Annotated in this window: 60 protein-coding genes (2 of these 60 running past the window's edge); 42 read left to right on the top strand and 18 right to left on the bottom strand. The window is 43.8% G+C overall.

Annotated features, from left to right (window positions below; genetic code table 11):
- From A5877_RS05590 to A5877_RS05545, 10 genes are all read left to right on the top strand, one after another.
- Window positions 1-735 carry the 3' portion of a PTS sugar transporter subunit IIC gene (locus A5877_RS05590; RefSeq protein WP_086316523.1) on the top strand. Its footprint begins 522 nt before the window's first position, so only the last 735 of its 1257 coding nucleotides appear in the window; its start codon lies beyond the left edge, outside the window; its stop codon occupies window positions 733-735.
- A gap of 28 nt (window positions 736-763) precedes the next feature.
- Window positions 764-1063 carry a PTS sugar transporter subunit IIB gene (locus A5877_RS05585; RefSeq protein WP_008380633.1) on the top strand — a complete coding sequence of 100 codons (300 nt, stop codon included), beginning with the start codon at window positions 764-766 and terminating at the stop codon, window positions 1061-1063.
- Window position 1064: 1 nt separating this feature from the next.
- The gene (locus tag A5877_RS05580) at window positions 1065-1406 is read left to right on the top strand and encodes a PTS lactose/cellobiose transporter subunit IIA (protein WP_005234093.1); all 342 of its coding nucleotides are present in this window, start codon (window positions 1065-1067) and stop codon (window positions 1404-1406) included.
- Window positions 1407-1562: 156 nt separating this feature from the next.
- Window positions 1563-2903 carry a hypothetical protein gene (locus tag A5877_RS05575; RefSeq protein WP_016621626.1) on the top strand — a complete coding sequence of 447 codons (1341 nt, stop codon included), beginning with the start codon at window positions 1563-1565 and terminating at the stop codon, window positions 2901-2903.
- 217 nt (window positions 2904-3120) lie between these two features.
- Entirely contained in the window at window positions 3121-4485 is a 1365-nt protein-coding gene (gene guaD, locus A5877_RS05570) for a guanine deaminase (protein ID WP_061053193.1), read from the top strand.
- Window positions 4486-4525: 40 nt separating this feature from the next.
- Window positions 4526-5809 carry a uracil-xanthine permease family protein gene (locus tag A5877_RS05565; protein ID WP_086317423.1) on the top strand — a complete coding sequence of 428 codons (1284 nt, stop codon included), beginning with the start codon at window positions 4526-4528 and terminating at the stop codon, window positions 5807-5809.
- Between the two features lie 328 nt (window positions 5810-6137).
- Complete coding sequence (locus A5877_RS05560; protein WP_008380639.1) at window positions 6138-6755, top strand: LysM peptidoglycan-binding domain-containing protein; 618 nt, start codon at window positions 6138-6140, stop codon at window positions 6753-6755.
- Window positions 6756-7043: 288 nt separating this feature from the next.
- Window positions 7044-7445, top strand: a complete 402-nt coding sequence (locus A5877_RS05555; protein WP_008380641.1) for an MmcQ/YjbR family DNA-binding protein — start codon at window positions 7044-7046, stop codon at window positions 7443-7445.
- A 229-nt stretch (window positions 7446-7674) separates the two neighbouring features.
- The gene (locus tag A5877_RS05550; protein WP_086316522.1) at window positions 7675-9384 is read left to right on the top strand and encodes an ABC transporter ATP-binding protein; all 1710 of its coding nucleotides are present in this window, start codon (window positions 7675-7677) and stop codon (window positions 9382-9384) included.
- Between the two features lie 2 nt (window positions 9385-9386).
- Entirely contained in the window at window positions 9387-11156 is a 1770-nt protein-coding gene (locus tag A5877_RS05545; RefSeq protein ID WP_005234100.1) for an ABC transporter ATP-binding protein, read from the top strand.
- Between the two features lie 208 nt (window positions 11157-11364).
- Here the strand turns inward: A5877_RS05545 and A5877_RS05540 are convergent, their stop codons facing one another.
- On the bottom strand, window positions 11365-11682 hold the full coding sequence (locus A5877_RS05540) for an RNHCP domain-containing protein (protein WP_008380645.1): 318 nt from the start codon (window positions 11680-11682) through the stop codon (window positions 11365-11367).
- Window positions 11683-12196: 514 nt separating this feature from the next.
- Here A5877_RS05540 and A5877_RS05535 point away from each other — a divergent pair.
- Complete coding sequence (locus A5877_RS05535) at window positions 12197-12514, top strand: hypothetical protein (RefSeq protein ID WP_086316521.1); 318 nt, start codon at window positions 12197-12199, stop codon at window positions 12512-12514.
- A 107-nt stretch (window positions 12515-12621) separates the two neighbouring features.
- On the opposite strand, the gene A5877_RS05530 is transcribed toward A5877_RS05535, so the two are convergent.
- Entirely contained in the window at window positions 12622-13413 is a 792-nt protein-coding gene (locus tag A5877_RS05530; RefSeq protein WP_176273425.1) for an L-threonylcarbamoyladenylate synthase, read from the bottom strand.
- Between the two features lie 325 nt (window positions 13414-13738).
- Between A5877_RS05530 and A5877_RS05525 the strand changes: the two genes are divergently transcribed.
- Together A5877_RS05525 and A5877_RS05520 are read left to right on the top strand one after the other, a co-directional pair.
- On the top strand, window positions 13739-14659 hold the full coding sequence (locus tag A5877_RS05525) for a cation transporter (RefSeq protein WP_008380653.1): 921 nt from the start codon (window positions 13739-13741) through the stop codon (window positions 14657-14659).
- Between the two features lie 58 nt (window positions 14660-14717).
- Complete coding sequence (locus A5877_RS05520) at window positions 14718-15554, top strand: YitT family protein (protein ID WP_005234105.1); 837 nt, start codon at window positions 14718-14720, stop codon at window positions 15552-15554.
- A 97-nt stretch (window positions 15555-15651) separates the two neighbouring features.
- On the opposite strand, the gene A5877_RS05515 is transcribed toward A5877_RS05520, so the two are convergent.
- Complete coding sequence (locus A5877_RS05515) at window positions 15652-16320, bottom strand: GntR family transcriptional regulator (protein WP_005234106.1); 669 nt, start codon at window positions 16318-16320, stop codon at window positions 15652-15654.
- A 188-nt stretch (window positions 16321-16508) separates the two neighbouring features.
- Between A5877_RS05515 and A5877_RS05510 the strand changes: the two genes are divergently transcribed.
- The 5 genes from A5877_RS05510 to A5877_RS05490 all read left to right on the top strand — a co-directional run bounded on the left by A5877_RS05510 (window position 16509) and on the right by A5877_RS05490 (window position 21759).
- Window positions 16509-18104: a mannitol dehydrogenase family protein gene (locus A5877_RS05510; protein ID WP_086316519.1), complete on the top strand. Its 1596-nt coding sequence runs from the start codon at window positions 16509-16511 to the stop codon at window positions 18102-18104.
- Between the two features lie 3 nt (window positions 18105-18107).
- The gene (gene uxuA, locus A5877_RS05505; protein ID WP_061053189.1) at window positions 18108-19184 is read left to right on the top strand and encodes a mannonate dehydratase; all 1077 of its coding nucleotides are present in this window, start codon (window positions 18108-18110) and stop codon (window positions 19182-19184) included.
- Window positions 19185-19200: 16 nt separating this feature from the next.
- Window positions 19201-20589, top strand: a complete 1389-nt coding sequence (gene uxaC / locus A5877_RS05500) for a glucuronate isomerase (RefSeq protein ID WP_086316518.1) — start codon at window positions 19201-19203, stop codon at window positions 20587-20589.
- 139 nt (window positions 20590-20728) lie between these two features.
- Window positions 20729-21055 carry an MGMT family protein gene (locus A5877_RS05495; protein ID WP_005228493.1) on the top strand — a complete coding sequence of 109 codons (327 nt, stop codon included), beginning with the start codon at window positions 20729-20731 and terminating at the stop codon, window positions 21053-21055.
- Window positions 21052-21759 (top strand): GntR family transcriptional regulator, encoded by a 708-nt coding sequence (locus A5877_RS05490; RefSeq protein WP_086316517.1) that lies wholly within the window; start codon window positions 21052-21054, stop codon window positions 21757-21759. The genes A5877_RS05495 and A5877_RS05490 overlap by 4 nt, the downstream gene beginning before the upstream one ends.
- A 94-nt stretch (window positions 21760-21853) precedes the next feature.
- On the opposite strand, the gene A5877_RS05485 is transcribed toward A5877_RS05490, so the two are convergent.
- Window positions 21854-23053: an enolase C-terminal domain-like protein gene (locus tag A5877_RS05485; protein WP_005234111.1), complete on the bottom strand. Its 1200-nt coding sequence runs from the start codon at window positions 23051-23053 to the stop codon at window positions 21854-21856.
- A gap of 290 nt (window positions 23054-23343) precedes the next feature.
- On the opposite strand from A5877_RS05485, the gene A5877_RS05480 reads away from it, so the two are divergent.
- The gene (locus A5877_RS05480) at window positions 23344-25173 is read left to right on the top strand and encodes a glucose PTS transporter subunit IIA (protein ID WP_086316516.1); all 1830 of its coding nucleotides are present in this window, start codon (window positions 23344-23346) and stop codon (window positions 25171-25173) included.
- A gap of 53 nt (window positions 25174-25226) precedes the next feature.
- On the opposite strand, the gene A5877_RS05475 is transcribed toward A5877_RS05480, so the two are convergent.
- The 3 genes from A5877_RS05475 to A5877_RS05465 all read right to left on the bottom strand — a co-directional run bounded on the left by A5877_RS05475 (window position 25227) and on the right by A5877_RS05465 (window position 27349).
- Window positions 25227-25997 (bottom strand): ABC transporter permease, encoded by a 771-nt coding sequence (locus A5877_RS05475; RefSeq protein ID WP_086316515.1) that lies wholly within the window; start codon window positions 25995-25997, stop codon window positions 25227-25229.
- Window positions 25990-26925 carry an ABC transporter ATP-binding protein gene (locus A5877_RS05470; protein ID WP_086316514.1) on the bottom strand — a complete coding sequence of 312 codons (936 nt, stop codon included), beginning with the start codon at window positions 26923-26925 and terminating at the stop codon, window positions 25990-25992. Before A5877_RS05470 ends, A5877_RS05475 begins: the two co-directional genes overlap by 8 nt.
- Before the next feature lie 175 nt (window positions 26926-27100).
- Entirely contained in the window at window positions 27101-27349 is a 249-nt protein-coding gene (locus A5877_RS05465) for a helix-turn-helix domain-containing protein (protein ID WP_005234115.1), read from the bottom strand.
- A gap of 193 nt (window positions 27350-27542) precedes the next feature.
- On the opposite strand from A5877_RS05465, the gene A5877_RS05460 reads away from it, so the two are divergent.
- Window positions 27543-27806: a hypothetical protein gene (locus tag A5877_RS05460; protein WP_005228502.1), complete on the top strand. Its 264-nt coding sequence runs from the start codon at window positions 27543-27545 to the stop codon at window positions 27804-27806.
- Between the two features lie 13 nt (window positions 27807-27819).
- Window positions 27820-28737 carry a LacI family DNA-binding transcriptional regulator gene (locus A5877_RS05455; RefSeq protein WP_005234116.1) on the top strand — a complete coding sequence of 306 codons (918 nt, stop codon included), beginning with the start codon at window positions 27820-27822 and terminating at the stop codon, window positions 28735-28737.
- Window positions 28738-28797: 60 nt separating this feature from the next.
- On the opposite strand, the gene A5877_RS05450 is transcribed toward A5877_RS05455, so the two are convergent.
- Window positions 28798-29571: a MerR family transcriptional regulator gene (locus A5877_RS05450; RefSeq protein WP_086316513.1), complete on the bottom strand. Its 774-nt coding sequence runs from the start codon at window positions 29569-29571 to the stop codon at window positions 28798-28800.
- A gap of 114 nt (window positions 29572-29685) precedes the next feature.
- Between A5877_RS05450 and A5877_RS05445 the strand changes: the two genes are divergently transcribed.
- The 5 genes from A5877_RS05445 (at window position 29686) to A5877_RS05425 (ending at window position 35519) form a co-directional block, all read left to right on the top strand.
- Window positions 29686-30567: an HAD-IIB family hydrolase gene (locus A5877_RS05445; protein WP_005234118.1), complete on the top strand. Its 882-nt coding sequence runs from the start codon at window positions 29686-29688 to the stop codon at window positions 30565-30567.
- A complete protein-coding gene (locus tag A5877_RS05440) occupies window positions 30554-30910 on the top strand; it encodes a DUF1827 family protein (protein ID WP_008380681.1) in 357 nt (118 codons plus the stop codon). Before A5877_RS05445 ends, A5877_RS05440 begins: the two co-directional genes overlap by 14 nt.
- A 244-nt stretch (window positions 30911-31154) precedes the next feature.
- Window positions 31155-32621: a nicotinate phosphoribosyltransferase gene (locus tag A5877_RS05435; protein ID WP_005234120.1), complete on the top strand. Its 1467-nt coding sequence runs from the start codon at window positions 31155-31157 to the stop codon at window positions 32619-32621.
- Between the two features lie 62 nt (window positions 32622-32683).
- A complete protein-coding gene (nadE, locus tag A5877_RS05430; RefSeq protein WP_016612726.1) occupies window positions 32684-33508 on the top strand; it encodes an ammonia-dependent NAD(+) synthetase in 825 nt (274 codons plus the stop codon).
- A 190-nt stretch (window positions 33509-33698) separates the two neighbouring features.
- Complete coding sequence (locus tag A5877_RS05425; protein ID WP_016621616.1) at window positions 33699-35519, top strand: LTA synthase family protein; 1821 nt, start codon at window positions 33699-33701, stop codon at window positions 35517-35519.
- 67 nt (window positions 35520-35586) lie between these two features.
- Here the strand turns inward: A5877_RS05425 and A5877_RS05420 are convergent, their stop codons facing one another.
- The gene (locus tag A5877_RS05420; RefSeq protein WP_086316512.1) at window positions 35587-37236 is read right to left on the bottom strand and encodes a DNA mismatch repair protein MutS; all 1650 of its coding nucleotides are present in this window, start codon (window positions 37234-37236) and stop codon (window positions 35587-35589) included.
- Between the two features lie 41 nt (window positions 37237-37277).
- On the bottom strand, window positions 37278-37727 hold the full coding sequence (gene nrdI / locus A5877_RS05415; protein ID WP_016621614.1) for a class Ib ribonucleoside-diphosphate reductase assembly flavoprotein NrdI: 450 nt from the start codon (window positions 37725-37727) through the stop codon (window positions 37278-37280).
- Window positions 37728-37862: 135 nt separating this feature from the next.
- Between nrdI and A5877_RS05410 the strand changes: the two genes are divergently transcribed.
- Together A5877_RS05410 and A5877_RS05405 are read left to right on the top strand one after the other, a co-directional pair.
- Window positions 37863-38240 (top strand): VOC family protein, encoded by a 378-nt coding sequence (locus A5877_RS05410; RefSeq protein ID WP_005234127.1) that lies wholly within the window; start codon window positions 37863-37865, stop codon window positions 38238-38240.
- 93 nt (window positions 38241-38333) lie between these two features.
- On the top strand, window positions 38334-38900 hold the full coding sequence (locus tag A5877_RS05405; protein WP_005234129.1) for a GNAT family N-acetyltransferase: 567 nt from the start codon (window positions 38334-38336) through the stop codon (window positions 38898-38900).
- Between the two features lie 4 nt (window positions 38901-38904).
- On the opposite strand, the gene A5877_RS05400 is transcribed toward A5877_RS05405, so the two are convergent.
- Window positions 38905-39426 carry an LURP-one-related/scramblase family protein gene (locus A5877_RS05400; RefSeq protein ID WP_005228514.1) on the bottom strand — a complete coding sequence of 174 codons (522 nt, stop codon included), beginning with the start codon at window positions 39424-39426 and terminating at the stop codon, window positions 38905-38907.
- Window positions 39427-39465: 39 nt separating this feature from the next.
- Window positions 39466-40335, bottom strand: coding sequence for a Cof-type HAD-IIB family hydrolase (locus A5877_RS05395; protein ID WP_086297929.1), 870 nt, complete (start codon window positions 40333-40335; stop codon window positions 39466-39468).
- Window positions 40336-40467: 132 nt separating this feature from the next.
- On the opposite strand from A5877_RS05395, the gene A5877_RS05390 reads away from it, so the two are divergent.
- The 5 genes from A5877_RS05390 to A5877_RS05370 all read left to right on the top strand — a co-directional run bounded on the left by A5877_RS05390 (window position 40468) and on the right by A5877_RS05370 (window position 44020).
- Window positions 40468-41157 carry a uracil-DNA glycosylase gene (locus A5877_RS05390; protein WP_086316511.1) on the top strand — a complete coding sequence of 230 codons (690 nt, stop codon included), beginning with the start codon at window positions 40468-40470 and terminating at the stop codon, window positions 41155-41157.
- A 141-nt stretch (window positions 41158-41298) separates the two neighbouring features.
- A complete protein-coding gene (pta, locus tag A5877_RS05385; RefSeq protein ID WP_008380699.1) occupies window positions 41299-42282 on the top strand; it encodes a phosphate acetyltransferase in 984 nt (327 codons plus the stop codon).
- A gap of 215 nt (window positions 42283-42497) precedes the next feature.
- The gene (gene tsaE, locus A5877_RS05380) at window positions 42498-42971 is read left to right on the top strand and encodes a tRNA (adenosine(37)-N6)-threonylcarbamoyltransferase complex ATPase subunit type 1 TsaE (RefSeq protein WP_034878371.1); all 474 of its coding nucleotides are present in this window, start codon (window positions 42498-42500) and stop codon (window positions 42969-42971) included.
- Window positions 42964-43488, top strand: coding sequence for a GNAT family N-acetyltransferase (locus A5877_RS05375; protein ID WP_005234141.1), 525 nt, complete (start codon window positions 42964-42966; stop codon window positions 43486-43488). The genes tsaE and A5877_RS05375 overlap by 8 nt, the downstream gene beginning before the upstream one ends.
- A gap of 16 nt (window positions 43489-43504) precedes the next feature.
- Complete coding sequence (locus A5877_RS05370; RefSeq protein ID WP_061053180.1) at window positions 43505-44020, top strand: GNAT family N-acetyltransferase; 516 nt, start codon at window positions 43505-43507, stop codon at window positions 44018-44020.
- 75 nt (window positions 44021-44095) lie between these two features.
- On the opposite strand, the gene A5877_RS05365 is transcribed toward A5877_RS05370, so the two are convergent.
- Both A5877_RS05365 and A5877_RS05360 read right to left on the bottom strand, forming a co-directional pair.
- Complete coding sequence (locus A5877_RS05365) at window positions 44096-44629, bottom strand: 3'-5' exonuclease (RefSeq protein ID WP_010749886.1); 534 nt, start codon at window positions 44627-44629, stop codon at window positions 44096-44098.
- 84 nt (window positions 44630-44713) lie between these two features.
- Entirely contained in the window at window positions 44714-45466 is a 753-nt protein-coding gene (locus A5877_RS05360; RefSeq protein WP_005234144.1) for an exodeoxyribonuclease III, read from the bottom strand.
- Window positions 45467-45680: 214 nt separating this feature from the next.
- On the opposite strand from A5877_RS05360, the gene A5877_RS05355 reads away from it, so the two are divergent.
- The 4 genes from A5877_RS05355 to A5877_RS05340 all read left to right on the top strand — a co-directional run bounded on the left by A5877_RS05355 (window position 45681) and on the right by A5877_RS05340 (window position 48660).
- Complete coding sequence (locus A5877_RS05355) at window positions 45681-45956, top strand: AbrB/MazE/SpoVT family DNA-binding domain-containing protein (RefSeq protein WP_005234145.1); 276 nt, start codon at window positions 45681-45683, stop codon at window positions 45954-45956.
- Window positions 45950-46300 carry a type II toxin-antitoxin system PemK/MazF family toxin gene (locus A5877_RS05350; RefSeq protein WP_016621609.1) on the top strand — a complete coding sequence of 117 codons (351 nt, stop codon included), beginning with the start codon at window positions 45950-45952 and terminating at the stop codon, window positions 46298-46300. Before A5877_RS05355 ends, A5877_RS05350 begins: the two co-directional genes overlap by 7 nt.
- A gap of 123 nt (window positions 46301-46423) precedes the next feature.
- Window positions 46424-47323, top strand: a complete 900-nt coding sequence (gene murB, locus A5877_RS05345) for a UDP-N-acetylmuramate dehydrogenase (RefSeq protein WP_061053179.1) — start codon at window positions 46424-46426, stop codon at window positions 47321-47323.
- Window positions 47324-47439: 116 nt separating this feature from the next.
- Entirely contained in the window at window positions 47440-48660 is a 1221-nt protein-coding gene (locus tag A5877_RS05340; protein ID WP_061053178.1) for a hypothetical protein, read from the top strand.
- Between the two features lie 65 nt (window positions 48661-48725).
- On the opposite strand, the gene A5877_RS05335 is transcribed toward A5877_RS05340, so the two are convergent.
- From A5877_RS05335 to A5877_RS05320, 4 genes are read right to left on the bottom strand one after another with little or no spacing between them, the layout of a single operon-like run.
- Window positions 48726-49370, bottom strand: coding sequence for an ECF transporter S component (locus A5877_RS05335; protein WP_061053177.1), 645 nt, complete (start codon window positions 49368-49370; stop codon window positions 48726-48728).
- Window positions 49371-49372: 2 nt separating this feature from the next.
- On the bottom strand, window positions 49373-49930 hold the full coding sequence (coaC, locus tag A5877_RS05330; protein ID WP_005228528.1) for a phosphopantothenoylcysteine decarboxylase: 558 nt from the start codon (window positions 49928-49930) through the stop codon (window positions 49373-49375).
- Window positions 49931-49961: 31 nt separating this feature from the next.
- On the bottom strand, window positions 49962-50711 hold the full coding sequence (gene coaB, locus A5877_RS05325; protein WP_061053176.1) for a phosphopantothenate--cysteine ligase: 750 nt from the start codon (window positions 50709-50711) through the stop codon (window positions 49962-49964).
- The gene (locus A5877_RS05320; protein WP_061053175.1) at window positions 50708-51697 is read right to left on the bottom strand and encodes an acryloyl-CoA reductase; all 990 of its coding nucleotides are present in this window, start codon (window positions 51695-51697) and stop codon (window positions 50708-50710) included. Before A5877_RS05320 ends, coaB begins: the two co-directional genes overlap by 4 nt.
- 386 nt (window positions 51698-52083) lie before the next feature.
- On the opposite strand from A5877_RS05320, the gene A5877_RS05315 reads away from it, so the two are divergent.
- The 5 genes in view from A5877_RS05315 to A5877_RS05295 are tightly spaced (at most 16 nt apart) and all read left to right on the top strand, a layout consistent with a single transcriptional unit that may run on beyond the window.
- Entirely contained in the window at window positions 52084-52626 is a 543-nt protein-coding gene (locus A5877_RS05315; RefSeq protein WP_008380724.1) for a helix-turn-helix domain-containing protein, read from the top strand.
- Window positions 52627-52642: 16 nt separating this feature from the next.
- Window positions 52643-53731 (top strand): ABC transporter ATP-binding protein, encoded by a 1089-nt coding sequence (locus A5877_RS05310; RefSeq protein WP_005234156.1) that lies wholly within the window; start codon window positions 52643-52645, stop codon window positions 53729-53731.
- Window positions 53732-53743: 12 nt separating this feature from the next.
- The gene (locus tag A5877_RS05305) at window positions 53744-54553 is read left to right on the top strand and encodes an ABC transporter permease (RefSeq protein ID WP_005234157.1); all 810 of its coding nucleotides are present in this window, start codon (window positions 53744-53746) and stop codon (window positions 54551-54553) included.
- Window positions 54550-55386, top strand: coding sequence for an ABC transporter permease (locus tag A5877_RS05300; RefSeq protein ID WP_005228535.1), 837 nt, complete (start codon window positions 54550-54552; stop codon window positions 55384-55386). Before A5877_RS05305 ends, A5877_RS05300 begins: the two co-directional genes overlap by 4 nt.
- Window positions 55383-56067, top strand: partial view of a PotD/PotF family extracellular solute-binding protein gene (locus tag A5877_RS05295; RefSeq protein WP_086316510.1) — the 5' portion only. 389 nt of this gene lie beyond the right edge of the window; 685 of the gene's 1074 nt are visible here — the first part of the coding sequence; it begins with the start codon at window positions 55383-55385; the stop codon falls past the right edge of the window. Before A5877_RS05300 ends, A5877_RS05295 begins: the two co-directional genes overlap by 4 nt.

The raw sequence follows: 56067 nt of genomic DNA, 5'->3' as shown, positions 1-56067 counted from the left end.
CCAGCAATTATTGTTTCAGCCATTATGGGCATCATTTATGTGGGCATGGCGGCAACTCCTTACGGCACGCTGACAGATATGATCTATACTTGGGTACAAGCTCCATTGACCTTGCTAGGAGCGAATATTTTTGCTTGTATGATCATTGTGGCGTTTATCGAATTTCTTTGGTTCTTTGGCATTCACGGAGTGTTGGCTGTTTATCCGATCTTGATGTTGGTCTTTTACCAACCAGGGCTTGATAATCTGGCGGCGTACAGTGCCGGCCAAGCATTACCACATTTGTTTACGATTGGGTTTATTTTGAACAATCGCGGGGCTCGTTCATTTGCAGTCGCTTTACTGGCTATTTTTGGTTGCAAATCAGAGCAGCTAAAAGCTGTTGGTAAAATTGGATTGATCCCTTCCATGTTTGGTATTTCTGAGCCAATCAAATTTGGGATTCCTCAGGTGATGAATATCAGAATGCTACTTCCCTTGATGGTAACACCGGCTGTTTCCGTGTTGTCAGCATATCTCTTAACAATTGTCGGCTTTTTGCCTTATCACAATGGAGTCAATATCCCAACTGGATTTCCGATTATTTTCGGTGGCTTCTTAGTGAATGGCTGGCAAGGGATCATTGCACAATTGATCCAATTTGTCTTATGTGTCATCATCTACATCCCTTTTATGCGTCTGCAAGACAAAGCAGCACTCGCTGAGGAGCAAACTCAAGCGGCAGTCGTTGAGTAACAAATAACGAGAAAATGGAGGAACAATGATGAAAAAAATAGTATTAGTTTGCGCTGGCGGCATGTCTACTGGCGTCTTAGTAAATAATATGAAAAAAGCAGCGCAAGAAAAAGGAGAAGCGGTGGTGATCGATGCGTTCTCCATTGAATCGGTCACGACTGCAGCAAAAGATGCTGATTGCGTACTGTTAGGACCGCAAGTTTCTTACCGATTAAATGAAGTCCAAGGCTTAGTTGCTTGTCCAGCAGCCAGTATCGACATGCGCACCTATGGCATGATGGATGGAAAAAAAGCATTGGAACAAGCACTTGAACTAATAGGAGAGTAGAATGGAAGAAAAAGAACAAATTTGTTTTCAGATTATCTCGCAAGCGGGTATGGCAAGAAGTTGCTTTTTTGAAAGTATTCAAAAAGGAAGAGAAGCCCAGAATCTGGCTGCACTGCAAGCAATCGAAAAAGGAAAAGAACACTATCATGAAGCCCATTTGGCACATCGGAAGTTAGTTCAACAAGAAGCTCAAGGGGACAAAGTTTGGATGTCCTTACTATTAAGTCATGCGGAAGATCTTTTGATGAGCGCAGACATCATGAGTGAGCTTGCAAAAGAGTTTCAAGGGTTGTATGAAGAAATTCAGGCAATTAAGCAAACGATTCAGTCTACTGGCTTCTAGCCGAAAATCGCAATAAGAAAAAGAAACGAAGTGTCAGTCTTTTGACAATACACTTGGTTTCTTTTTGCTTAAATTTGGCACGCAAGTTGACAGGATTGCTTGAAAGTGTAGGATAGAAGAAAGATGGAACTTTAAATCAAGGCAAGGAGTCGGACGATGAAAGTTTTAAAATCCCATACCGCACTTTTGATCATCAGCAATACGATCACGATCATCCCGTATCTTTATTTCTTATCTTTGAGCAAAGAGCAGTCGCTAAGTGCAGCATTAGCCTTTGCGCTCTTTTATACCTTTCGCATGACAGGGGTCTTTTTCTTACAGACGCTTACGGCGCTTTTTGCACCATCATTGTTAGCAGCAAGTGTCTTGATCGGCGGCGCCGGCGCATTGGTAGGTATCTTGAGCACTTGGTGGAGCGTGGCACTCTTGCCAGCTGCTGGTTTGTTGGGGATCAGTGCTTCTTGGCTGCCGCCAGCTGATCTGATGGTACGACAAAAAGCCAAGCTCACTGAACAGCCGCTGAAAAATGATTGGAAGGAGGCGCTGTTCTTTCTTTTTGTTTTACTGTTTGCCTTACGGTTGCCTGATGACCTTCAAGGCGTTGGCCTATTTGGCAGTTATTTTGCACTCTTTGTGCTGGCAGCTAAGAGTAGTCAAACCTTCAACAACCTCCCAAAAAGACCGTTGATGCAGCGCAACCAGTTATTCAACAAGCAGTTTTTGTTGTATTTCTTTTTCTTTCTCTTACTGTTTGGCTTGCGAGCAGCCAGGCTGATCAAGTCGAATGCCCTGTTTGAGTGGGCGATTACTGGCTTCTTGTTTCTCTTTGCTTTGCTGCTGATCACTTTAACGAAACGCAGCCGCTCGTGGAAACAGCCGCTTCACTTGAACATCCTCACCTTTATTCGGGGAGTGATCGGTAACTTTCTTTTTCTTTTCGGCTCGGTCTATGTTACCGGTCGATTTGGGGCACAAGCGCTTAGTACTCACGTTTACTTGCCTTATGCACTGGGCCTTTTTGGCGCAATGTTTCTCGGAGGAAAACTCGCACGCTTGCTAGAAAAACAGTTAGTACCGGCGTATTTGCTTGGATTGATGGTTGGTGTTCTTCTATTTAGCAGCGATCTTTTGATCCCAATAAGTTTATTTGTCATTAGTTTCTTTAATGCGGGATTGAATCAATGGCTCACGAAACAGTATTTGGCGGCAAAACCGGAAGCAATTGAACAGCAGAGCTTAGCCAAGTATGCCACACAAAGCAAAGGGAGTCTGGTACATCAATTTCTTTTGATGACACTCCTATTTGTTATTCTTCGTTTTGAACATCAGCCGCTGGCTTTCTTGTTTCAGCTATCAGGAACGACGGCAACGAATCAGACCTCAAGGATCCAAAGCTTTTTAGAGCCAGCAAAATGGGGCTCGATTGCAGGAGTACTCTGTTTGCTAGTAGGTGGACTGGTGGTATTTTATCGGCAACTAAAGAAAACAAAAGTATAAGCGTCGTTAACTGACACTGTCTTATTTCTAGACGGTGTCTTTTTTTGAAATCGCATAAAAACCGAACATTTATCGTTTTATCTTTCTTTATGATAGTGAATTTTATTGCACTATTTTCGAATAGCGTTAAAATAAGAACATCGTGTTAGTGAAAAAGGAACATTAAATGAACGGCTTTTTCCTGACAATGTCTTAGAGAACGGGGGAAATCAAACAAATGGCAACCATTCACTATTTTAAAGGAGATGTTTTCCATACGCCAACTGATGGAAAACTAGAATATATAGAAGAAGCTTTGATTCAAGTCGATGACGCAGGGATCATCACGAAAGTCACTGCCAAAACAGATCAAGGGTATGAGGCAGAGCTGGCAAAAGCATCAGAGAATCTTCAGGCTTTATCTGAAGGCCAGTGCTTTTTACCAGGGTTTGTCGATCTGCATGTCCATGCACCGCAATGGCCGCAAGCAGGGATCGCGTTAGATGAACCGTTAAATGTCTGGTTAGATGAATGCACGTTTCCGCTGGAGGCAAAATATGCCGATCCAGCATTTGCCAAAGCTGTCTATCAAGATTTGGTGGCACAGCTATTGGCAAGAGGAACGACAACGGTTCTTTATTTTGCAACGATCCATCTAGAAGCGAGTCTTCAATTGGCGAAGACTTGTGCCGCTCTTGGTCAACGGGGATTAGTCGGAAAAGTCGTTATGGACGATCCTCAAGCCAATCCTGCTTTTTATCGGGATGCGTCAACAGAAGAGGCATTAGCGGATACAGAACGTTTTATTCAAGAAGTACAAGCAATCGCAAAGACCGCACCTCAAGGCGTTTATCCTGTGGTCACTCCGCGATTTGTCCCCAGCTGTACCGATGAAGGCTTGGCAGGGTTAGGCGCATTGGCTCAAAAATATGATGTCCATGTTCAGACCCACTGCAGTGAAGGGCAATGGGAACATGACTTTGTTCAAGAACGATTTGGTAAAACGGATACCGAAGTGCTGCAAGATTTTGGCTTGTTGCGTGAAAAAGCAGTGATGGCTCATGGCAATTTCATCAGCCCAGCTGACGGCGCCCGTTTTGTCGAAACCGGCGCCGCAGTTGCGCACTGTCCCATCTCAAATGCCTACTTTGCCAATGGCGTGATCCCAATCAAGCGCTTGAAAGAACAAGGGGTCACGATTGGTTTAGGAACGGATATCTCCGGCGGTTTTTCACCGAGTTTGTATGACAACATCAAACAAGCTGTGATGTCTTCGAGAATGTTAGAAGATGGCGTGGATGTCACGCTTCCTCAAAACACACGAGGAGTAGCTGATTCTCGTATATCCGTGATCGATGCGTTCTCATTGGCGACAAAAGGCGGCGGTGAGGCACTAAAATTACCAGTAGGTGTCATCAAAGAAGGGTATGCGTTTGATGTGCAAGTGATCGATACGCGACAAAAAGAAAATCCTTTGCCTGACTTCGGTGTGTTTACTTCACCCGAAGCAAGATTACAAAAAATCCTGTACTTAGCAACGATGCAAAATATTCGCCAAGTCTGGGTCCAAGGAAAAAAAGTACACGAAAAACGAGGAGAATGAGACAGTGGAATCAACGAAAAACAAACATTTAACGATCGGAATGAATGAAGACATTCCCTTTGGTCAAGCAGTACTTTTAGGATTACAGCATGTGTTGGCAATGGACGTGTATGTGCCGCCATTTATTATCGCAACTGCGGTGGCGATGTCCTCTTCAGACGCATCTGGTTTGATCCAATCGACCTTTTTAGGAGCAGGGATCGCTTCTTTGATCCAAGTCCTCTTTTTCTTGAAATTACCCGTATGTCAAGGGCCATCCTTTGTCCCCGTTGGAGCGATCATCGGTATTTATTTTGGTGCCAACGGCATGGACACGGTGTTAGGAGCCAGCATCGTAGGTGCCACAGCAGTCATTTTACTAGGTTTTACGGGCATTTATAAGTATATCGTTCGTCATTTTATTCCTACGATCGTCAGTGGAACGATCATTATGATCGTTGGGTTGACATTGCTGCCAACGGCCTTTACCAGCAATATCTATCCTGCCACTGAAACACTAAGTGCCAATCAAAACATGTTGTTGGCTGCGATTACTGCGGCGATTTTGATTTTGTTTTCCATGTTAGGCGATTATTTTCCGGGAATGGGAAAATACTTCCGAATCAGTTCGGTCATTATTGCTTTGGTTATCGGTACCGTGATTGCTTCCTTTATGGGGGGCGTTGATTTTCAGTCGGTGGCGGATGCTTCTTTCTTTAGTCTGCCAAAACTGGTATTTCTAAACTATGGCCTGCACTTTGATGTTTCAGCGATCTTAACGATGCTAGTGATCTATATGGTGCTCCTAGCAGAAACAACAGGTACTTGGTATGCGGTCAGTTCCGTGACAGAAGAACCTGTTACGGATGAACAGATCAATAAAGGCGTGATCGGCGAAGGATTAGGCTGCTTGGTTGCCGCCTTAGTAGGAACGACCCCTGTGACTGGTTATTCTACCAATGCAGGGATCATTTCGATCACCGGGGTTGCTAGTAAAAAAGTCTTTGTGATGGCATCCGTCTGGTTTATCCTATTGTCCTTCATGGGGAAACTTTCAGCCTTGATTCACGCAGTACCTTCTGCTGTCATCGGCGGCGTGTTCGCGGTCGTCTGTGTCATTATTTTGTTGAGCGGCTTTCGGGTCATTAAGAATGAAGAGTTTTCCGAGCGTGAGTTGTATATTATCGGGGTACCATTGATTATTGCCATCGGCTTGTTGTTTATGCCAGCAGAAATCAAAGAATCTGCGCCTCAATTCTTACAATATTTATTAGATTCACCGATTGCTTTAAGCGCTATTGCGGCGATCGTCATGAATAAATTGATCCCAGTGAAGAAAAAATAGGAAGTAAATGAGGAATGAGACCTTGTCTCGTTCCTTCTTTTGTTACAAATCTGTGTAAAAAGAGGGTTTTTTGTAATATAGGAAAGGTTTTCTAAGGTTAACTGGTTTACCTAGAAACAAAATAACTGTAATGTTAAAAATTACAGCAGAGAAAAGCTTGATATGATAGTCTTTTTCAATTCTTACGAAACGTAAGGCAACTGTCGTTTTCGTAATCATCTGTAATGGTTTCTTTACCTATGAAATATTCTTCGGTGTTAGACTTGTTTATGCGCTTGAGTCATCTCAAATGACGCAAAATGAGTTTCAAAGAAGGAGATTTAATTATATGAAGTCTTTAAAAACTGTTTTACTTAGTACAGCTGTCCTTGCCGGTTTCGGCCTTTTCTTAGGTGGGAAAGACGCCTTTGCAGACGAACAATACACTGTTCAATCTGGTGATACATTATCAACAATCGCTACTAACTTTTACGGTTATAGCTCTGATGATACGATCAATGCGATCGTTGAAGCAAACGAGATTGCTGATAAAAACTTGATTTTTGTTGGGGAAGCATTGATCATCCCTACAGATGGCACTGCCACTTATACAGAATCTGCAAACACGACTGCTGCAGCAAGTGTACAACAACCAAGTGAACCAGCAGCTTCACAATCAAGCAACACACAATCTGCTGCTGCAAGCACACAAAGCAGCTCAAGCTACAGCTCTTCAGCTAGCGGCTCAGAAGCTTCAGCAAAAGAATGGATCGCAAACAAAGAATCTGGTGGTTCTTACACAGCGACAAACGGACAATACTACGGCCGTTACCAATTAACCAACTCTTACTTAAATGGTGACTATTCAGCTGCTAACCAAGAAAAGGTTGCCGATGAATATGTTGCATCACGTTATGGTTCTTGGTCTGCTGCCAAAGCATTCTGGGAAGCAAATGGTTGGTACTAAGATTCTAAAATGAATCTTGTCCATGACATCTAGTAATCAATTGCCCTTATTGGCGAGTACATCTTACTCGCTGATAAGGGGTTTTTTTGTATCTTCTGAGACAGATGAATGAATGTAACGCCGCATGCAGCTCTCAAGAGTCATTTTCAGGCGACATGCCATTGATAAAAAATCCCTTTTTACACGGCAACCATGTATAATAGTAGGAAATAGAGCAGAAAGCGATTCAATCTGTCAAAATTGAGACAGAAAATGTCGGTTTTGATAGTAGAAAGTGAGGGAAACACAATGAGTACATCGATTGAAGAAAAAATTGCACAAAAAATGCAGCGATTTCAAGCATTTGGGGAAGGCTTGCCGGGAGCCAAAGTCTATTACCGCGAAGATTGGGATGCAATCTACTTTGATTTAGTAGGAAAACAGTTTGGGATCATGAGTCCGCAAGCAGAAGAAACAGCATTTTTGACTTTGAAAAATCTGCCCGAGGTCAACGAAACGCTGCGAGAGCAATTTCCTGACGTCATCATTCCGGGGTATTATGCCAATAAGACCCATTGGAATACCATCAAGTTGGCATCTGATGCCTTGATGGAAGAAAACATCGAACAAATGATTTTGGTTTCCTACGATCTAGTCAAACAAAAACTGACAAAAAAACAAAAAAGTGAGCTGGAAAACAGCGAATCGTAAGTCAAAGATTTAGCGACAGAAAATAAGGAAGACCCTCTTGAGGATCATCATAATCCCTTTATTATTCGTTATTTTCGCCAACATTTATGCAATATTTTCAAAGAGCTTTCATGAAAGCTCTTTTTGTTTTATTTGTTCGCTTGTTTCTAGTCGTGATCCATGGTAAATTGTTGTGCAACCGAAATTTTTTGGCAGTCTTTTCTGCTAAACACAAAGGAGTGGTACGTATATGGATCTGGTCTTACGCCATGTCAAAAAGTACAAAGCGGCAACTGGCATTGCCTTATTATCGGTCATTTTAATGGTCGTTGCTGCATTATGGCAGCCAAAGCTCTTGCAGCAAGTGCTAGAATCAATTATTACTGAAAACAATGATGAAATGAAAAAAATTGGTGTGCAGTTGATTGGGCTAGCATTGCTAGGACTTGTTGCAGGGATCATCAACACGGTTTTTTCTGCGAAAGTGGCGCAAGGCGTTAGTGCCGATATTCGAGAAGAGATGTTTCGGAAAATCCAGACATTCTCATTTGGAAATATCGAAACCTTCTCAGCGGGAAATCTTGTGGTGCGCTTGACCAATGACATCACGCAAATTCAAAACTTAGTGATGATCTCGCTACAATCGTTGTTTCGGATCCCGTTCTTATTTATCGGTGCCTTCATTTTGGCGATGACAACCATGCCGCAACTGTGGTGGATCATCGTCTTACTGATTATCGCTGTCCTAGTGATTACGGCACTATCCTTTACACGGATGGGCAAACACTTTATGATCATCCAGAACTTGATCGACAAAATCAATGGGATTGCCAAAGAAAATTTGATGGGGATTCGTGTGGTGAAATCTTTTGTTCAAGAAGACAACCAACTGCAAGGCTTTTCTAAAGTCAGTGAAACGTTAACGAAGCATAACATTATTGTAGGAACCCTGTTCTCTGTAATGATCCCCTCCTTTATGCTGGCGGCCAACTTAGCAGTGGTCGGCGCGATTTTCTTTGTCAGTGATCTAGCGAAAGATGACCCAACCTTGATTGGGGGAATTGCCTCATTCATGAATTATTTGATGCAAATTATGATGGCGATCATTATCGGCGGCATGATGATGATGATGACTTCACGGGCTTCAGTTTCGCTAAAACGGATCAAAGAGATTCTAGATACCGAACCGGATCTGCAATACCAAGATGTCCCAGAACAAGAATTGTCTGGAAGTGTCGCTTTTGAAAACGTCAGCTTCCGTTACCCTGGGGATGAAAAAAATGCCCTAACGGCTATCAGTTTTACCATCAAACCTGGCGAAATGATTGGGATCGTAGGGGCGACTGGTGCCGGCAAATCAACACTGGCGCAACTGATTCCCCGTTTGTTTGACCCAACGGAAGGTGTCGTGCGGGTTGGCGGTGTTGACTTGAAAGAAGTCAATGAACAAAGCTTGCGTAAAACGGTCGCTTTTGTCTTGCAAAAAGCGATCCTCTTTTCAGGAACGATTGCCCAAAACTTGCGGCAAGGGAAAAAAGATGCCTCAGAGTCTGAGATGTCTCGCGCAACAGAAATCGCTCAAGCCAGCGAATTTATTCAAAAATTGACAGCGGGTTTTGAAGCGCCGGTCTCCGAGCGCAGCAGCAATTTTTCTGGAGGACAAAAGCAACGCTTATCGATTTCTCGAGGCGTGATCGGTGAACCGAAAATTTTGATTTTGGATGATAGTACGAGTGCATTAGATGCGCGTTCGGAAAAATTGGTTCGCGAAGCGTTTGAAAAACAATTAAAAGACACGACAACAATCATTATCGCGCAAAAGATTGCCTCTGTTGTGAAAGCCGACCGCATCTTCGTTTTAGATAATGGACGTTTGGTTGGTGAAGGAAGCCATGAATTTTTAGCCAATAACAATGCCATCTATCAAGAAATCTTCGCAACACAGAAAGGAGAGGAGTAACCATGACAGATTTGTTCAAAGCGAGTAAATTTTTCTACCATTACTTAAAACAATACAAGTGGTCGTTTCTATTCATTTTTGTGACGGTGATTCTGGCAACGTATCTGCAAGTACAAGCGCCAGTCTTTATCGGAGAAGCGTTCCAGGAATTGGCGAATTATGTTGGCGGTTTGATGCAAGGGGTCGATGATAAATCGGCTTTTCTATCGATCATTTGGAAACTGTTGATTTTTTATGTCTTAGCCAGTGCAGCCAATTTTGTCTATAGTATCTTGTTCACGCAAGTGGTGGGGAAATCAACCAACAGAATGCGGATCGGTTTATTTAATAAACTGGAAAAATTGACGATCAAATTCTTTGATTCTCATCAAGACGGTGATATTTTGAGCCGTTTCACCAGTGACTTGGATAACATCCAAAACAGTCTGAACCAAGCATTGTTGCAAGTGCTGACCAATGTAGTCTTAATGGTGGGGATCTTGATCATGATGTTCCGTCAAAACGTTGAATTGGCATGGGCAACGATTGCTTCTACCCCGATTGCGGTGTTGATCGCGGTGATCGTGATCCAAAAAGCCCGCAAATATGTCGATCTGCAGCAAGATGAAGTCGGAAAATTAAACGGCTATATCGATGAAAAAATCAGTGGTCAACGAATCATCATCACCAATGGACTGCAAGAAGAAACCATCGATGGTTTTCTGGTCCACAACCAACAAGTCCGGGAAGCTACCTACAAAGGGCAAGTCTACTCTGGGCTGCTTTTCCCCTTGATGCAAGGGATGTCCTTGTTGAACACGGCAATCGTGATTTTTTTTGGTGGCTGGTTAGCATTGAACGGTGACTTAGAACGTTCCGTTGCTTTAGGATTAGTTGTGACCTTTGTCCAGTATTCGCAGCAGTATTACCAACCATTGATGCAGATCTCTTCTGGTTACAGCATGATTCAGTTGGCGATCACCGGTGCGCGCAGAATCAATGAAATGTTTGATGAACCTGATGAGGTCAAACCAAAAGACGGGATCAAAGTGAAGGGCATCAAAGAGGCGGTTGCTTTGAATCATGTGGACTTTGGGTATGACAGTCAAAAATTGGTCCTAAAAGATGTGTCGATCACGGTCAACAAAGGCGAAATGGTCGCATTGGTCGGACCGACTGGTTCAGGAAAAACGACCATCATGAACTTGTTGAATCGCTTCTATGATGTGAATGGTGGTTCTGTGACCTTTGACGGCATCGACATCCGGGAGCTAGACTTGGATCTGCTGCGTTCTCAAGTGGGAATCGTTTTGCAAGAATCCGTGCTGTTCTCAGGGACGATTCGTGAAAACATTGCTTTTGGGAAACCAGAAGCGACCGAAGCAGAAGTCATTGCAGCAGCGAAACAAGCCAATATCCATGAGTTTGTTATGACGTTGGAAAAAGGCTATGACACGGAGATCACCGAAGAGAATAATCTTTTCAGTACTGGTCAAAAACAATTGATGAGTATTGCCCGAACGATTTTGACCAATCCAGAATTGTTGATTTTGGATGAAGCCACCAGTAATGTTGATACCGTGACCGAAGCGAAAATTCAACGAGCAATGGATGAAGCAATCAAAGGACGAACCAGTTTTGTGATCGCCCATCGCTTGAAGACGATTTTGAATGCCGATCGCATCGTTGTCTTAAAGGACGGCGAAGTCATTGAAGAAGGCAATCACCATCAATTGGTGGCGGCTGACGGCTTTTATGCGGAACTGTATCACAATCAATTCGTTTTTGAATAAGCGCAAACCAACGTAAAATCATCAAGAAGACACTAGCAGGACAGCCCGCTGATTTCGTCAACCAATCGACGAGACAGCGAGCTGTTTTTTTTAGGTTAAAGTAAGCACTTCTTATGACGACAATGTCTATGAGCAGTTAGTGGTATAAGGGGGCCGTTGTTCTGATTACCAAAAAAGACCAGCCTGAAGCATGGTCTTCTTTGGCTGTTTAGTGATACGCAGCGGTTTGAGCCAACCACTCAATAAAATGGTCAGGCTGTTGCGTATCCTGTGCCACGATATTCCACTGCTGGTTTTTGCAGCGAGTGCATTGATGCAGCAGCTGATAGCCTTTTTTGGAATGTTGGCGATAATCGATGGGTCGCATCAGGCCATGGCAAGTATTTTGACGATCACCCGGGCGAATATCCACGTGTAACGAGTAGAGACACTGGGGACAATGGTTGCGGTAAGAACCATTGGTCAAGGGTGCCACAGGCGTACTGCAGTTTTTACAAACAAAGGTCGTATTTTCACCTTTTCTCATTTTGCTTTCCTCCAAAAGAATGATTTCTTTTGAGAGAAAAGGGTTCCGTTCGTTCTTCATCAGGCTTCTTTGGCTAGGGACACATTCACCGTCCGTAACGATTACTTCTGCTTCCAGCTTCATGCGATTTCGCAATCCGTACCACGCTTAGTTTTTTCGTTTTGTGCTAAGCACTGTGTTGCGGCAGCCCACAACCCAGCAGTAAGTGTAGTCCAAAGTCACTGTCATTGGCGTCGTCCCCTAGAAAGCAATTGAGGAATGCTTTTTCATAGAGTCCCTCCTATGTGTTTATGAGGGGATTATAGCAGAAATAGAGTTGGAATTCTATGACAGAGAAAATCCGATCGTAATTTACCTCCTTTTTTATCTTTAAAAACAACAAAATGTAGATTATAATGCTGTTTTATGACAAAATGTTCGTATGTAGGTTTCGCTCAATTTTATTTTGGTCACTGAAGAAGAGACACGGAATCACAAAATGGAGGAAGGATGACCTAACGAAAGGAGAACAAAAATGTTTGGTACGAACAAGAAATCTGAAAATTCGAATGGCACACAAGGCAAGAAACGAAAAAAGCGTTTGACTGTAGAAGACCTGATCAACCAGTATATTGTAGAAAAAGAGGTTCATGAATTGAGTGAGGGTCTGTCTGTTCAGATTTTTAATGACTTAGCTGCTCACCGCGGACTGTTCATGGAGATCCCCAAACTCAGTTACAAAGACCTTGGAGCAGCTATCCAAATCGATCAAAACTGGATTAAAATCAAGCAACAAGATACGATCATCAAACAACAGGCACAGATCATTCAGCTTTTGAAAGAAACACGATAGAAGAAAAGTATTTTTTTCTATTGAAAAACCGAAGAACGAGCTGAGCGTTTTTCCTTGAAAAGGAGGGCCGTTAGCTGGTTCTTCGGTTCTTTGTTGACGATGAAAGATTAATAATACTCCCCGTGGCGATAGTCCCATGAGTTGAAGTGATCAGAAAGGTACATTTGGATTTTTTCAACATCGAGTCCTTTACGGATCAAGACAGGTGCTGGCGTGATGGAGCGTTGGTCTCCTTGCTCTGGAATCAAGTTGCCGTCTTGGTCAACGAAAGAAACCATGACTCCTTGCTCATAGCGGGTTTCCAGCGTTTTGTCTGGTTGGATCGATGCAACATAGTCGTTGCCTTCGATGATCAGATCGGCTTCTTGCGCGATTTGTTCGCCGATCCCTTCAACAAGTCCGCGATTTCCTTTGCCTGAAGGGTTCGCTGAGCTGGCGAAAAGCAATTTCTTTTTTTGATCCCAAAGTTCTTTTGAGATCTGCTCACCAGGGACACCGAATTTGATCACGAAACAGCTGGTTCCCCGAACGTCCGTCATCAATTCTTCTGAACCATCTTTTGGGATATAGGCTTTTCCTGATTCTTTCCAAGGCAAAATCGCACCGAATAACACGTCATTGTTCCAACACGTTTCATAAACGGCGGCGGTTTCCGCATTTAATTCGGCTAATTCATGTAGCTGCTCCAATGAGCTGCAAAGAACGACGCCTGGTTTGTTACGCTTGCGATTCTTTGCTGAAAACTTGCGTTCCAGCCCTTTTTTATCAGAGACGGCAATGATATAGCCGACTTTGGTTGGGCAGACGATCACTTTGCCTTCTTCATTCAAATAGTTGATCGCTCGTTGGTTTGGTTCTCCTGTCCATGGGACTTGTTTTGCTTCATTCACTCTCTTCATCCTCCCTGTCTTCCAATGAATCGCCGTTATGAAAAATATAACGGAATATTCTGAAAATTCTGATTGAATATGGTTACCCTTGATGATAAGGGAATCAATCCGCGTAGTCAAGGGGATTTACACCAGAATGTAAAAAGAGTGGAATAGAAAGATCGAATATGCATCACTAGAGAATAGAGTGAATGATTGACAGCAATACTATTTTTTTCCGCTTTGTATGAAAAAATTGACTGTTTTTTATGTTATTTATATGGGAAGATAGGCTTATAGATAGAAGAATGCAATCAAATTGATAGTTTTTTTGAAAAAAAGAAAGAGGAGTATCATGAGTGAAAAGAAAAAAATACGCAAGCTTTTGTTGGCATCGATTGTCGCTGGGAGTATTTATGGCGGCGGTGCCTTGCTTTTTGGGTTACTGGTCAGTTATAACGTCCTCTTGTTAGATGGTGTTTATACATTGATTGGTGCAGTGATGTCACTGATTGCTTTGTATGTGGCAAAATATATCCAAGCCCAAGACTTTGAACGTTTCCCATTCGGCAAAGAAGCGTTGATGCCGTTGGTTGTTTTTATTCAATATAGTATCATCTTGCTGATCTCAATTTATGGAGTCATTGAATCTGCTTTTAGTTTATTACACGTCAGTGATGGCATGATTGATCCAATCGGTTTGTATTTCTCGCTGATTGGTACGATCTACTGTTTCTCTTTTTACTTGTACTTAAAAAAGAAACCACTGACTCATCCCTTTTACTGGGTAGAACTAGAACAATGGCGTTTCGGCTTTTTCTTTAGTCTGGGTGTCGTCGGTTCATTTCTTGTGTCATGGCTGATTCAAGCCAGTCCCTATGGAAATTTCGCGATGTATGTCGACCCAATCATCTCCATCGGGATCACCTTGTTCTTTATTCAGCTTTCGATTAAAGAGTTGAAAGCGGCCATTCTGGAATTGACTTCTTCAACTCCGAAAGAAGAACTACGAGAGTCCATCATGACGATCGTTGAAAAAGAACTGCGCGCAGAAGAAGTGGTGGACTTTGTGTTACGTACCGCCAAAGTCGGCAATCAAGTCATTGTGGAATTAGATGTGGTGATTTTACCTGCAACACCTCTCGATACAGTTGGGCGGCAAGATCCCTTGCGAGAACGATTGAATCAAGCAATCAGCCAACAGATTTCCGGTTATTCCCTCTGGCTAAACATAAATTTTGTCGGTGACATCAAATGGGCGTATAGTGAGGAGTAAGAATGGCTGCAAAGCGGCTTGAATAAACCGTGAAAATGACAGAGAAAAGAGGAAACAAATGACAATTCTGAAAACCTATGGAAAAATCACCGCAGCACTTTTCTTGTTAGCGGCAAGCATCAATTTATTTTTAGGCCCGCATCATGTGGCAGCTGGCGGTGTCAGCGGAATCGGTATTTTATTAGAGTCAGCCCTCGGTTGGGATCGAGCGGCTGTGATCATGGTCTTGAATATTCTCATGCTTATTCTTGCCTATGCCTTTTTAGGGAAGGGGCCTTTTTTGAAAGTCCTCTATGGTAGTTTTGCTTTTCCAGTAGCAATTGCTTTAGTCCCAGAATATATGGTGGCTGAAGATCGGCTGCTTTCCGTGATATTTGGCAGTGCGATTTTTGCTTTAGGAGTAGCGATTTTGTACAAAAATCAATCTTCTAGCGGTGGCACAACGATTCCACCGCTGATTTTCAAGAAATACTTTAATTTGAATCCAGCGATTGGCTTGCTGGCGACCGATGCGATCGTGGTCTCCATGAACTTGTTCGTTTTCGGGTTTGAAGAGTTCTTGTTTGCGATATTATCGATCGTGATCACCTCTGGTGTGATGACCTACATTGAAACGGGCTTTAACCGGAAGAAATCCATCATGATCTTAAGTGAGAACCACGTGAACGAGATTCGAGAAGCAGTCTTTGATAAAACAGCTCGTGGTGCCACACTATTGGCTGCCCAAGGCGGCTACCAGCAAGCAGACAAACAAGTACTGTTGATCGTGGCCAGCGACCAAGAATTTATGCAGATCAGACAAATCATTGAGACCATTGACCCAAAAGCGTTTGTGATCGTCAATAATGTCTCAGAAGTACTGGGCCAAGGCTTTAGTTATCACCCAATCGAATGAGCGTATTCTCGCTTGTTCAGCGTATGAAACCACTCTCGTCAAGTAGGCAATCTACTCGACGAGGGTGGTTTTTAAGGTCCATGATTTTCAAATAGCTTTACTCCGTAAAGTAATCGGGAAAGGCCTTTTCCACAAAAATCAAATCGTTATCAATGACATCAATGTGTTGTCCGACCAAGGGAGCAATTTTGGCTTGGTCTTTTTCTTTTAAAGTGGCTAAGATTTCTTCGTGATCCCGCAAAATAATTTCCCAAGACAATTCCTCCACCTCTAAACGTAAGAAGCGGAAGCGATTTAAAGGCAGATTGATCGTTTGTAGCCAATTCCAGACATTTTCTTTGTCGGCGATTTTATAAATCAACTGATGGAAGGCCTCGTCGAGTTGGAAAAACTCGATTTCATCCTTCAATTGGGCATAGGTCCGCTGCAAAATAACGAGTTTTTCTAGTTCTTTCAGCTGCTCTTCTGTAATGGCTTGGCAGGCCGCTACGAATACTTCTTTTTCAAGCGTCTCTCTGACAAAACGAGCTTCTTCAATTTGTTTGATACTGATTTTAGAAATATAGGTGCCGCTTTGGGGAACGACATGGATCAGTGCTTCACGGCGCAGACGAATAATTGCTTCACGGATCGGCGTCCTGCCAATGGTTAGCCGTTGCTCCAATTCCTTTTCAGATATTTTTTGACCGGGAATCAGTTTGGCGGTTAAAATCAACTCTTTGATTGATTCATAAGCTTGTGATTGAAAATTTGTAGGGTTCAACATAAACGCTTCTTTCTGTATCAGGCATTCAATTACCTTCTAAAGAAAAACTCTGAAGGAAGGTGCCTAGGGATAGTTTTGAGTAATAAAACTAGTATATAAGTTGAATAACCTTTTGTAAAGGCTTGCAATTCAGTATAGAATGAACTAGAATACTAATATATCAGTTTTAAGAAAAAGGAGGAAGTAGGATGTTTGATTTTGCTGCCTTGAAGCAGGCAGGAGTTACGATGCCGATCGTTCCCAAAGAAGTGACGGATCAATCAGATACTCAGTTTCAATGGTTACACTTTGGTGGGGGAAATTTGTATCGGGCATTTCACGCAGAAGTAGCCCAAACGTTGATCGATCAACAAGCGCTGACAAAAGGAATCGTAGTTTGTGAAACCTTTGATGAACAGGTGATTGATCAAGTATATGCCCCTTACGAGAATGATATTTTAGAAGTGGTCATGCATGAAGGGGGACGGTTGGAGAAAAAATTGCTCCAGTCAACGGCGGCTAGTTATTATTGCCATCCTTCCCGTGCTGCGAGTTATGAGCAAATACGCAAAGTATTTCAGGAGCCGTCACTACAGTTGGTTACCGTAACGATCACAGAAAAAGGCTATGGCTTAAAAGACAGTCAGGGGAAATTTTTACCTGTCGTACAAGCGGATCTCGCTGCGGGTCCCCATCAGGTCAACCATACAATGAGCATTTTGGCTAGCTTTTTATGGGATCGTTTTCAATCAGGGGCACTTCCGATCGCTATGGTTTCCACCGATAATTTTTCGCAAAATGGGCTCCGTTTCCAAACGGCGATTGTCACCATTGCAAAAGAATGGCAAAAGCTGGGGCATGTTTCAGAAGCGTTTGTCCGATACTTAGAAAACAACGCGCAGGTGACGTTTCCGTGGTCAATGATCGATCGGATCACGCCAAATCCTTCAACAGCAGTTGCAGAAGAATTAGCAGCAGCTGGGATCGAGCAGCTGCCAGTCATCCGTACCGATAAAGGAACGAATATCGCTCCGTTTGCTAACACAGAGACGACTCATTACCTGGTGATTGAAGATGATTTTCCAAATGGTCGCCCGAATTTGGATAAAGCGGGGGTGATCTTGACGAGTCGAGAGATCGTCGACAAAACCGATAGTATGAAAGTCACAACTTGTTTGAATCCACTGCATACCGCAATGAGTTTGTTCGGCTGTTTACTCGGTTATACATCTATTGCTGCGGAAATGACCGATCCAGATATTGTTGCTTTGATCAAAGGAATCGGCTATCGTGAAGGCTTGCCGGTAGTGGAAGATCCTGAGATCATTCAGCCAAAGAAATTTATCGATGAGGTGGTGGGCCTTCGTTTACCCAATCCCCTGATTCCTGACACTCCACAGCGGATCGCCGCAGATACCTCACAGAAAATCGCCATCCGTTTTGGCGAAACCATCAAAAAGTATGTGAAGAAAGAAGGCTCGGCTTCTGAGCTGACTTTCATTCCCTTAGCGATTGCAGGCTGGTTGCGTTATCTATTAGCGATCGATGATGAAGGCCATCCATTTGGCCCAAGTCCTGATCCCCTCTTAGCAGAATTACAAGAGATTTTACGTGAGTGTCAGTTAGGGACAGCCGCCGATGTTCAAGGGATCATTCGACCAATCTTAGCAAATCCGCAGATTTTTGGTTTGGATCTCTATCAAGCAGGAATCACTGAAAAGGTGGGTCACTTGTTCGCTAAGATGCTGGCAGGAACCGGCGCAGTCCGTAAAACATTACATGAAACAGTAGAAGGGATCGAATAAAAAATGGAAATGACATTTCGTTGGTATGGAAAAGACTACGATAAAATCAAGTTAGCAGATATCCGTCAAATTCCTGGAATGAAAGGCATCGTCGGCACACTCTTTGATTTGCCTGCTGGGGCAGTTTGGCCGAAAGAACGGATCAAGGCGCTCGTGGAAGAAGTCGAAGCAGTTGGCCTTTCCCTGAAGGTGATCGAAAGCGTCAATATTCATGATGACATCAAGATTGGCTTGCCTTCGAGAGACCTGTATATCGAAAACTACAAAAAAACGATTCGTAATTTGGCAGCATATGGGATCGAAGTGATCTGCTATAATTTTATGCCGATTTTCGATTGGATCAAAACGGATCTCGATTATCGCTTAGCCGACGGTTCTTCTACGATGGCATTTGAAAAAGCAGGGATTGACAAAGACCCAGAAGAGATCGTCAAAGAAGTTGAGGAGTCAAGCTCTGGCTATACCTTGCCAGGCTGGGAACCAGAACGTTTGGCACATGTCAAAGAATTGTTTGCTGCGTATAAGGATGTCGATGATGACAAATTAAGAGAAAACTTTGCTTACTTCCTAAAAGCCATTATTCCCACCTGTGAAGAGGTCGGCATCAAGATGGCTGTTCATCCAGATGATCCTCCCTATTCGATTTTTGGTCTGCCGCGTATCGTTAAAAACCGCGATGATTTGGATTGGGTCTGCAACGTGGTCGACAGTCCGTCAAATGGTATCACACTTTGTACTGGCAGTATCGCCGAAGATCCAGCCAATAATGTCTATGAGATTTTGGCTGAGTTTTGTCGCCGGGATCGGATTCCTTTTGCCCATGTTCGTAACATTCAATACTTGGGCAATGACAAAGACTTTTATGAAGCACCGCATCTCTCCTCTGAAGGCTCATTAGACATGTATCAGATCCTAGAAGCGATGTACAAAAATGGCTTTGACGGCTACATTCGACCAGATCATGGGCGAATGATCTGGGGAGAAACGGGACGTCCAGGCTATGGCTTGTATGATCGGGCGATCGGCGCTTCCTACTTATTAGGGTTGTGGGAAGCCATCGACAAGAGCGTGGGGCGTTAAGAAAAGGAGCGAAGAAATGTTTTTAACTGACGATTTTATTTTGAAAAACAGCTTTGCCAAACAGTTGTACCATGAGTATGCAAAAAAGCAGCCGATCATTGATTACCATTGCCATTTAGAGCCGAAAGAGATTTTCGAAAACCAAAACTTCACCAATCTCACCCAAGCGTGGCTGGCGGGGGACCATTACAAATGGCGCTTGATGCGTGCCAATGGTGTTGCAGAATCTTTGATCACTGGCGATGCTGACGACTACGAAAAATTCTGTGCTTGGGCGCAGACCTTGGAGGCTTGCATTGGCAATCCATTATATGTCTGGACCAATTTGGAATTGAAGCGAATCTTTGGTATTGATGAGCGATTGACACCAGCCAATGCAGCAAGCATTTGGGAAAAAGCCAATCAACAGCTGCAAACGAAGGAATTTTCACCACGAGGGCTGATCAAAAAGATGGCTGTTGAGGTGATCTGTACGACGGATGATCCCATTGATTCGTTGACGTATCATCAAAAGCTGGCAGAAGAATCCTTTGACGTGTATCCTACCTTTCGTCCTGACAAAGCAATCAATCTGCAGAATCCAGAATTTCCAGCGTACCTTAAGCAATTGGCTGCAGCTGCGAGCAAAGAAATCACTAGCTATCAAACGCTGGTTGAAGCATTGACAGTGCGTATTTCCTACTTCCAGCAACAAGGTTGTCGTTTAGCAGATCACAGTCTGTCACGTCTTGGAGAGGAAGCTTATGATGGCGCTGCACTTGAAGCGATTTTTCAAAAGCGTTTGACCACTGAGACACTGACTAATGAAGAAATCAGACAGTTTCAAACCGGCTTGCTGATTGACTTGATGCGCCAATATGCGAAACAAGGCTGGACCGCGCAATTGCATCTGATGGCGACTCGCAACAACAGTCAAAAACTTTTCCAACAACGAGGACCTGATAGCGGCGGTGATGCGATGGGGGACGACCGTCTAGCGAACGGCTTAAGTCGGACATTGGCGCAGCTTCAGGCGGAAAGCTTACTGCCGAAGACAATTTTGTATTCACTGAATCCCAAAGATTATCCGGTGTTGACTGCGCTGATGGGGGCGTTCCAAGAAGAAAGCAAAGGTAAGCTGCAATTAGGCTCTGCTTGGTGGTTCAATGATACGTATTCTGGCATGCGGCATCAGTTGACGACCCTAGCAGAAGGCGGGATTCTCGGAAACTTCGTCGGCATGCTGACGGATTCTCGCAGCTTTTTGTCTTATCCACGCCACGAGTATTTCCGGCGGATTTTGTGTCAGGTGATCAGTGAATGGGTAGAAGACGGACAACTGCCAGCAGATGAAATATATTTAGGGCAGATCGTCGCAGACATCTCCTATCACAATGCGAAAACCTACTTTGATTTTCCAAACTAATGACTACTCGATTCGTTCTTGGCTTGCTAGAGAAGGAATCGAGTGTTTGGATGGCTATTGCTAAAGTTGCGTCTGGTCATTTACTATTGGCAGGGAATCCAGTACTATGATAGAAAGAATCAAAGAAGGAGCGAGTAGTATGAATCCATTCTATGAAGAAGTCTATGCGCTGGCGCGGCAGATCCCTTTTGGTAAAGTCGTCTCCTATAGTCAGATTGCGTGGAAATTGGGACAAATCAACGGCGCACGGGCAGTCGGTCGAGCGATGCGCTTGAGCCCTCAGGATGTCCCTGCTCATCGAGTCGTGCGGGCAGATGGCGTCTTAGTTGGTCCCTCCGCCAATGTGCGAAAAGCAGCACTCGTCGATGAAGGGGTGGTCTTCAAAGCCAGTGGTCGTATCGATATGAAGGCTTGCAGTTGGTCCATGAGCGAGATCGCTCCCGCTCAAATGAAGGAGCCATTATGAAAAAACGTGAATTTATCGTGCAAGATCTGTTGAGTAAAATCTATCAGGAAGAATTTTCTGCCGGCAAACTACCCAACCAAAGAACCCTTGCGCAAACCTATGGCGTTTCTCGGTTTACGATCCAGCAAGCAATCAAAAACCTTGAAGAGATCGGGATCGTCAAAGTGGTTCAAGGTTCAGGGATTTTTATCCATGAAAAATGGGTCAAAAACCCAATGATCTTTAATTCCTTGACCCGCACCCCTTATGACCGCATCCATTCCAAAATGATTTCATTGAGTAAAGCGGCAGCAACGTTGGATGAACAGCAGATTTTCCAAATAGGCCCAGAAGAGGAAGTCTGGACCTTTGAACGAGTGCGGATCGTTAATTACAAAATCGAACAGCTGGAAACCTCTAAATTGCCCGTCAGCCTATTTCCCGAATTGACACAAGAAATCGTGGAGCACTCGATCCAACGCTATGTCGAAAGCTGCGGGTACCGCATTTCCCACTACATCACCAGCTATACCCCCATCACCACATCGACTGCGCAGTCGGGCATTTTATTGTGCAAGCGGGGGACGCCGGCAATGCAGATCAGCAATCGGGCAATTTTAGAAGACGGCCGCGTGTATGAGTTCAGTAATATCGTTGCCATTGATTATGCAGTGACCTACATCCGTCCCTTTGACCGTGAGATCCATCGCTCACGCATCGATTGATTTGGAAAAGCAAATGTGCCAGTTGCGTCGTCTTTATCCACAGAGAACAAAAGACATCCCCTGTCGGTTGGACAGGGGATGTCTTTTGTTGTGTTTAAGGAGTGATCAATGTGCCGTCTGGTGTACGGCTCTGGGTCCATTCATGAGGACGGTAAACCACGGGAAATTCCGCAGCTGCTGCTTCATCGAACGTGATTCCGATCCCACTTTTCTCGATAGGATAAAAATAGCCGTTTTCAGGTTGCGGACTGCCACCAAAGACCGACTGGGTATTTGCTGGGATCGCAATCGTTTCTTGGATCGCAGCATTGTGGAGATGGATATTTAGATGGGTGTTGACGGCTAGGCCGACAGGGCTGATATCAGACGGCGTGTGCCAAGCGATCCGAATGCCCATCGCATCGCAGAAGTGAGCCAATTTCAATGCTGGCGTGATCCCACCGATTTGTGAGACATGGGCACGCATAAAGTCAATCTGTTGATTTTTGACTAGCTCTTGCCATTCCATCGGATTATTGAACAATTCGCCGGTCGCGATCGGGGTCGCCGACTGGCTGCGGAGTTGCTGCAACCACTTGTTTTGATCCGGCGGCAAAATATCTTCTAGGAAAAAGAGATTAAAAGGTTCAGCGGCTTTTGCAAATTGAATCGCTTGGTTTGGATGCAGCCGTTCATGCACGTCATGCAGCATTTGAAATTGATTGCCGTATCGTTCTTGGATCGCAGCAAACATTTTCAGTGTTGTGTCCATGTAGTCTGTTTGATCAAAATAGGAACCAGCGATGGGCTGATCGGGTGTTTGCAGTTGGCTAGGATTTCCACCATAAAAGCCTAATTGGCAACGGATATAGCGATACCCCTCAGCCAAGAAGCGATCGATTTCTTGATAAAGGTCTTCGAGATTATCTGCCACGGCATGGGTATAGGCGGGAATCGCCGTACGCGCTTTTCCACCTAACAGTTGATACAATGGCATATCGGCTAATTGTCCTTTGATGTCCCACAAAGCCATGTCAACTCCTGAGATGGCATTGTTGGTGATTGGACCATTCCGCCAGTAAGAATTGACATTCATCACTTGCCAAAGATCTTCGATTTGATTGGCATCGCGGCCAAGTAAGAGGGGGCGTAAATACTCGTCAACGACGGTTTTTACGGCTAGTGGGCGAAACTGGAAGGTTGCGCAGCCTAACCCAGATACGCCTTTGTTCGTTTCTACTTTAACGACAACAAGGTTATGGCGATCAGGTTTGATCGCAAAGGCTTTGACGTCGGTGATGATCGTTGGTGTCATTTCATTCACTCCAATTTTTGTCTCTAGTTGCTATAGCCATTGAAACATGCTTGGCAACCGCTGTCAATTTGGTCTAATAAAAACTAGATATACAGCATAAAACCAGTCCAATTTTTTACTGTTTTATAATGAAACGTTGATATATAGCGTTTTTATTCTGTTTTTATCAAAAAAGGACTGGTTTTACAAGTCTGTGTGAGCATGCTACTATGTGTGTGAAAACGGAAACACCTGAAAGGGCGCCCGTCAAAAGGATCAGGACCGTTAGCAAACAACAGGGGGAAAAAAAGATGACCAAAGAAGACATCGTAAAACAGATTATTAAAGATGTTGGCGGATCAGAAAATATCAACAATGCATGGCACTGTATGACTCGCTTGCGTTTTGATTTAAAGGATGAGAAGAAAGTCGACTATGCGGCGTTAGAAAAAACACCCAAAGTCGTAGGAACAAAATATCAAAGCAATCAGCTGCAAGTAGTGATAGGAACGGATGTTGCTGATTATTATGCACCTTTAGCCAAAGAATTAGGTCTTGATGAAGCGAACCAAGGGGGAACATCAGAGAAAAAAGGGGCTGTTTCCTTATTTATGGATACCGTTTCTGGCGTTTTTGGTCCGATCGTTCCAGCTATCGCTGGCGCAGGAATGATCAAAGGATTAATGGCTGGATTGGTGGCTTTGAATGTCATCTCTAATCAAACAGACACCTATTTAGTGATCGACATGATCGCGAGCGGCGTATTTACATTCTTGCCATTTTTTGTTGCTGCCTCAGCCGCTCGGATTTTTAAAACCAATCAATATTTAGCGATCGCAATCGCGGCAACGCTGCAATTTCCAACGATGACCAATGCGGTAGCCGAAGGAAGTATTTCCGCCTTTCGCTTGTTCGGCATACTGCCAGTACCCGTCTTTAACTATGCAGGAACAGTGATTCCCATTATCTTTGCCGTGCTGGGGCTCAGTTATATTTATCGTTGGGTCGATAAACTCTTACCACAAGTGCTGCGTACCGTGTTTACACCGACGATTTCGTTGTTTGTCGCTGGTATCTTGACATTAACGGTCATTGGCCCAATCAGTATCCATCTAGGAAACTTACTGGCTGCTGGCGTGGCTGGTTTATTCACTATCTCGCCTGTCTTAGCAGGAATTGTGGTAGGGGCGATTCGACCAATTGCAATCTTCACGGGACTGCATCATGCCATGACCCCGATCGCTTTGCAAAACTTCGCCAATCAAGGGTATGACATGTTGATGCCAATGATGTTTATGGCAAATATGGCAATCACCGGCGCAACAGCAGCTATTTATTTCAAAGTCAAAACCAAAGAAGAAAAATCGATCATTCTATCTTCGGCTGTTTCGGGCTTGTTAGGGATCACAGAACCTGCGTTATTCGGGATTTTGTCGAAGTATAAAAAAGCCTTCATCGCAGCAACAGTTGGTAGTTCTGTGGCGTCTGCCTTCATCAGTTTCTTCGGTGTTCGGATTTATGGATATATTCTTTCAAGTATCTTTAGTTTGCCAGCCTATATTGGGGAATACTTTATCTATGCTGTTTTGGGGATCATCTTGGCAATCGGCTTATCCTTTGCAATGAGCTGGTTCTTGGTACCAAATCAAGCAGCCGAAGGCGATCGTTACACCAACGAAGTGGATCTGCATGCCGTGACCCATGGAGAATATGTCCCATTAGAAGATGTACCAGATGAAGTTTTTTCAACGAAAATGATGGGAGAAGGCTATGCCATCGAGTCACAAGATGGGCAAATCTTTGCACCGGTCAGTGGCGAAGTCACCACTGTGTTCCCTTCAAAACATGCCGTCGGGATCAAAACCCAAAACGGCGTTGAAGTTCTTGTGCATATGGGGATTGATACAGTCTCACTTGGCGGACAAGGCTTTGATGTCTTTGTCAAAGCTGGGGAGCAAGTCACTCCGCAAACCAAACTGGCACAAATGGATCTACCTTATATCAAGCAGCAAGGCAAAGAAACCATGGTGATCGTTTTGATCACCAACATGGATCGCGTGCAGCAATTTTCTGGAAGTACTGATTTAGAAGGCAGACACCAAGCCGGTGCATTGCTGGAAAAAGTCGTTTTGAATGCCTAATAAAAGAAAAAAGATGAGCTTCATTAATGAAGTTCATCTTTTTTTTATTGCAATTAACTACGCAGCCCGCGGCCTTTTTGGATCAAGTACCAGCATACGCTGTATAAGACGACAATGAACAAGACCAAAATACCGATGGATAGGAAAATCGGGACATCGATGGTGCCCAAAATGCCGTAACGGAAACCAGAGATCATATACACAATCGGGTTGACTTTGGAGATCGTTTGCCAAATCGGCGGCAGCATGCTGATGGAGTAAAAGACGCCTCCAAGATAGGTCAATGGTTGTAAAACAAAGGTTGGCACGATGGAAACATCGTCAAAGGATTGGGCGAAGATCCCATTTAGCAACCCTGCTAATGAAAATAAGATGGCGGTCATGACTAGGGTTAAGACAACGATGACCCAAGAATAAACATGTAATGGGACGAAGAAAAGGGAAATGATGGTCACCAATGTGCCCACCAAGATACTACGGCCAAGTCCGCCAAAGACAAAGCCCCAAATAATGACGTGAGTAGGAACCGGTGCCACTAAGAGTTCCTCAATGTTTTTTTGAAACTTCTGTGAAAAGAAGGAAGAAGACACATTGGAGTAAGAGCTGGTGATCGTCGACATCATGATCAACCCAGGAACGATAAATTCCATATAAGAAAAGCCGCCCATTTCGCCGATGCGGCTGCCAATCATTTTCCCAAAGATAATGAAGTATAAGGAAGTAGTGATGACGGGTGGGACGAGGGTCTGCACCCAAATCCGTAGATAGCGGTTGGTCTCTTTGACCGCTAAACTTTTTAAGGCTGTAAAATAAAGACTAAACATGGTTTTCCTCCGCTTCGTGTGCTTCTTCGGTGATTTTCAAAAATAGTTCTTCCAAGCGATTGGATTTGTTGCGCATGGAGAGGACATTGATCCCTTGCTGGCTGAATTGAGCAAAAAGATCGTTGACGCCTTGGTCCCGAACGACTTCAACGGCAATGGTCTGTTCATCTTCCATTTGGATCGGATACCCATTGATCGTTGGTGCTTGTTTGATCGGTGCGATATCAAAAAGAAAGGTTTCAAATTGCAGTTTTGCCAACAAGGACTTCATGCTGGTGTTTTCGATCAGTTCACCAGATTGGATGATCCCGATGTTGCGACAAAGCATTTCGGCCTCTTCTAAATAATGGGTCGTCAAAATGATCGTTGTGCCATTTTGGTTCAGCTCCCGCAAAAAGCTCCACATTTCCCGACGCAATTCGATATCGACACCTGCCGTCGGTTCATCCAAAATCAATAGCCGTGGTTCATGCATCAGGGCACGAGCGATCATCAAACGGCGTTTCATCCCGCCTGACAGCATCCGCGCACGAACATTGCGTTTTTCCCACAAATTCGACTGCTTCAAGTATTTTTCGCTGCGCTTGATGGCTTCGTTGCGGGGGACACCATAATACCCAGCTTGATTGACGACGATCTGCTGGACCGTTTCAAAGGGATTGAAATTGAATTCTTGGGGAACCAGACCAATCTGTTGTTTGACTTGGACCAATTCTTTGTCTAAATCGTAGCCGAAGACTTTGACGCTTCCGGAAGATTTATTGACAAGAGAGGTGATAATGCCGATGGTGGTGGACTTTCCAGCGCCGTTTGGGCCTAACAAGGCATAAAAGTCGCCTTCTTCCACCGTCAAATTTATGCCCCGCAACGCTTCAACGCCGGTAGCATAGACTTTGCGTAAATCGGTTAGTTCTAGTGCATAGGTCATGTTTGTTTGAACTCCTTCTATGTATGATGGTTTATTCTATCATTTTTTTTCAAGAAGAACCGCATGTTTTGATTTTTTCATTCGATTAGATAACGATTGTTGCTAATTGATTAAAAGTGGGAAAGAGACAAAAGAAAAAACGACCGTTTGATCGTTTTTTCGATAAAGTCGATTGTTAGCATAAATACCGTTCTGGTCGTTCTGTCTGTCCTAGTAAGTAATCGACAGAAACATTATAGAGGGAAGCTGCGTGTAGCAGCGTCAATACATCGGGTAAGCGATCGCCTGCTTCGTATAAGGTGTAATCGGGGTAAGACACATCGAGATGCTGGCATACTTCTTTTGGGCTCAATCCGCGTTCTTCTCTTAAAAACTTGAAGCGGCAACGCAAGGTGTCTAATAAAAAAGCTTCTTCTAATGTCACTTTGCGGTCCTCCTTAAAAAATTGCGCTTCCTTTCGCACTGTTCTCTTTTTATTGTACCAACAAAAGCAAAATATGCGAAGTAATTCACATGAAGGTCGAACGGTTTTTGTTAAAAAGTGAAACAAATGACTTGCTCTGAGACGCGTTTCATACAGTATGCTTGATTTATAAAAAGGAAGGCGGGATGAAAAAATGAATACATACATGAAGAAAAATGGTGCGGAATGTTGTTATGTAACGTTGGCTTTTGATGGACAACAACTGGTATTGACGAAGCCAAAAGGGTTCTTTCAAGAACGATTAGTAGAAATTCCTGTGGATGAGATCAGTCACTTGACGTGTGATGAACACTTCGGGTCTCAGCGGATCGGATTTATTCATCACAACGATTACTATGAATTTTATACATGTGGGCTAAGTGTGATAGACTATATGAAAGAACAATTATTCGTTTAAGGAGCAGTGAGTCATGGCAAACATTCGGGATATTGCACGCTTGACCGGCTATTCGGTCTCAACGGTTTCACGAGTCATTAATAACAATCCGTATGTCAGTGAAGAAAAGCGTCGTAAGATCCTGGCTGTCATGGAAGAGGTCAACTATATTCCAAATTACACGGCACGAGCGTTGAGTGTTGGTAAAACCAAAAATATCGGTGTGATCCTACCGTTTGTCAATCATCCCTATTTTGATCGATTATTGAGCGGCATCACAACAGCAGCGTTTGCTCGTGGCTATAAGGTTACGCTTTTAGCCACGAACTATGATCCGCAAGTAGAGGAAGCGTATTTGCAAGAATTTGCGGCGAAAAGCTTTGATGCCTTGATTATTGCCTCGCGGGCGAATCCGATCGAAACCTTATTGCCTTATCGTTCTTACGGTCGCATCGTCTTTTGTGAGAATATCTCGTATTTGACTGACGGTTGCACCTATATTGATCGAGAGGAATCGATCAAAGAAGTCTTTACGTATTTTAAGGAACAAGGTATCCAGAAAATTGGCGTGACATTGGGACGTAGCCGCAAGCTCAGCAGCAATTCAAAAATCACGGTCCGTTTGGCTCATGACTATTTTTCGACTTTTTCCGAAGACTTGATCTTTTGGGATTGTTTGACGGAAGAAGATGGCAAAGAAGCAGCTGCTTATTTTGCAGATAAAGGGGTCGAAGCGATTTTCACCAATGGGGATCATGTTGCTGCTGGGATCCAGTCACAGGCGCCGGGAGAATGGCTCGTGATTGGACGGGACAATTTATACATCAGTGAGCTGCTACAGCTTTCAACGATCGATCATCACTTGCAAGCTTGCGGGGAGACTGCCGTCCAATTGGCGATAATGGAAAAAAGCGGCAACTATCGCATGCCCTATGAGTTCATCAAACGATAGCATAGACGAAACGATGCGCAAACAAAGCCCCTGAGCGGGCAGTGCTTGCGCATCGTTTTTTTAATGGGATTCGGTGTAATGGTCAATGATCTGTTTCAACAGCTGGGCGCTGCCGACGCCCGCTTTTTGATCGTAATAGGCGGTAAAACGCTCGTCTTGAACGTACATTTCCCCTAAAGATCGGTGATATTTTGCTGAGTAAAAGGGTGCTGCTTGTTTGAGCCATGCTTGATGTGCAGCAAAAGCCATTTGGGCTTTGTCAGAAGGGATTCGTTTCCCTTCCTTTTCAGTCAATAGCTCTTTTAACAGCTGCAATAAGCGGTTTTCGTTGTCGGTCAGTGCTTGATAATCGACTTGGGTCATCTGCTGCCACTTTTGGTTGCTTTTTTCGATGATCTCCTCACCGTAGGTTTCTCGTAACTCGGCACCGTAGTTTGCTTCGTTTTCACGAATTTTTTGTTTCTTAAAATAACTGAATTTCTCTTGATCGGTCATCGTCTTTTCTCCTTCATAATAATCAATTGTTTGCGCTAAGGTGGTCAAAAGACTGTCCAGGGCTGCTCGCTCTTGTAAAAGCTGTTGGTAATGCTGCAACAAGACCGTTTGGATCGATGCTTGCGGCTCATCCAAGATCCCGCGGATCGTTTCTAATGACAGCCCAAAAGACTTAAAATACAAAATCTGCTGTAGGCGATCGACTTCCTGTCTCCCGTAGATACGGTAACCAGCTGAGTTGGTGCGTTGCGGTTGTAACAACTTGATCTGATCATAATACCGCAGGGTACGGCTGCTGACTCCTGACAGTTTGGCTAAGGCACTGATCGTATATTCCATCGGCTTTTCCCTCCTTACACCTGTATCCTAAAGGTTGACGTAACGACAAAGTCAAGAAAATTTTTTTGCGTTTTTTAAAATGTGCTATAATTATAACAAAGAAAGGAAGATAAGATGCAAATAGTTTTTTCTGATATTGATGGGACGTTTCAAGAAATGGGGCACCCGATTCATGAGATCAATAAAGAAGCCATCCGTTGTTTGCAAGCCCAAGGGGATCACTTTGTGTTTGTCACAGGGCGAGGATTTGAGCTTGTTCAAGATATGATGGCGGAAGAAGGCCTTTCCTGCGATGTGATTTTCGGAAACGGCGCCGGTCTGATGATAAAAGGAGAAGCGCCTGTTTTGACGCATACCTTACCCTATAAGACATTGGCACAAGTGATTGGTATCTTAGAGACAGAAGCGGTTTTTTATTTCTTACATACTGACCATGGCATCATTTCCCCACAAGCGCATTTGTATGAAGCGCAATTTCAAGAAAGCCGTAAGCAGCTACTCGCGGAGTTAGGGGAGCGAGGGCAAATCATCGCTGACTACAAATACGAGTTCTTCTACAACGAATGCCTTCATAAAGACGACGTGTTGCAGTTTATGAAGGAACATCCAGAGATAAAGGTCATCAAAATCGAACTGATGGAAGCGTCAGACGAAAAAAGAGAACGGCTGCGGGCGATGATCCAGTCAGAAACGGCAGCGATTTTTCAATCCTTTGTCCAAACACTGGAAATCGTTGATCCATTGGCGACCAAAGGTGCGGCGATCCGTAGCTTTTTAGAAGCTTTTCCCGCTGCCAAAAGCTACGGGATCGGTGATGGTGAAAATGACCTTGCGATGTTTGAAGCGGTGGATGTTTCTTTGGCTGTAGCAAATGCCAGCCCAGCGATCAAAGCAGTTTGTGATCGAACCATTGAGCGCGCGGAAGACGGCGGTGTTGGCCGCTTTATTTTAACAGAATTAGTTTCGAGAGAGGATGTTGTGCATGAAGTTGATTGAAACCCCAGTAAACCAAAATCTAAATATGGAAACTTTTTACCCGAACATCTCCAAGTATCTATTCGACAAAATAGCGATCAAATACTATAAATTGTATTCGCTTGATCGGACGCAGATTCTCTATGTGGATAGTTTTGATACGATTTCTTTAGTATTGATCAACAATAAAAAGAAAATCAGTCGGGAAGAAGTCGATACAGCGATTCATCGTTTGCTGAAGGTCGATCGCAAAGACGTGACCGTCAATATCAATATTCGTAAAGAAATGGAAGCAAGAGGCATCACCTTTTCTAAACCGAGAAAAGATGTCATTCTTGTTCAATTGCCTGTGAAAGAACACTAGTTGAAAGAAGTTGGGACATGCACGTTGCAAGAGCAATCAAACGTTGAACAAAGGGGCGACCTTATACGAGCGCGCAAATAATGCGCAATAAGTAGGAGGCTGACCCATGCTTTGGAGCAATTTGTTCTCAGATGGATTGCCTTGTACTGGCAAAAGCCCAACTTTTTTTTGAAAAAACAAGTTTTTCTGTCTTTTGTGTTTTTTTTGCTATAATGAGAAGAAGTAAGCTAGAGGGAGTAAGAACATGCAGAAATTATTTAAAGATGACAGCTTGACGCTGCACACCGATCTCTACCAAATCAACATGATGCAAACCTATTGGGAGTTAGGCAGAGCCGATCGTAATGCGGTGTTTGAATGCTATTTCCGTGACATGCCTTTTGAAAATGGCTATGCGATCTTTGCCGGTCTGGAACGTTTGATCGATTATTTGAACGATTTATCCTTTTCAGAAACGGATATTGCCTACTTGCGAGAAATCGGCGGCTACCCAGAAGCCTTTTTAGAGTATCTAAAGGAGTTCAAGTTTGCTTGTACCGTTCGTTCAGCGTTAGAAGGCGATTTAGTCTTCAACAATGAACCAATCATTCAAGTAGAAGGGCCGTTAGCACAAGCGCAGCTGATCGAAACAGCGCTACTGAATATGGTCAATTTCCAAACCTTGATCGCCACGAAAGCTGCCCGCATCAAATCCGTGATCGGCACGGATCCCTTGTTGGAATTTGGTTCACGTCGGGCACAAGAATTGGATGCAGCCATTTGGGGGACCCGAGCGGCTTATATTGGCGGAGCGGATGCGACGAGTAATGTGCGGGCAGGGAAGATTTTTGGCATCCCAGCCAGCGGAACCCACGCCCATTCCCTCGTGCAATCCTACGGCAATGACTATGATGCATTTATGGCGTATGCCCAAACCCACAAAGATTGCGTATTCTTAGTCGATACCTATGATACCTTGCGTTTAGGTGTGCCAAATGCGATTCGTGTGGCCAAAGAGATGGGGGATAAGATCAATTTCTTAGGTGTGCGGATCGACAGCGGCGATATGGCCTATATCTCGAAAAAAGTCCGTGAACAGTTGGATGAAGCGGGATTCACGGAAGCCAAAGTCTATGCTTCCAATGATCTAGACGAAAATACGATTCTAAGCTTGAAAATGCAAAAGGCGAAAATCGATGTATGGGGTGTCGGCACCAAGCTGATCACCGCTTACGATCAACCGGCATTAGGTGCGGTTTATAAACTGGTTGCCATCGAAAATGAGCAGGGAGAAATGATCGACACCATCAAATTATCCAGCAATGCCGAAAAGGTTTCGACCCCTGGGAAAAAACAAGTCTGGCGGATCACCCGTAAATCGGACGGCAAGTCAGAAGGCGATTATGTCACGCTATGGGAAGAAAATCCGCAAGCAGCAGACGAACTGTTCATGTTCCATCCTGTTCACACTTTTATCAACAAAACAGTGACGAACTTTGATGCGCGACCATTGTTGCAAGATATCTTTGTAGATGGCCAGCAAGTGTATCAAGTACCTGACTTAGAACACGTCAAAGCCTATGCGACGAATTGCTTGGATTCCCTTTGGGATGAGTACAAACGTGATTTGAATCCACAGAAGTACCCAGTTGATCTCTCGCAAGAATGTTGGGATCATAAAATGCGGACGATTGAAAAAGTACGTAAACAAACCAATGGCGCGATTTTGTAATCCGCAACTGCGCTGGTCCTAGGATCAGTCAGCTGCTTCAAAAAATAAGAGGAGGCGTTTCTATGACCATGCAACAAGAAATTATCAAAGAATTAGGAGTCTTACCGACCATCGACCCGAAAGAAGAAGTTCGTAAGAGTATTGATTTTTTAAAGGCGTATCTGCAAAAGAATTCGTTCTTGCATACGTTTGTCTTGGGGATCAGTGGTGGGCAAGATTCGACATTAGCTGGCCGGATCGCGCAATTGACGATGGAGGAAATGCGCAGTGAAACCGGGAATCCCAACTATCAGTTCATAGGGGTACGCTTACCTTATGGGGAACAAGCAGATGAAGAAGATGCAAAAAAAGCCATTGAATTTATCAAACCAGATATTGAGCTGCGGGTAAACATCAAAGCCGCCGTCGATGCCCAAGTGCAAGCGGTGGAAGAAGCAGGCTTAGCGGTTTCTGACTTTAATAAAGGCAATATCAAAGCCCGTCAACGGATGATTACGCAATATGCCATTGCGGGTGAAAAAGCAGGAGCTGTTCTGGGTACGGATCACGCTGCTGAAAATATCACCGGCTTCTTTACGAAATACGGCGATGGCGGTGCCGATATCTTACCACTGTTTCGTTTAAACAAACGCCAAGGCCGCCAACTCTTGCAATACTTAGGCGCACCAGAAGCATTGTATACAAAAGTCCCAACTGCGGACTTGGAAGACGGCAAACCTTTAGTTGCAGATGAAGCAGCTTTAGGAGTGACCTACAACGACATCGATGACTATTTAGAAGGCAAGGAAATTGCGGCTGAAGCCCAACAAACCATTGAAAACTGGTGGAACAAAACGCAACACAAACGCCACTTGCCAGTCACGATTTTTGATGATTTTTGGAAATAAACAAAACCAGTGATTGAGTTCCATTCGGATAGAAAGAAGAGTCTAGGGGCAAGAAACCTTAGACTCTTTTTTATGAGGGTTGCTTTCTTTAAAAATAACAAAAGCTTCTTACCTCGGCTTTACTTTCTTGCCTTGAAAGCATAAAATACGAGGGTACCTAGAATGTGTAGAAAAGGAGGAATGTTCCTTCGTGAAAATAAATAGCCATCCTTATCTGAAGATCGCATTAAAAGGCATCGCCATCGTCCTGTTGATCATTTTCAGTAATTTATATTTGCAATGGTGTCAAAACAATCTTTCCGTTGAATTAGCCTTGAAATTTGCCTTTTCGTGGCATACAGCAAAGTTTTTCTTGGCTTGTGGGGTGCTACTGCTGGTGTATGGGGTGTTTGCCAGTTTGGCAGGTTCAGTACTGATCGGGGGCATCTTTTATAGTGTCGTCATCGGAATCTTAGGGTACGCCAACCATACGAAGATGGTCTATCGCCAAGAACCAATCTATCCTGATGATTTAAAGATGGTCACTCAATTCGACCTTCTACGAACCATGATCGGCAATGGCGCGTTTTTCTTAGCCATCCTCTTTGCTCTGGCGGCGATCGGGGCGATCGGCTGGAGTATCTATCGCAGCCGCAAATTAAACCGGCGTTTACAAGTAATGCGAGGGGCAGTGCTGGTCGTATGCTCGCTGGGCTTAGTCTATGTTTCACACTTCAACGACAGCAACAACCTTCTACGCAAAGCCTACAATCAGACGGCGCTCTGGATTCCGTATTCACAAAAAATGAACTATTACAATACGGGATTTATCGGTGGGTTTTTGTACAACTTGCGGGTAGATGCCATGACGAAGCCTGAGGGGTATTCAAAAGAAGCGATCCAAGCGATTGCGGATACCTACAATGCACAGGCGGCGGAGAAAAACCAAGACCGTGAAAGTGAAGCACCAAATATCGTTTATGTGATGAGTGAGAGCTTTTCCGACCCGAGCCATTTAAATGGCTTGTCGATCACCGGCGATCCGTTGAAAGACTATTACCACGTCGCCGATCAAACCATCAGTGGAAAAATGCTTTCGCAAAATTATGGGGGCGGTACGGCAAACATCGAATTTGAAGCGTTGACTGGTTTTGCCATGGGCCTATTGAATCCGCAAATGACAACGCCTTACACGATGCTAGTGCCGAAATTGACGCAACTGCCATCCTTGGTTTCTTTCTTGGAACAATCAGGGTATACGGCAACGGCGATCCATCCTTACGATACATCAATGTACAAACGCAAGGATGTCTATGGGGTGATGGGGTTTGAACAGTTTATCGATCAAGATACGATGACCTATACCGACAAAATCGAAAATAATCCTTACATCTCTGATGAGGCGGCCTACAAAGAAGTGCTGGCATTGTTGGAAAACGATCAGCAACCGCAATTTGTCCATTTAGTGACGATGCAGACCCATATGCCCTATGCTGGCAAATACGATACGCTGAATTACCAAGCGAGCGGTCCGGGCAATATGGCTTCTTTGGAAAACTACCTACAGGATATCTCTTATAGCAGTACAGCGTTGAAAAACTTTGTGGCTGAATTAGAGCAGCTGGATCGGCGAACGTTGGTCGTCTTTTGGGGAGATCATTTACCAGGCATTTATGCCGATGAGATCAAGGATCAAAATGAAACGGCTGCCCTGCATGAAACCGAATTTTTGATGGTTGATTCGCAAGGGAATTTTGCGCCAGAAGATGTACCAGTAACAAGTCCTTTTTATTTTGCGCCGAACCTATTAGAAGCCAGTGATCAACCAACCAGCGGGTTTTACCAGTTGTTGTTGGGCTTGCAAGATGAGTTGCCGGCTTTTGAACTGGGTCAATATTATCAAGAGGGACAATGGCAGACGACTCTTGCGTTGGATCAAGAAGCCCAAGAAATCTATGATGCCTACAATTTGATCCAATATGATGTGCTACAAGGAGAGCAATACAGTTTAACGACTGGTTTGTTTGACTAAATGAAACATAAAATAGCGCCCTATCCTGTGACTGACACTGGGATAAGGCGCTTTTGTTTGTGTGAAGTTATAATTCCTGCCATTTACGATTTTGATCAAAATCATTGGCGGCGGCGTAGGCGTCTTGAACGATCGTTTCAGGGTAGCCCATGACTTTTAAGAGGGCGATCGCGTTGCGGCTCAAGGCAGGACCGGATTTGACCTTATAATCAAAGGAGATGCCGTCATCTTCCGTGACTTGTTCAGAAAAATGAATGTTGCGGCAATCATTTTTCAAAATTTCAGTCAGCTCAATATCATGGGTAGCGACAAAGGCCAATGATGGGTAGGCTCGCAACCAATGGATGATGCTAGCAGAAGAAGCGATTCGTTCCACCGTATTTGTTCCTTTTAAAATCTCATCAACAAAACAGTAGCAGCGCTGTTTCGTGGCAACGGTATCTAGCAGGCGTTTGATGGATTTGATCTCCGCCACGAAATAGCTGTCGCCTTCAAATAGATCATCTTCGACAGCCATCGAGGTAATGACGTGACCAGGAACCATCGTAAAGGTTTCAGCTACTGCTGTCTGGATGGTTTGTGCCAAAATACAGTTGATGGCGACACTTTTGACATATGTCGATTTGCCTGAGGCATTGGAGCCAGTTACAAGGGTATTGTGGTTCCAAGTGACATCATTCATGACTGCTTCACTCAGAAGGGGATGATACGTACCCGTTGCTTCTACACCTCCGCTTGTTTGGAAGGTCGGTAGGCAAGTGATGGGCATATACGTGCGAAAATTTAAAATGGCGGCTGCGACTTCCAATTTTCCCAGCAAATTCCACAGATCGATGGCTGCTTGTTGGTGTTTGGCCAGAGTAGTGGTGACCGTTTGATAGGAAATAAACGGCAGCATAAAAATGATATTGATGTATTCAAACAACATGTCTCCTTCGCTGCCGTTTTTGGCACGAAACGAGAAAGCGAAACGAGTGATCTTCTTTAATGGTGACAAAGATTGTTTGATCTCATCTTGGAGGGGCGTGTTGATTTTAGCGATCTGACTGCCACAGGCAATCGTTTGAACCAAATAGCGCATGCTGTTCAGTTCTGTTTCCAGCTTGGCTTTTTTGATGGAGTAATAGATCGTATTGAAAACGACACTAATCAACGTCAACAGGAGACCTTGGACAATCCCCAGCAGGAGCAGCAAGATGCCGACTAATGGCAGCACACCTAAAAAGACAAAGAACGGCAGAGAACCGATCGATTGCGCCGCTTCATTGGCCAAGTAGGCTTTCGAAAAATTATCATCTTGTTTTCCTAAACGAGCAAACGTATATTGGGATTGTTCGCGTGCGGCACTGTCAGCAGCAAAAAAGTCGATTAATTTGGTCAGCTGTTTGTCCGGCTTGAAGTGGAAATTGCGTAATTGCTGGTACAACGCTTCTGAACCAACACTGGAAAACGTCAGATTAATGGACTCAAACAACGAAAAGCCATCCAAGTCATACCAAGTGATGTCATCGACCTCGCTATCAAAATCGTGAAACTTCTTCTCAGTCAGCCAAGCTTTTTTCAAACTCGCTTCTTTATCAAAGCGGGGCTGACGGGGAAGTTTTCCCCAAGCAAGCCGAACGTAACGGCGTACTTTGTATCGATTCCAGATATCTAGTGCGGTCAAGATGAGAATGCTGGCGAGTATGATCAAAATGACCATCGTTTGTGGTTCCATATGCAAAAGTCCTCCTAATGGCTAATGAATGCTGGCTAAAGCTAAGTGTTGCTGTGGGCAGGATTGATTTCTTTTAAACAAGCATAGATCCGTTCAATATCTTGTGTCGTGCCTCGCAGCTCGAAATCCGCTAAGAACGGGATCGAAAATTGTTCCGCATATTGCTTTGCGGTCAAGCAATATTGATAATTAAAGTTTTTGTTGCCGCTGCCGATCACGCCTAAGCAAAGAACGGCGTTGTTTTCATAGTCAATGTATTCCCGCATGGTTTCTGTGAGGATCTCCTGATCGCCGTTATCGACGCCGTTTCCACCTTCTAAATAGGTAGGGACAAAAACCACATAAGGTTCGTCTTCTTGTTCAAAGACACTATTGTCATGAATTTCTTTGGCTTCCCAAGTGCTCGGTGTGTCTTGCTGATCTGCATAGGCCAACAAGCGGTTGACGAATGCACGGGTATTTCCAGAGATTGAAATATAAAGTAGTTTCATTTTTTCATCACCTTCCGCTTTCTAGTATAACAGAAACCATTTATGAAAAGAGGAGAACTTCGGCAGTCTTTTCTAGTAAAATGCAGCCAAAGGCTTTAAACTGAGAGAGGAGTCCAATACAAAGGAGTGGCAATAATGTTTTCAAAAATGCATCATGTGGCGATCATCGCTAGTAATTACCAACAGACCAAAGAGTTTTATGTAGAAAAATTAGGCTTTGAAGTGATTCGTGAACATGCGCGCCCAGAAAAGAAAGATGTAAAAATCGACTTGCGCTTTGGGGAATCAGAAATAGAACTGTTTGTGGTGGAAAACCCACCAGCAAGACCAAGTTTTCCCGAAGCAGCCGGCTTGCGACATTTGGCCTTTGCGGTGGAAAATATTGAAGCAGTCGTAGCGGAGTTAGCCACTAAAGGGATTGTGTGCGAACCGATTCGTTTTGATACCTTCACCAATAAGAAGATGACCTTTTTCCAAGATCCAGACGGCTTGCCGTTGGAATTACATGAATAAACAAGGAAGACTTTGTGTTGATCCTTTGTCGATTCAACTTGGTTTTTCTTGAGAGAATTGTTATTCTATGTATAGAAGCAAGGAGGAAAAAACGTGATAAGATTTGCAAAAGAAGAAGATCGTTTTGTCATGGCTGAACTCGTTTTAGTCATTTTAAAGGACATGGAATTGCCGTTTGTCAAAGAGATCGGAGAAGCCAAGACCTTAGAGATCTTGGCAGATGCCATGCTAGAACCCGATTATCGTTACGGCTTTCGCCGTGCGCTAGTCAATGAGATCGACGGAGAAGTTGCTGGCGTCGCCTTTGGATATCCAGACAAAGAAGAGGCGACGATCGATCAGCCTCTAGATAAAGTGCTGGAACAGTACGGTTTGAGTAAAGACATGAAGCTGTTTATCGATGAAGAGACTTTACCAAATGAATGGTACTTAGATACCATCTGTGTGGCTGAGAAATTTCGGGGCAAAGGCGTCGGCTCAGCCTTGTTAGAAGCATTGCCGAAAATTGCTTCTAGAGATGGTTATGAGGTGATCGGCTTGAGTGTTGACCGAGCAAATCCCCATGCGAAGCGGCTCTATGAAAAGCACGGATTTGAAGTCGTGGCCCAAAGAGAGATCAGTGGCCATCTTTACGACCATATGCAAAAAAGAACCAGCTGATTTTTCAGCTGGTTCCATTTGTTAGTCGAAGCTCAAGAGGATGGTCTTTTTTGCGGTGCCGATTGTACAGCCAGTAATCCATGACGGCCGCAATACAGATGCAGACCGGCGCATCCCGGTCATCGACAACATCCAGTACATAATAATCCCCCGTCAACAAGGTCGCTTTGTCCATCTCCATAATCTTTTTATTGAAATGATGGATCCCATAGCGATGATTATAGATATCGCCGTGGACCGCCCAGTGAAGCTGCTGGATATAGTAGAAATCACCTGGCCAGTTAAAGATTTTTTGCAGTGTACCGACTTTCTCAAAGTCTTTGTAGATCTCAAAGCGTGTACCAAAAGTAAAGCTGATTTGTTTGATACTAGCGACCATTTGCCCATTTAAACGGTAAAGGGAGAGGGCATCGCCCTTGGTTCCCCAACGTCCCACCATCAAAAATAGTGATTTGCCTGTTTCATCTTTGACAATGGTTCGTGTGACTCTGCTAAGTTGCCTATCTTGGATGAAAAATTCTGACATACTTACGCCTCCTCATGTATCCCCAAAAAGCTGCGTGGTTTAAAGATTTTCATCAATTGCCCGAACGATTGCTTTGCCGACACCAGCCTCAATATTGGTGTCCGTCAAATACTTCGCGACTTCTTTTACCTCTAACTCGCCATTTCCCATTGCAAAACTAACGCCTGCCAGTTGCAGCATACTTACATCATTTAAGTTGTCACCGATCGTCATCACTTCCGCCAGTGAGATCATCCGATCTTTGGCGACATGTGCCACTGCGATTCCTTTTTGCGCGTTTCGGTGGTTGATCTCAATATTGTTTTGTCCAGAAGAAGTCACCACTAGATCGCCGTACCCATCGATGATTTTCGTGATAGGACCCAATACCCGGGCACCGTCTTGGTGGAAGCAGATCACTTTCAAAAATTCTAATTCTTCGATCGAAAACAACTCACTGAAATCATCGACATAATTGATCGGTAAAAATTCTAAACGGGCAGCTGTCATAGCAATCGCCATCTTATGGGTTAAATGGGGCATTGCTTCTGCCGTATGGATCGCAAAATTTTCGATCCGACGTGTCTGACTTTCCGAATAGATCCCATTGCTCGTTGAGATCTCAAAATAGATGTCGTTTTCTTTTAGTAGGTCGATCAACGAACGAGTTTGTTCATGGCTGATCGGCACAGTAAATAATGAATTACCCGCTTCGTCATAGACTTGGGCCCCATTCAAGGTGATCATGGCACAGTCGATCCCGGCTTCTTGCAGCGGCGGCAATGCCTCTTTACGGTTACGGCCAGTTGCGACCATAAATTCGATTCCTTTGGATTGGGCATATTTGATTGCTTGGATATTTTCTTCTGAAATCTGCATACTGGCATTTAAAAGCGTACCATCCATATCAGAAGCAATTAATTTGATCATTGTCAGCGTCCTTTCTTAATCGTTTCTACAAATAGTGTACCATAAATCACGGATTTTTTTTCTTTCGAAGAGTAATTCTTGTTTCTAAGGGGAGGGATTTGTTATCCTAGAAGAAAACAAAGGAGATTCGCCATGAAACGACTATTGGACAATGAATGGCAAGAACAATTGCAGGAATCATTTGAGCAACCCTATTACCAACAACTACGGGCTTTCTTGAAACAAGAATATGCCCAGCAAAAGATCCATCCAGCGATGGATCATATTTATGAAGCACTTAAACTGACACCATACCATGACGTAAAAGTTGTCATCTTAGGTCAAGATCCTTATCATGGCCCTCACCAAGCCCACGGACTGTCGTTTTCCGTGCAGCCGGGGGTCAAAATACCGCCTTCCTTACGCAATATTTACAAGGAATTAGCCGATGACTTAGGAATTGCACCTGTGTCCCATGGCTATCTTGTGCCATGGGCGCAGCAAGGGGTCTTATTGTTGAATACCGTATTGACGGTACGTGAGGGACAAGCCTATTCACATCACGGGCATGGCTGGGAGCAGCTGACAGATACGATTATCGAAAAATTGAATCAACGAGAAGAACCGGTCATTTTTGTGCTTTGGGGCAAACCCGCTCAAAAGAAAGCCGCTTTACTAGATACCAGCAAACATATTATTATAACAGCGCCTCATCCAAGTCCGTTGTCGGCACATCGAGGATTCTTTGGTTCAAAGCCTTTTTCTAAGATCAATCAAGCGTTGCTGGCATTAGGGGAAGAACCGATTTCTTGGGCGTTACCAGAAAAAATAACACAGTTGTAAAACTGTGTTATTTAGAACTGACGATTTTGTGAAAAAGGTAACGATATTTAAAATAATCGACTAATACAGGATTTTTATCTGTTCTTTTTTTCGCAGTTATTGTACAATGGAAGGGTATAAAAAAACTGGAGGTCTTTACCCGTGGAATTATTCGAAAGTTTAAAATTTAAAATCGTGCGTCGTCATATCAAAATCGTTTTTCCAGAAGCAACAGATCCTCGTATCTTAGGTGCTGCTAGCCGTCTACGTTCAGAAGAATTGATTGAACCCGTTTTGATCGGTAACCCGGTTGAAATCGAAAAAGCAGCAGAAGCTCGCGGAATCAACGTATCAAACTTTGAAATTTTAGATCCTGAAAATTATGATCGTTGGGATGAAATGGTTGAAGCTTTTGTGGAACGCCGCAACGGCAAAGCAACGAAAGAACAAGCAGAAGAAATCTTAAAAGATGTCAACTATTTCGGTACAATGTTGACTTACATGGGCATTACTGAAGGAATGGTTTCCGGAGCGATCCATTCTACGGGTGATACAGTAAGACCCGCTTTACAAATCATCAAAACAAAACCAGGTGTGAGCCGTACAAGTGGTGCTTTCTTAATGGTTCGTGGTCGTGACCAAGAAAAATACTTGTTCTCAGACTGTGCCATCAATGTAAACCCAAATGCACAAGAACTAGCAGAAATCGCTGTTGACTCAGCGAAAACCGCTGAATTATTTGAAATCGATCCAAAAGTTGCTATGTTAAGCTTCTCAACGAAAGGTTCTGCGAAAGCACCGGAAGTAGATAAAGTCGTTGAAGCAACAAAAATCGCCAAAGAATTGGCACCAGAATATCAAATCGATGGAGAATTGCAATTCGATGCTGCGTATATCTCAGCAGTTGCGCAATTGAAAGCTCCTGAATCTGAAGTAGCAGGTAAAGCAACCGTCTTTGTTTTCCCCGATTTACAATCAGGAAACATTGGCTACAAGATCGCCCAACGTTTCGGTAACTTTGAAGCGATTGGACCAATCTTACAAGGGTTGAACAAACCAATCTCTGATTTGTCCCGTGGTTCAAATGAAGAAGATGTCTACAAATTATCAATCATTACTGCGGCACAAACATTAATGGAAAAATAAGCAGCCAATCGCTGCACTTATGAAAAACTGATCCCTTGAGGGTCAGTTTTTTGTTTTGCTTTTGGAAAGTTGAGGGCAACAAAGCAGGGGGCGTCCATATGAATCAACGATCCAGTGGTCGTCGGGAAATTTTCCTTAAGCTCCTTCTTTACAATTCCTTGAAAAACAAGCTATACTAGCAACTAGTAAATTAGATTGATCAAAGGATGGGGACTATGTTTACCATTAACGACTTAGAAGCAACCGCAGCATTTGCAAAAATCATTGGAGAAGTAGCCGAGCCAGGGGATAATCTGGTATTGACGGGCGACTTGGGTGCTGGCAAAACAACATTGACGAAAGGCATCGCCTTGGGGTTAGGGATCGAGCAACTGATCAAAAGTCCGACCTATACGATCATTCGTGAATATACCAATGGGCGGATGCCCCTGTACCATATGGATGTCTATCGGGTGGAATACGGTGCAGAAGATTTAGGACTGGATGATTATTTCGAAGGGGATGGCTTGTGTGTGATCGAGTGGGGCAATCTCTTAGAAGCCTCCCTGCCAGAGGATTATTTAGAACTGATTTTGGAAAAAGATGATACAGATGAACAAAAACGTCTTGTGAAATGTCATGCATATGGCACCAAAGCAACCGCCTTTTTGCAACGGATCACAACCAAATGGCAGGCAGCCCATGAGTGAGATCCAGATACAGATCAAAGAAGCCACGGGTGCTGATGCCAAAGCTGTGTTAGCAGTCAGTCAACAGCTAGGAGAAGAAACGGATTATCTCTTGATGGACGAAAGCGGCTTGGCGTTGCCAGAAGCCCTATTGGCAGAACAGCTGGACGCTATCTATGAACGGGAGGACTATTTGCTGTTGCTGGCATTTGATCAAGAACAGTTGATCGCCATGGCATCAGTCAAAGGCAACGAAGAGTGGCAATTAGCCCATGTCGGGGAGATCGGTATCTCGATTTTAAAAGACTATTGGGGATTGGGCTTAGGTTCGCTCCTGATTGAAGAATTACTGGACTGGGTAGTAGAAGTTGGCGAATTGACCCGCATCGAGTTGACCGTCCAAGCGAGAAATCTACGAGCGATCCATCTTTATCAAAAATTTGGTTTTTTAACAGAAGGCTGCATGAAAGAAGCAGTGCAAACCCGCGAGGGGCAAAAAGTTGACGTCTTGATGATGGCACGTCTTTTTGAATCATAAAAAAGGAGTGAAGGAAATGGAGTTTCGGGAACCGACGATCGCAGACTGCGATCAAATCGAAGCGTATCGGCAAGCCTTCGAGAAGAATCAAGAAGTCATCCATGGTGGGGCAGGACTTGTAGAAAGTCCGACAGCTAAAGACTGGCTAAAGGGATTGGCGGATTTTAAAACAGCAGAAACGGTACCAGAAGGATTCGTTCCCGCCCGTACCTATCTGGCTATCCAAGATCAAAAAGTGGTCGGTCTCTTGAATCTGCGTCTGACGCTTAATGAATACTTACGCCAAATTGGCGGACACATCGGGTATTCGGTGCACCCAGATCATCGAAAGCAAGGCATCGGCTCGGCAATGCTGGCACAGTCATTGGTAAAGGCCAAACAATTTGGCTTGAAAAACGTGTTAGTAACCTGTGAAGAAGCCAATCGTGCCTCCGCCAAAGTCATTGAAAATAACGGCGGTAAACTAACCGAAAAAGCCATTGATCCTGAAGATGGCGCTGTAATCTGTCATTATTGGATCGATCTAACTTAAAATGAATCCTTCCTTAAATGAAAACGTGCGTCCTAAAGTCAGCATTGCGCTAGACTTTAGGACGCACGTTCTTATTTATTTGACTAAAACCAATTTTTTTAATGGATCGATGCCAAATTCTTCTTCTTGACGCAATAAGATTTGGGCACATGCCCGGCTATCTTCCAAGGCATCATGGTGGTTTAGTAAAGGAATCTGCAATTGCTCACAAACCGTATTTAATTTGTGGTTCGTAAATTCTGGATACAGTTTGCGGCTTGTTCGTACCGTGCACAAGGAAAGATAGTTTGGTTGTGACAACCCATAATAGTCAAGACACCCCGCCAAAACGCCGGTATCAAAACCAGCATTATGCGCAACGATCAGACTGTTTAATTGATAATATTGTTGGATTTGTTTCCATACGTCAGGAAACTTAGGCGCTTCTTGCACATCTTCTGGACGGATGCCATGAATTTGAATGTTTTTCCAAAAAAATTCCGTTTCCGGTTGGATCAATGTGTAATATTCGCCCACGATTTTGCTGTCTTGTACCATGACTAGTGCAAGGGAACAGGCACTATGCTTTTGATAATTTGCTGTTTCAAAGTCCATTGCGATAAAATTCATCAGACTCACCTCATTGCCATTCTAGCACAAAATCAAAGAATGAAAAGCGAACAAACGTTAAGAAAAACTGAAGTTTTCCTACGGTTAGTTGAGATCCAGTTCCACCGGACAATGGTCACTGCCGATGATATCTGTATGGATCTTGGCGTCTAGCAAGCGCTCATTTAAGTCATCCGAAACGACAAAGTAATCGATGCGCCAGCCGGCATTGTTTTTGCGAGCGTTGAAACGGTAGCTCCACCAAGAATAAATGCCTTCTGCATCTGGATAGAAATAACGGAACGTATCGGTAAAGCCAGCAGCCAAAAGAGTTGAAAACTTTTCCCGTTCTTCAGGTGTAAACCCAGCACTTTTTTGATTGGTTTTCCAGTTTTTGATATCGATATTTTTATGGGCAACATTCAAATCACCACAGAGAATCACTGGCTTTTGTTGTTTCAATTCAGTCAAGTAAGCCAAAAAGGCATCTTCCCAAGTCATGCGATAATCCAAGCGGCGCAATTCATTTTGGGAATTCGGTGTGTAGCAAGTAATCAAGAAAAATTCAGGATACTCCAGCGTGATGACGCGACCTTCCGTATCATGTTCTTCGATTCCTAATCCATAACGGACGGATAGCGCAGGTTCTTTTGCGAAAATCGCCGTGCCAGAATAGCCTTTCTTCTCCGCATAATTCCAGTATTGATGATAGCCTGGTAAATCCAATTCGATCTGACCTTCTTGCAGCTTTGTTTCTTGTAAACAAAAGAAATCAGCATCGAGGGCTTCAAACACTTCAGAAAAATTTTTTTTAACGATGGCCCGTAAACCATTCACATTCCAAGAAATAAATTTCATTAAGACTCCTCCTTATTTTCCACTACGCCTCCCATTTTACCTAAAAAAGCCAGAAGCGCAAAGCAAGTGAGCGGAATAAGGAAAACAAGGAGGAAGAATGAGGATTAAATTTGGATGCTAGAGAAAATTCGTTTGTGGTACGAAAAAGGATTAATAAATCCTTACTTTTCCTTACGTTTTATGTTACAATCGTTTTGAAAAGGGGGCAGTTCACATGACGATCAAAGCGCAAGTTTCAGCGAAAATGACTTCGAAAAATCAAATAACTATTCCAAAAAGTGTGCGGCAAAAGTTAGGCTTAAAAGAGAATCAGCGGGTAATTTTTGAATTTACTCCAGAAGGCGAGATCAAGGTAACAGGCGAAAAAGCAGCACCTTCCTTTGAAGATTTTTGGAAACAAGAATTAGCGATCGTAGAAGAAACGGGGAAATTTGATACAGGTGAGATGTTTTTTGGAGAAGATTTAGGTGAGGAGAATATTGAATGGTAAGACAAGGAGATATTCTTTTTATTGACTTAAATCCCACCAAAGGAAATGAAATGGCAAAAAAAAGACCGTGTGTGGTGGTTAGTAATGATTATTATAACAAGAGTTTCAATACCGTCTTAGTGATGCCAATCAGTAGCTCAAAAAAATATGTAGAAGAAAAATTCGCTCGATCGAATGCGTTTCAAACAGTTACCGAAACACAAAAGAGTAAAGTTCAAGGGACGATTCTTTGTCAGCATATTCGCAGTGTGGACCTCTTGCATCGCAGCAACTTAGAAGTAGTCGATAAAGTCACTACGGAGATGAAAGAACGATTATCTGAAATAACAAAACACTTTTTTTGAAGCTTACTCTTTATTAATCAGGTCATTCGATTATTAAGCTTTTCTTTGATTCACCAGAGGTAGCAACTTTTCCTTGAACATGCTAAAATAAGTGAGATGTTTATTGTGAAAGGAAACCTTCTCGTGAATAAAGACTTGATGATTGCGCAATTCCCTGAAATTGCCTTATTAAAAGATGAACCCTTATTGAACTATACGTATACAAAAACTGGTGGACCGGCAGACATTTTGGCTTTTCCCAAAACAGCAGAAGAGGCTAAACAGCTGCTTGATTATTGCCGAGAACAAGCGATTCCTTGGATCGTCTTAGGAAACGCCAGCAACTTGATCGTCCGTGATGGTGGTATTCGTGGCGTGGTGATCATGCTGTCGGAAATGAACCAAATCGTGGTAGACGGCACTTCTTTGATCGTCGATGCTGGAGCAAAGTTGATCGATACGACCTATGTCGCTTTGCATGAATCCTTGACTGGTTTTGAATTTGCCTGCGGGATTCCCGGCAGTGTCGGCGGTGCCGTCTTTATGAATGCAGGCGCCTATGATGGCGAGATCCAAGATGTCTTTGCGTCCTGCGACGTTTTGCTGGCTGATGGTCAAATCGTGACATATACCAAGGAAGAAATGGAATTTGCTTATCGTCATAGCAAGTTGCAAGAGCAAAAGATGATCATTTTGAGCAGTCGCTTTGATCTAACAAAAGGTGATCAAGAACAAATCAAAAAGCGAATGGATGAACTGACAGAATTGCGGCAATTGAAGCAACCGCTAGAATACCCCTCTTGTGGGAGTGTCTTCAAACGTCCAGTCGGTCATTTTACCGGCAAGCTGATCCAAGATGCAGGCTTACAAGGACTGAAATGGGGCGGTGCCCAAATTTCAGAAAAACATGCGGGCTTTATCGTGAATGTCGATCAAGCAACAGCCACGGATTACGTTGAACTGATTGCCCATATCCAACAAGTCATCAAAGAAACTTTTGATGTCACCTTAGAAACAGAAGTCCGAATCATCGGTGAAGAATAGATTAGCGAAAAGATTGTCCCCCGGGGCAATCTTTTTTTCATGAGAGCTAATAAAAAGAGCTTAGGATTGTAAGCTTTCGCAGTCTTCGGTACAATAAACGAAAAGGAGTGAGCAGGATGAAAAAGTGGGGACGCATCATTTTGTTTGTTGGGTTCGCCTTTCTTTTCGGTGGCTGTACGAAATTACCGCAAGAACAGTTTGCCGAACAGTTGACGAATCAGCAAGCAACGAATGCTGGTGAATTCCAAGCGACGATCGATACCTTTGAGATAGGCAACAGCAGCGAATACGGTCAAGAAGCCGATAGGTATGCCTCTATGTTGATGTCACAGTTAGTAGGCTCGTCATTTAAAGGGGACTTCGTCCAAGACAAGGAAACCAAAGCGATTTTACTCAATCTGGCAGTCGCTTATGGGGGGCAGGAGCTGCCGATCAAGCTGATCGTCGATCCTGAAAAACAAGAAGCGTATGTGTCAGCTGAAATCTATGAAACACTGCAAGGGTATATCAGCGCATTTGGTGATGACAGTTATGGAACAACACCAGACGCTGGGGAATATGAGGGCAAGTACCTGCGCATCGATCAAGAAACCTTAGATTCTTACTTTGGCGAAGGAACTTTTGCAGAGGACGACGAGGAGACAACCGAAGCAGAAAAAGCGCCTGAAAACTTCTTTACCATGAACAGTCTTTTTCATAATGAGACGTTTGCAGACTATTTGAAAACCTTCGAACCGGATGCTTTCAAAAGAGATGGAGATACGATCAGCCATACGTTTACCAAAGAAGAATTGGCAGATTATGCAACCTATGCCCAAGAACACGGTGCCGATCAAAAGCAAGTCGCCGAATTAGAAACGATGCTGGAAGAAGTCGAGCAGTTTGACTTAGCTATGACCGTCAATACGAAAACAAATCAGCAGAAAATGGCTTTTCACTTCGTGCAAGCGGATGAGCTGCAAACGACTATCGGAGCTACGGTGACTTTTACAGGAAAGAAAAGTGATACTGCCGTTGCGATCCCCACAGCGGAAGAATTGATTGACCCAGAAGAATTGTTTTCTCCCTATGATTATGGCTGGGATGACAGCTATGACGATGGGTATGAGAATGATTATGATGATGAGTACTGGGATAGCTATGATGAAGCCGATGATTGGTCTTCTTATATGCTGACGGATGAGGAGTTCGAGGAACTGCTACTGCAAATCAAGCAAGAGCTGCCTTATTTGACCCAAGCAGATATCGATGATTATCTGACATTTTATGAAGAGTATTTGACCCAAGAGCAGTATCAAGAGCTTGTCGAAGCACTCCAGATGACACAAAGTTTATGAGTCACTCAAAAGGGAAGCGACCGCCTAAGTTAGCCAAAAAGCTAACTTTAGGCGGTCGCTATTTTTTAGATTCGATTTTTTTTGCGGTTCATGACTAAGCGCAAAAGAACGGTTCCAACTGCCATCGTGGCGATTCCCGCTACAATGGCTTCAGGCACGCCTTGGGCGAAGATCACACCCAAAATCGCTGCGTAAACAGCATTGCCGGCTTTTCCCACAACCTCCGCATATTCTTGCTGGAACAAGAAGTAGATCAAGTTCATTACCAGAATCGTATTCGTCAAACCTCCGGCAACACCAGCAATCAGTAGCGAAAGACTTTGCTGTTTGTTTTTCCAGATTTTTTGACAGCCTTTATAAACAAAGTAAGGAACGACACCAATCAAAATACGGGGAATCAGCGCTACGAGGATCGCTTTCCAACTTCCTTGATCACTCCCATAAATCGGTACGAAAGGAGAGAAGACAAAAGAAAGCGGGGTGATGATCCATGTCGAACGCACCATACTGATGATCCCAAAGGCGCCGCCTAAAAAGCCGCCGATCCGAGGGCCCAATACAATGGAAGCGATGATCACAGGAATGTGCATCGTTGTCGCATTGATTGGTCCTATGGGAATAAACCCAAGAAAGGGTACCGATGCTAAAAGAATCAAGATTCCTAAAAAGAAAGCTGTTAAGACAAGTTCAAAAGTTGATATTTTTTTCATTATTAGACACTCCGTACTTCCAAAGCAGTCAATGCTTTTTCGAGAATCGTTTCTGTTGCTGCTAATGCGCCTCTGCCGAAATCACCGCAAGCCAGTAACGCTTCACGGGGTTCAATCTCTTGGAAGCCGACTTCTTTCAAAATCCCCAAATTTCTTTGAACAATCGGGTTTTCGTACATGACGGTATTCATGGCTGGCGCAATCAAGCGGGGCACGGATAACGGCAACGCTAAGGCAACTGTTGAGATCAAATCATCGGCTATCCCATGCGCCAGCTTGCCAATACTGTTGGCACTGGCTGGGGCGAGCAAGAAAAGATCGGCTTGTTTGGCTAGTTCAATATGATTGATCCGATCTGGTTGACGTTCTTGCATAACATCCACATGGATCGGGCGTTTGGATAATGACTGTAGAGTCAAAGGCGTAATAAATTGTGTGCTATTTTGAGTCATTAAGACATCCACTGCATAGCCCTTTTTGGTTAATTCATTGGTTAGGTCGGCTGCTTTGTATGCAGAGATACTGCCGCTGACGCCAAGCAGAACGTGTTTTTGTTTCATGTTTCTTTCTCCTTTTCTAAAAAACATCTAGCTAAGCACGCAGGTCATTGCGTAATGTGTCAACGATCAAGGTTGCGATCTCAGCTTTTGTGCGGCCAGTCCCGATTTGTCCTTCTTGTGTCAAAAGGTGTCCGACATGCTGGTTTCCAGAAATTTGCGTCAAGTCGTTGGCCAACACATAATCCGCTTGGCTAGCCAGCAGACTTTTTCGTGCGACCGCAAACAACTCGGCTTCCGCGACGGCTACTAATAATTTGAATCCGACTAATAAGGTTGTCGGCTGTAATGCTTTGATGGTTTGGATCACTTTCGGGGTTTTCTTCAACACTAAAAACAAATGATCCGTATTGGAAGAAACTTTGCCTGCCGTTGCTTCAGATTGTTCGAGCACGTGTGCCATCAATGCCGGAGTGACCTGGTTGTCATAAGTCGGTAGGGCATCGTTGATTGCTTCATAAAAGGCTGCTTCTGAAAAATGAGCAGCAGGGGTAAAATCACTAACTGCCATACTGTGGATCACGGCAGCATACGAATGGGTCGTCAATAAATCGGTCAATTGCCCCAACAAGTCCGTGGTCCCTTCAATGAAATGACAGGTAACTCGTGGATCGGTAGGCGGTTGCTTGGCAGTTTTCGTCGTAACGTAATCGATGGTCACCTCAGGGTACCGCAGCCATTCATTGGCAATCGCTTGACCAAGTGAACCCGTGGAATGATTCGTGATTGCACGGACATCATCGATTTTTTCGGAAGTACCGCCAGCCGTAATCAAAATTCTCATTGCCCTTGTGACACCTCAACGATCGTCCGTCCTTGGTGCGTGCCAGCTAATAAAGCTGCCAACGTTTCTGGTAAGTCTTCCAAAGTGATGGCTTTCGTGTAAAGCTGATCGATCACATTCCACTCACCCGCTAATTTCTCCCATAATGCCGTGCGGATCTCATGGGAAACATTGACTGAATCGATCCCAATTACGCGAATCCCACGCAAAATAAAGGGTAAGACAGTCGTTTCGATTTTGATCCCACCAGCATTGCCGCATAAGAAGGCACCGCCCCCATAAGCGATTTGCGGAAGCACTGCCGCAAGCAATGGACCACCAACCGTATCGATGACCGCTGCAAACGATTGTTTTGCTAATGGTTTGACCTTTTCGGGTACTACTTCATCCGGACGGATGATTTTTGCTGCGCCTAGGTCTAACAACCATTGCGCATCGGTTTTACGAGATAGCGCCACTATATTTGTATAGCCCAGTTTTTTCAAAAAGGCAATGCTGACACTGCCGACGCCACCGCTCGCACCTGTCACCAAAATCGCAGCGTCTTTTGCTAAGTGCAGCTGCTCTAATTCTTGCACCGCTAAAGCTGCTGTGAACCCAGCCGTGCCATAGGTCATACTGTCTTTCGCTGAAAAACCAGCAGAACGTTTCACGAGCCACTCGGCTGGGACCTGTTGAAATTGACTGTAACCGCCTGGGTGAGAAACCCCTAAGCCATAGCCAGTCACTAAAACTTGATCGCCTGGGGCAAAATCAGCAGACTGACTGTCCACGACTTCCCCTGCTAAATCGATTCCCGGCGTCATCGGATACGTGCGAATCACGCCGCCATTTTCATTTGCTGCCAAGGCATCTTTGTAATTGACATCTGAGTAATCAACCCGGACAAGCACATCGCCTGCTGGCAGCTCGTCAAGGGTTGCAGTTGTGAGTGAAGCAGTAAAATTTGGTTCATTCATGACACGAAAGGTAGAGAAATTCGTCATTTCAGACACTCCTTTGATGGTTTGTACTCATAATACCATAAGTTTTATTTTTTTAACCAGTGAAGCAAGAAAAGGCAGGGCTTCTTATCAAAAAATCAGTAAAAACAGATCATTATTAAATCTACCTTTTCTTCGTTAAAATAGAAGTTGTTCTTTTAAACCTGTGAAAAGCGAAAATGACGGGACCGCCAATCCTTTCCTTTATAGCACAAGCGTTTAGCGTCACTCCTTTTTTTGAGCAGCAAGAAAAGAATTCAAAGAAATGCAGAAAAAAGGCTTGTGTTTTCTGCAATAATTTGTATACTAGAAAAAGTGAAATTAAACATGAAGTTTACTTATAGCAAACTTTTTTACTTGCAGTTGTGTCAATAAAAGGGGGAATGAACATGGAGATTGGCGAGAAGCTGCGCAATTTGCGCGTTCAAAAGAATTTGACCCAAGAAGAATTAGGCGAGCGGACCGATTTGACGAAAGGCTATATCTCACAGTTGGAACGTGATTTGAGTTCGCCTTCTATGGAAACTTTTTTTACGATCTTAGAAGTTTTAGGCGTGACACCAGAGGAATTTTTCCGAGAAGAAAATGCGCAGCATCAAGTGGTTTATCGCGAAGAAGACAGTACGCTTTATTATGATGAAGAAAATGGCTATGAATTGAAATGGCTGATTCCCGATTCCAATGAAAAAGAAATGGAGCCAGTCTTGCTGACTTTTGATAAAGCCGGCGAATACAAGACCTTTGAACCATCGTTAGCAGAAACATTTATCTATGTCTTAGAGGGCAGTGTGGCGTTGTCGTTAGGAGAAACGCAGTACAAGGCTCGTAAAGGCCAATCGATCTATTATCAGGCGACTGAGCCGCATCAATTAAAAAATATCGCCGGCAAAAAAAGCCGTGTGCTCGTAGTCGTAACGGATTCTTATTTATAGTACAGGAGGAAAGAGTGTGGGAAAAACAATAATTTCATTCAACAATGTGGTGAAACGATTTGATGATGATGAAACAGTTTTGAAAAAAGTGAGTTTTGATATTGAAGAAGGTCGCTTTTATACATTGTTAGGTCCTTCAGGTTGTGGAAAAACAACTATTTTACGCATCATTGCGGGTTTTTCGGACGCAACAGAAGGCGACGTTTATTTTGATGGACAAAGAATTAATGACGTTCCTGCCAATCAACGGCAAGTGAATACTGTCTTTCAAGATTATGCCTTATTCCCACATATGAACGTTTTTGAAAATGTGGCATTTGGTCTGCGAATCAAAAAATTACCAAAAGATGAAGTGAATAAAAAAGTCTTAGAAGCGTTACGGTTAGTACAACTTCCTGGTTATGAGAATCGTGAAATCAGCGAAATGTCAGGAGGTCAACGCCAACGGGTCGCAATCGCACGAGCGATCGTCAATGAACCCAAAGTATTGCTTCTTGATGAACCATTGTCCGCATTGGACTTGAAATTGCGAACTGACATGCAATACGAGCTGCGGGAATTGCAGCAGCGACTAGGCATCACCTTTATTTTTGTCACCCATGACCAAGAAGAAGCGTTGGCGATGAGTGATGAGATTTTCGTTATGAACAAAGGGAAAATCGTCCAAAGTGGCACGCCAGTGGATATCTACGATGAACCAATCAACCATTTTGTAGCGGATTTTGTTGGTGAAAGCAACATCGTTACAGGTACGATGATCGAAGACAACTTAGTGGAGTTTGTCGGCAAGCAGTTTGAATGTGTCGATGGCGGGATGCGTCCGAATGAAGCCGTTGAGATCGTGATCCGTCCGGAAGATTTGAATTTGACGACCGTTGAGAAAGGCAAGTTAGTCGTTGAAGTGGATACTCAATTGTTCCGAGGCGTGCATTACGAAATCATTTGTTACGACGAACAAGGCAACGAATGGATGGTTCACTCTACAAGAAAAGCCACTGAAGGAAGTAAGATCGGTCTTTCCTTTGAACCAGAAGACATCCACGTCATGCGTTTCAATGAGTCCGAAGAAGATTTTGATGCTCGTTTAGAGAGCTACGAAGATTAGGAGGGAAAGCAAATGACGAAAATGCGTCGTTTTTATGCGATACCCTATGTCTTTTGGTTATTGCTATTTGTTATTGCACCAGTCTTATTGATCATCTACCAATCCTTTTTTGATATGAACGGCAACTTTTCGCTGGTCAATTATCAAAGCTACTTAGGTTCTGGCAAATATTTGATCATGACCTTAAACTCGGTTTGGTATGCCTTTTTGATCACCTTGATTACCTTAGTGATCAGCTACCCGACAGCCTATTTCTTAACTAAGCTGCGTCACAAAGATTTGTGGCTGCTGTTGATCATCTTACCAACGTGGGTCAACTTATTGTTAAAAGCCTATGCGTTTATTGGGATTTTCGGCATTCATGGCAGTGTCAACAACTTCCTAGAAATCATGGGGGTTGGACCAAAGCAGATTTTGTTTACTGACTTCAGCTTTTTGACGGTTGCCGTCTATATCGAACTGCCCTTTATGATCATGCCGATTTTTAATGCCTTAGAAGAAATGAATCCCTCTTTGATCAGTGCCAGTCGCGATCTAGGGGCAAACAGTTATGATACTTTCCGACGAGTGATTTTCCCTCTTTCGTTAAACGGGGTAAAAAGCGGCGTCCAAGCCGTCTTCATTCCATCGCTCTCCCTCTTCATGTTGACCCGTTTGATTGGGGGAAATCGCGTGATCACGCTTGGTACGGCGATCGAGCAGCACTTTCTCGTTACCCAAAATTGGGGCATGGGTTCGACCATCGGCGTCATTTTGATCATCGCCATGTTCCTCGTGATGTTGTTTACGGGAGAAAAGAAAAAAGGAGGGCAACGTAAATGAAAAAATTTCGCTGGTCGAATCTTTATCTGATCGTCGTCTTTATTCTTTTGTACGTGCCGATCTTTTATTTGATTTTCTATTCCTTCAATGAAGGAGGCACCATGAATGCTTTTACGGGTTTCACTTTTGAACATTACCAATCCGTCTTTCAAGATACCCGCTTGATGATCATCGTGTTGAACACCTTTATGCTGGCATTTTTATCAGCATTACTGGCAACGATCATTGGCACATTTGGTGCGATGGGCATCTACTATACCCGCAAGCGCCGAACGAGAACGGCCTTGTTGAGTTTAAATAATATTTTGCTGGTTTCACCAGATGTCATCATTGGTGCCAGCTTCTTGATTTTCTTTACGATGATCGGCAACTTGTTCCGTGGGTTTAGCTTAGGCTTTTTCAGCGTATTGCTTTCGCATATCGCCTTTAGTATCCCGATCGTGGTCTTGATGGTCTTGCCGAAATTGCAAGAGATGAACGATTCAATGATCGATGCTGCCCGTGATTTAGGCGCGAATAATTTTCAAGTCATCAAAAATATCATTTTGCCTTTCTTGACACCGGGCATCATCGCCGGCTATTTCATGGCCTTTACTTATTCACTTGATGATTTTGCCGTGACATTCTTTGTGACGGGCAATGGCTTTAGTACCTTATCAGTAGAGATCTATTCTAGAGCACGTCAAGGAATCAGTTTAGAAATCAATGCATTAAGCACACTTGTCTTCTTATTCTCCATGATTCTGGTGGTAGGCTATTACTTTATCAGTAAAGAAAACGGCGCGAAGAAATTACGTAAAAACCGCCGTGTGGAGGTGGCAAATCTGCGATGAAACGACTACAATCTCTGATTATCGGTATTGTTGCGATCGTCCTGATCTTGCTCTTTGGTGTCCGTGAATTGGAACGCACCTCTGGTATGGCAGGTGCTGAGGTCGTCAACATCTACAACTGGGGCGACTACATCGACCCTGATTTGATCAGTAAGTTTGAAGAAGAGACTGGCTACAAAGTCAATTATGAAACCTTTGACTCAAATGAAGCGATGTTCACGAAGATCCAACAAGGCGGTACGTCTTATGACATCGCCATACCGAGTGAATACATGATTGAGAAAATGATGGAACAAAATCTTTTAAAACCATTGGATCACAGCAAAATCAAAGGGCTAGACAATATCGACCCTCGCTTTTTGGACCTGAGTTTTGATCATGGCAATCAATATTCGATCCCTTATTTCTGGGGAACACTGGGGATCGTCTATAACGATAAGTTCTTTGATGAAGGTGAAATCACCCAATGGGACGATCTTTGGAAACCCGAATTAGCAAATAGCATCATGCTGATCGATGGCGCGCGTGAAGTAATGGGATTAGGTTTGGACAGCTTAGGCTATTCTCTTAACAGCAAAGACGATGATCAGCTGCAAGAGGCATTCAATAAGCTGCGGACCATGACTCCAAATATCAAAGCCATTGTCGCAGATGAAATCAAGATGTACATGGCAAATGAAG

Origin of the sequence: Enterococcus sp. 3C7_DIV0644, assembly GCF_002141235.1 — a bacterium.
In the GTDB taxonomy this organism is placed as follows: domain Bacteria; phylum Bacillota; class Bacilli; order Lactobacillales; family Enterococcaceae; genus Enterococcus_D; species Enterococcus_D entomosocium.
Note: the sequence above shows the minus strand (reverse complement) of the source record. Positions and strands in the feature narration are given on the sequence as shown.

Excerpts from the sequence above, each read along its gene's own strand:
- A5877_RS05585 (WP_008380633.1), top strand. The coding sequence starts at position 764 with ATGAAAAAAATAGTATTAGTTTGCGCTGGCGGCATGTCTACTGGCGTC.
- A5877_RS05580 (WP_005234093.1), top strand. The coding sequence starts at position 1,065 with ATGGAAGAAAAAGAACAAATTTGTTTTCAGATTATCTCGCAAGCGGGT.
- A5877_RS05575 (WP_016621626.1), top strand. The coding sequence starts at position 1,563 with ATGAAAGTTTTAAAATCCCATACCGCACTTTTGATCATCAGCAATACG.
- guaD (WP_061053193.1), top strand. The coding sequence starts at position 3,121 with ATGGCAACCATTCACTATTTTAAAGGAGATGTTTTCCATACGCCAACT.
- A5877_RS05565 (WP_086317423.1), top strand. The coding sequence starts at position 4,526 with ATGAATGAAGACATTCCCTTTGGTCAAGCAGTACTTTTAGGATTACAG.
- A5877_RS05560 (WP_008380639.1), top strand. The coding sequence starts at position 6,138 with ATGAAGTCTTTAAAAACTGTTTTACTTAGTACAGCTGTCCTTGCCGGT.
- A5877_RS05555 (WP_008380641.1), top strand. The coding sequence starts at position 7,044 with ATGAGTACATCGATTGAAGAAAAAATTGCACAAAAAATGCAGCGATTT.
- A5877_RS05550 (WP_086316522.1), top strand. The coding sequence starts at position 7,675 with ATGGATCTGGTCTTACGCCATGTCAAAAAGTACAAAGCGGCAACTGGC.
- A5877_RS05545 (WP_005234100.1), top strand. The coding sequence starts at position 9,387 with ATGACAGATTTGTTCAAAGCGAGTAAATTTTTCTACCATTACTTAAAA.
- A5877_RS05540 (WP_008380645.1), bottom strand. The coding sequence starts at position 11,682 with ATGAGAAAAGGTGAAAATACGACCTTTGTTTGTAAAAACTGCAGTACG.
- A5877_RS05535 (WP_086316521.1), top strand. The coding sequence starts at position 12,197 with ATGTTTGGTACGAACAAGAAATCTGAAAATTCGAATGGCACACAAGGC.
- A5877_RS05530 (WP_176273425.1), bottom strand. The coding sequence starts at position 13,413 with ATGAAGAGAGTGAATGAAGCAAAACAAGTCCCATGGACAGGAGAACCA.
- A5877_RS05525 (WP_008380653.1), top strand. The coding sequence starts at position 13,739 with ATGAGTGAAAAGAAAAAAATACGCAAGCTTTTGTTGGCATCGATTGTC.
- A5877_RS05520 (WP_005234105.1), top strand. The coding sequence starts at position 14,718 with ATGACAATTCTGAAAACCTATGGAAAAATCACCGCAGCACTTTTCTTG.
- A5877_RS05515 (WP_005234106.1), bottom strand. The coding sequence starts at position 16,320 with ATGTTGAACCCTACAAATTTTCAATCACAAGCTTATGAATCAATCAAA.
- A5877_RS05510 (WP_086316519.1), top strand. The coding sequence starts at position 16,509 with ATGTTTGATTTTGCTGCCTTGAAGCAGGCAGGAGTTACGATGCCGATC.
- uxuA (WP_061053189.1), top strand. The coding sequence starts at position 18,108 with ATGGAAATGACATTTCGTTGGTATGGAAAAGACTACGATAAAATCAAG.
- uxaC (WP_086316518.1), top strand. The coding sequence starts at position 19,201 with ATGTTTTTAACTGACGATTTTATTTTGAAAAACAGCTTTGCCAAACAG.
- A5877_RS05495 (WP_005228493.1), top strand. The coding sequence starts at position 20,729 with ATGAATCCATTCTATGAAGAAGTCTATGCGCTGGCGCGGCAGATCCCT.
- A5877_RS05490 (WP_086316517.1), top strand. The coding sequence starts at position 21,052 with ATGAAAAAACGTGAATTTATCGTGCAAGATCTGTTGAGTAAAATCTAT.
- A5877_RS05485 (WP_005234111.1), bottom strand. The coding sequence starts at position 23,053 with ATGACACCAACGATCATCACCGACGTCAAAGCCTTTGCGATCAAACCT.
- A5877_RS05480 (WP_086316516.1), top strand. The coding sequence starts at position 23,344 with ATGACCAAAGAAGACATCGTAAAACAGATTATTAAAGATGTTGGCGGA.
- A5877_RS05475 (WP_086316515.1), bottom strand. The coding sequence starts at position 25,997 with ATGTTTAGTCTTTATTTTACAGCCTTAAAAAGTTTAGCGGTCAAAGAG.
- A5877_RS05470 (WP_086316514.1), bottom strand. The coding sequence starts at position 26,925 with ATGACCTATGCACTAGAACTAACCGATTTACGCAAAGTCTATGCTACC.
- A5877_RS05460 (WP_005228502.1), top strand. The coding sequence starts at position 27,543 with ATGAATACATACATGAAGAAAAATGGTGCGGAATGTTGTTATGTAACG.
- A5877_RS05455 (WP_005234116.1), top strand. The coding sequence starts at position 27,820 with ATGGCAAACATTCGGGATATTGCACGCTTGACCGGCTATTCGGTCTCA.
- A5877_RS05450 (WP_086316513.1), bottom strand. The coding sequence starts at position 29,571 with ATGGAATATACGATCAGTGCCTTAGCCAAACTGTCAGGAGTCAGCAGC.
- A5877_RS05445 (WP_005234118.1), top strand. The coding sequence starts at position 29,686 with ATGCAAATAGTTTTTTCTGATATTGATGGGACGTTTCAAGAAATGGGG.
- A5877_RS05440 (WP_008380681.1), top strand. The coding sequence starts at position 30,554 with ATGAAGTTGATTGAAACCCCAGTAAACCAAAATCTAAATATGGAAACT.
- A5877_RS05435 (WP_005234120.1), top strand. The coding sequence starts at position 31,155 with ATGCAGAAATTATTTAAAGATGACAGCTTGACGCTGCACACCGATCTC.
- nadE (WP_016612726.1), top strand. The coding sequence starts at position 32,684 with ATGACCATGCAACAAGAAATTATCAAAGAATTAGGAGTCTTACCGACC.
- A5877_RS05420 (WP_086316512.1), bottom strand. The coding sequence starts at position 37,236 with ATGGAACCACAAACGATGGTCATTTTGATCATACTCGCCAGCATTCTC.
- nrdI (WP_016621614.1), bottom strand. The coding sequence starts at position 37,727 with ATGAAACTACTTTATATTTCAATCTCTGGAAATACCCGTGCATTCGTC.
- A5877_RS05410 (WP_005234127.1), top strand. The coding sequence starts at position 37,863 with ATGTTTTCAAAAATGCATCATGTGGCGATCATCGCTAGTAATTACCAA.
- A5877_RS05400 (WP_005228514.1), bottom strand. The coding sequence starts at position 39,426 with ATGTCAGAATTTTTCATCCAAGATAGGCAACTTAGCAGAGTCACACGA.
- A5877_RS05395 (WP_086297929.1), bottom strand. The coding sequence starts at position 40,335 with ATGATCAAATTAATTGCTTCTGATATGGATGGTACGCTTTTAAATGCC.
- A5877_RS05390 (WP_086316511.1), top strand. The coding sequence starts at position 40,468 with ATGAAACGACTATTGGACAATGAATGGCAAGAACAATTGCAGGAATCA.
- tsaE (WP_034878371.1), top strand. The coding sequence starts at position 42,498 with ATGTTTACCATTAACGACTTAGAAGCAACCGCAGCATTTGCAAAAATC.
- A5877_RS05375 (WP_005234141.1), top strand. The coding sequence starts at position 42,964 with ATGAGTGAGATCCAGATACAGATCAAAGAAGCCACGGGTGCTGATGCC.
- A5877_RS05370 (WP_061053180.1), top strand. The coding sequence starts at position 43,505 with ATGGAGTTTCGGGAACCGACGATCGCAGACTGCGATCAAATCGAAGCG.
- A5877_RS05365 (WP_010749886.1), bottom strand. The coding sequence starts at position 44,629 with ATGAATTTTATCGCAATGGACTTTGAAACAGCAAATTATCAAAAGCAT.
- A5877_RS05360 (WP_005234144.1), bottom strand. The coding sequence starts at position 45,466 with ATGAAATTTATTTCTTGGAATGTGAATGGTTTACGGGCCATCGTTAAA.
- A5877_RS05355 (WP_005234145.1), top strand. The coding sequence starts at position 45,681 with ATGACGATCAAAGCGCAAGTTTCAGCGAAAATGACTTCGAAAAATCAA.
- A5877_RS05350 (WP_016621609.1), top strand. The coding sequence starts at position 45,950 with ATGGTAAGACAAGGAGATATTCTTTTTATTGACTTAAATCCCACCAAA.
- A5877_RS05340 (WP_061053178.1), top strand. The coding sequence starts at position 47,440 with ATGAAAAAGTGGGGACGCATCATTTTGTTTGTTGGGTTCGCCTTTCTT.
- A5877_RS05335 (WP_061053177.1), bottom strand. The coding sequence starts at position 49,370 with ATGAAAAAAATATCAACTTTTGAACTTGTCTTAACAGCTTTCTTTTTA.
- coaC (WP_005228528.1), bottom strand. The coding sequence starts at position 49,930 with ATGAAACAAAAACACGTTCTGCTTGGCGTCAGCGGCAGTATCTCTGCA.
- coaB (WP_061053176.1), bottom strand. The coding sequence starts at position 50,711 with ATGAGAATTTTGATTACGGCTGGCGGTACTTCCGAAAAAATCGATGAT.
- A5877_RS05320 (WP_061053175.1), bottom strand. The coding sequence starts at position 51,697 with ATGACGAATTTCTCTACCTTTCGTGTCATGAATGAACCAAATTTTACT.
- A5877_RS05315 (WP_008380724.1), top strand. The coding sequence starts at position 52,084 with ATGGAGATTGGCGAGAAGCTGCGCAATTTGCGCGTTCAAAAGAATTTG.
- A5877_RS05305 (WP_005234157.1), top strand. The coding sequence starts at position 53,744 with ATGACGAAAATGCGTCGTTTTTATGCGATACCCTATGTCTTTTGGTTA.
- A5877_RS05300 (WP_005228535.1), top strand. The coding sequence starts at position 54,550 with ATGAAAAAATTTCGCTGGTCGAATCTTTATCTGATCGTCGTCTTTATT.